At 61.8% G+C, this 55,126-nt stretch carries 55 protein-coding genes, 1 tRNA gene and 1 pseudogene (1 of these 57 cut by a window edge); 35 read left to right on the top strand and 22 right to left on the bottom strand.

Annotated features, from left to right (window positions below; genetic code table 11):
• Window positions 1-1,017, bottom strand: partial view of a M16 family metallopeptidase gene (locus IFT99_RS23890; RefSeq protein ID WP_192135540.1) — the 5' portion only. Its footprint begins 336 nt before the window's first position; the window shows 1,017 of its 1,353 coding nt (coding positions 1-1,017); its start codon is at window positions 1,015-1,017; its stop codon lies off the left edge, out of view.
• A gap of 271 nt (window positions 1,018-1,288) precedes the next feature.
• On the opposite strand from IFT99_RS23890, the gene ftsY reads away from it, so the two are divergent.
• From ftsY to rpoH, 4 genes are all read left to right on the top strand, one after another.
• The gene (ftsY, locus tag IFT99_RS23885) at window positions 1,289-2,842 is read left to right on the top strand and encodes a signal recognition particle-docking protein FtsY (RefSeq protein ID WP_192135538.1); all 1,554 of its coding nucleotides are present in this window, start codon (window positions 1,289-1,291) and stop codon (window positions 2,840-2,842) included.
• Complete coding sequence (gene ftsE, locus IFT99_RS23880) at window positions 2,839-3,510, top strand: cell division ATP-binding protein FtsE (RefSeq protein ID WP_037018829.1); 672 nt, start codon at window positions 2,839-2,841, stop codon at window positions 3,508-3,510. The genes ftsY and ftsE overlap by 4 nt, the downstream gene beginning before the upstream one ends.
• On the top strand, window positions 3,507-4,532 hold the full coding sequence (gene ftsX / locus IFT99_RS23875; protein WP_065991118.1) for a permease-like cell division protein FtsX: 1,026 nt from the start codon (window positions 3,507-3,509) through the stop codon (window positions 4,530-4,532). The genes ftsE and ftsX overlap by 4 nt, the downstream gene beginning before the upstream one ends.
• 142 nt (window positions 4,533-4,674) lie before the next feature.
• Complete coding sequence (rpoH, locus tag IFT99_RS23870) at window positions 4,675-5,529, top strand: RNA polymerase sigma factor RpoH (protein WP_065991120.1); 855 nt, start codon at window positions 4,675-4,677, stop codon at window positions 5,527-5,529.
• A gap of 258 nt (window positions 5,530-5,787) precedes the next feature.
• On the opposite strand, the gene mtgA is transcribed toward rpoH, so the two are convergent.
• Window positions 5,788-6,498 carry a monofunctional biosynthetic peptidoglycan transglycosylase gene (gene mtgA, locus IFT99_RS23865; RefSeq protein ID WP_192135610.1) on the bottom strand — a complete coding sequence of 237 codons (711 nt, stop codon included), beginning with the start codon at window positions 6,496-6,498 and terminating at the stop codon, window positions 5,788-5,790.
• Window positions 6,499-6,573: 75 nt separating this feature from the next.
• Here mtgA and IFT99_RS23860 point away from each other — a divergent pair, with 75 nt between their 5' ends.
• The 5 genes from IFT99_RS23860 (at window position 6,574) to IFT99_RS23840 (ending at window position 9,571) form a co-directional block, all read left to right on the top strand.
• The gene (locus IFT99_RS23860) at window positions 6,574-6,957 is read left to right on the top strand and encodes a DUF423 domain-containing protein (protein WP_065991125.1); all 384 of its coding nucleotides are present in this window, start codon (window positions 6,574-6,576) and stop codon (window positions 6,955-6,957) included.
• Window positions 6,958-7,093: 136 nt separating this feature from the next.
• Window positions 7,094-7,294, top strand: coding sequence for a sulfur carrier protein ThiS (gene thiS / locus IFT99_RS23855; protein ID WP_065991131.1), 201 nt, complete (start codon window positions 7,094-7,096; stop codon window positions 7,292-7,294).
• A gap of 66 nt (window positions 7,295-7,360) precedes the next feature.
• Window positions 7,361-8,155, top strand: a complete 795-nt coding sequence (locus tag IFT99_RS23850) for a thiazole synthase (RefSeq protein ID WP_065991132.1) — start codon at window positions 7,361-7,363, stop codon at window positions 8,153-8,155.
• A 55-nt stretch (window positions 8,156-8,210) separates the two neighbouring features.
• Window positions 8,211-8,924 (top strand): tRNA (guanosine(46)-N7)-methyltransferase TrmB, encoded by a 714-nt coding sequence (gene trmB, locus IFT99_RS23845; protein WP_192135608.1) that lies wholly within the window; start codon window positions 8,211-8,213, stop codon window positions 8,922-8,924.
• A 206-nt stretch (window positions 8,925-9,130) separates the two neighbouring features.
• Entirely contained in the window at window positions 9,131-9,571 is a 441-nt protein-coding gene (locus IFT99_RS23840) for a hypothetical protein (RefSeq protein WP_065991133.1), read from the top strand.
• A 90-nt stretch (window positions 9,572-9,661) separates the two neighbouring features.
• Here the strand turns inward: IFT99_RS23840 and IFT99_RS23835 are convergent, their stop codons facing one another.
• The 8 genes from IFT99_RS23835 to IFT99_RS23800 all read right to left on the bottom strand — a co-directional run bounded on the left by IFT99_RS23835 (window position 9,662) and on the right by IFT99_RS23800 (window position 16,086).
• The gene (locus IFT99_RS23835; RefSeq protein ID WP_065991135.1) at window positions 9,662-9,985 is read right to left on the bottom strand and encodes a DUF3392 domain-containing protein; all 324 of its coding nucleotides are present in this window, start codon (window positions 9,983-9,985) and stop codon (window positions 9,662-9,664) included.
• Between the two features lie 22 nt (window positions 9,986-10,007).
• Window positions 10,008-11,222: a radical SAM family heme chaperone HemW gene (gene hemW, locus IFT99_RS23830; protein WP_192135536.1), complete on the bottom strand. Its 1,215-nt coding sequence runs from the start codon at window positions 11,220-11,222 to the stop codon at window positions 10,008-10,010.
• Window positions 11,219-11,827 carry an RdgB/HAM1 family non-canonical purine NTP pyrophosphatase gene (rdgB, locus tag IFT99_RS23825; RefSeq protein WP_192135606.1) on the bottom strand — a complete coding sequence of 203 codons (609 nt, stop codon included), beginning with the start codon at window positions 11,825-11,827 and terminating at the stop codon, window positions 11,219-11,221. The genes hemW and rdgB overlap by 4 nt, the downstream gene beginning before the upstream one ends.
• Before the next feature lie 123 nt (window positions 11,828-11,950).
• Window positions 11,951-12,571 carry a methionine biosynthesis protein MetW gene (gene metW, locus IFT99_RS23820; protein ID WP_065991140.1) on the bottom strand — a complete coding sequence of 207 codons (621 nt, stop codon included), beginning with the start codon at window positions 12,569-12,571 and terminating at the stop codon, window positions 11,951-11,953.
• 7 nt (window positions 12,572-12,578) lie between these two features.
• Complete coding sequence (metX, locus tag IFT99_RS23815) at window positions 12,579-13,718, bottom strand: homoserine O-succinyltransferase MetX (RefSeq protein ID WP_192135534.1); 1,140 nt, start codon at window positions 13,716-13,718, stop codon at window positions 12,579-12,581.
• A gap of 237 nt (window positions 13,719-13,955) precedes the next feature.
• Window positions 13,956-14,546: a YggT family protein gene (locus IFT99_RS23810; RefSeq protein WP_065991147.1), complete on the bottom strand. Its 591-nt coding sequence runs from the start codon at window positions 14,544-14,546 to the stop codon at window positions 13,956-13,958.
• Between the two features lie 10 nt (window positions 14,547-14,556).
• Window positions 14,557-15,375 (bottom strand): pyrroline-5-carboxylate reductase, encoded by an 819-nt coding sequence (gene proC / locus IFT99_RS23805; protein ID WP_065991149.1) that lies wholly within the window; start codon window positions 15,373-15,375, stop codon window positions 14,557-14,559.
• 24 nt (window positions 15,376-15,399) lie between these two features.
• Window positions 15,400-16,086, bottom strand: coding sequence for a YggS family pyridoxal phosphate-dependent enzyme (locus IFT99_RS23800; RefSeq protein WP_192135531.1), 687 nt, complete (start codon window positions 16,084-16,086; stop codon window positions 15,400-15,402).
• Between the two features lie 54 nt (window positions 16,087-16,140).
• Between IFT99_RS23800 and IFT99_RS23795 the strand changes: the two genes are divergently transcribed.
• Window positions 16,141-17,175 carry a type IV pilus twitching motility protein PilT gene (locus tag IFT99_RS23795; protein WP_065991152.1) on the top strand — a complete coding sequence of 345 codons (1,035 nt, stop codon included), beginning with the start codon at window positions 16,141-16,143 and terminating at the stop codon, window positions 17,173-17,175.
• Between the two features lie 74 nt (window positions 17,176-17,249).
• Here IFT99_RS23795 and IFT99_RS23790 read toward each other — a convergent pair whose 3' ends face one another.
• Window positions 17,250-17,981: a C40 family peptidase gene (locus tag IFT99_RS23790; protein ID WP_065991154.1), complete on the bottom strand. Its 732-nt coding sequence runs from the start codon at window positions 17,979-17,981 to the stop codon at window positions 17,250-17,252.
• 250 nt (window positions 17,982-18,231) lie between these two features.
• Here IFT99_RS23790 and IFT99_RS23785 point away from each other — a divergent pair, with 250 nt between their 5' ends.
• Window positions 18,232-18,648, top strand: a complete 417-nt coding sequence (locus IFT99_RS23785) for an NINE protein (RefSeq protein ID WP_065991157.1) — start codon at window positions 18,232-18,234, stop codon at window positions 18,646-18,648.
• 202 nt (window positions 18,649-18,850) lie between these two features.
• Here the strand turns inward: IFT99_RS23785 and IFT99_RS23780 are convergent, their stop codons facing one another.
• From IFT99_RS23780 to gshB, 9 genes and pseudogenes are all read right to left on the bottom strand, one after another.
• Window positions 18,851-20,122: a dihydroorotase gene (locus IFT99_RS23780; RefSeq protein WP_192135529.1), complete on the bottom strand. Its 1,272-nt coding sequence runs from the start codon at window positions 20,120-20,122 to the stop codon at window positions 18,851-18,853.
• Window positions 20,119-21,123 (bottom strand): aspartate carbamoyltransferase catalytic subunit, encoded by a 1,005-nt coding sequence (locus IFT99_RS23775; RefSeq protein WP_192135527.1) that lies wholly within the window; start codon window positions 21,121-21,123, stop codon window positions 20,119-20,121. Before IFT99_RS23775 ends, IFT99_RS23780 begins: the two co-directional genes overlap by 4 nt.
• 12 nt (window positions 21,124-21,135) lie before the next feature.
• On the bottom strand, window positions 21,136-21,657 hold the full coding sequence (gene pyrR, locus IFT99_RS23770; RefSeq protein ID WP_065991161.1) for a bifunctional pyr operon transcriptional regulator/uracil phosphoribosyltransferase PyrR: 522 nt from the start codon (window positions 21,655-21,657) through the stop codon (window positions 21,136-21,138).
• Window positions 21,658-21,733: 76 nt separating this feature from the next.
• Window positions 21,734-22,171: a Holliday junction resolvase RuvX gene (gene ruvX / locus IFT99_RS23765; RefSeq protein ID WP_074892374.1), complete on the bottom strand. Its 438-nt coding sequence runs from the start codon at window positions 22,169-22,171 to the stop codon at window positions 21,734-21,736.
• A complete protein-coding gene (locus IFT99_RS23760) occupies window positions 22,171-22,740 on the bottom strand; it encodes a YqgE/AlgH family protein (protein WP_192135526.1) in 570 nt (189 codons plus the stop codon). Before IFT99_RS23760 ends, ruvX begins: the two co-directional genes overlap by 1 nt.
• 107 nt (window positions 22,741-22,847) lie before the next feature.
• Window positions 22,848-23,750, bottom strand: a complete 903-nt coding sequence (locus IFT99_RS23755) for an energy transducer TonB (protein WP_192135524.1) — start codon at window positions 23,748-23,750, stop codon at window positions 22,848-22,850.
• Between the two features lie 278 nt (window positions 23,751-24,028).
• Window positions 24,029-24,265 (bottom strand): annotated as a pseudogene (locus tag IFT99_RS23750) (glutathione synthase); the annotation flags it as partial.
• 45 nt (window positions 24,266-24,310) lie between these two features.
• Window positions 24,311-24,381: transfer RNA gene (locus IFT99_RS23745), tRNA-Asn, on the bottom strand.
• Between the two features lie 495 nt (window positions 24,382-24,876).
• Window positions 24,877-25,833, bottom strand: coding sequence for a glutathione synthase (gene gshB, locus IFT99_RS23740; RefSeq protein WP_192135522.1), 957 nt, complete (start codon window positions 25,831-25,833; stop codon window positions 24,877-24,879).
• Window positions 25,834-26,075: 242 nt separating this feature from the next.
• Between gshB and pilG the strand changes: the two genes are divergently transcribed.
• From pilG to IFT99_RS23710, 6 genes are all read left to right on the top strand, one after another.
• A complete protein-coding gene (gene pilG / locus IFT99_RS23735; protein WP_065991170.1) occupies window positions 26,076-26,486 on the top strand; it encodes a twitching motility response regulator PilG in 411 nt (136 codons plus the stop codon).
• Window positions 26,487-26,531: 45 nt separating this feature from the next.
• Window positions 26,532-26,897: a twitching motility response regulator PilH gene (gene pilH / locus IFT99_RS23730; protein WP_065991171.1), complete on the top strand. Its 366-nt coding sequence runs from the start codon at window positions 26,532-26,534 to the stop codon at window positions 26,895-26,897.
• A 16-nt stretch (window positions 26,898-26,913) separates the two neighbouring features.
• Window positions 26,914-27,453 carry a chemotaxis protein CheW gene (locus tag IFT99_RS23725; RefSeq protein ID WP_192135520.1) on the top strand — a complete coding sequence of 180 codons (540 nt, stop codon included), beginning with the start codon at window positions 26,914-26,916 and terminating at the stop codon, window positions 27,451-27,453.
• Between the two features lie 69 nt (window positions 27,454-27,522).
• Window positions 27,523-29,559, top strand: a complete 2,037-nt coding sequence (locus IFT99_RS23720; RefSeq protein ID WP_192135518.1) for a methyl-accepting chemotaxis protein — start codon at window positions 27,523-27,525, stop codon at window positions 29,557-29,559.
• 90 nt (window positions 29,560-29,649) lie between these two features.
• Entirely contained in the window at window positions 29,650-35,631 is a 5,982-nt protein-coding gene (locus IFT99_RS23715; protein WP_192135516.1) for a hybrid sensor histidine kinase/response regulator, read from the top strand.
• The gene (locus tag IFT99_RS23710; protein WP_192135514.1) at window positions 35,624-36,112 is read left to right on the top strand and encodes a chemotaxis protein CheW; all 489 of its coding nucleotides are present in this window, start codon (window positions 35,624-35,626) and stop codon (window positions 36,110-36,112) included. Before IFT99_RS23715 ends, IFT99_RS23710 begins: the two co-directional genes overlap by 8 nt.
• 358 nt (window positions 36,113-36,470) lie before the next feature.
• Here the strand turns inward: IFT99_RS23710 and IFT99_RS23705 are convergent, their stop codons facing one another.
• Complete coding sequence (locus IFT99_RS23705) at window positions 36,471-36,704, bottom strand: CopG family ribbon-helix-helix protein (protein ID WP_192135512.1); 234 nt, start codon at window positions 36,702-36,704, stop codon at window positions 36,471-36,473.
• 271 nt (window positions 36,705-36,975) lie between these two features.
• Between IFT99_RS23705 and IFT99_RS23700 the strand changes: the two genes are divergently transcribed.
• The 10 genes from IFT99_RS23700 to madM all read left to right on the top strand — a co-directional run bounded on the left by IFT99_RS23700 (window position 36,976) and on the right by madM (window position 45,567).
• Window positions 36,976-38,124 (top strand): DUF4172 domain-containing protein, encoded by a 1,149-nt coding sequence (locus tag IFT99_RS23700; RefSeq protein ID WP_192135505.1) that lies wholly within the window; start codon window positions 36,976-36,978, stop codon window positions 38,122-38,124.
• 98 nt (window positions 38,125-38,222) lie between these two features.
• Window positions 38,223-39,899, top strand: coding sequence for a malonate decarboxylase subunit alpha (gene mdcA / locus IFT99_RS23695; RefSeq protein WP_192135504.1), 1,677 nt, complete (start codon window positions 38,223-38,225; stop codon window positions 39,897-39,899).
• The gene (locus IFT99_RS23690) at window positions 39,899-40,795 is read left to right on the top strand and encodes a triphosphoribosyl-dephospho-CoA synthase (RefSeq protein ID WP_192135503.1); all 897 of its coding nucleotides are present in this window, start codon (window positions 39,899-39,901) and stop codon (window positions 40,793-40,795) included. Before mdcA ends, IFT99_RS23690 begins: the two co-directional genes overlap by 1 nt.
• Before the next feature lie 2 nt (window positions 40,796-40,797).
• Entirely contained in the window at window positions 40,798-41,097 is a 300-nt protein-coding gene (locus tag IFT99_RS23685; protein ID WP_192135502.1) for a malonate decarboxylase subunit delta, read from the top strand.
• On the top strand, window positions 41,090-41,941 hold the full coding sequence (locus IFT99_RS23680) for a biotin-independent malonate decarboxylase subunit beta (RefSeq protein ID WP_065991188.1): 852 nt from the start codon (window positions 41,090-41,092) through the stop codon (window positions 41,939-41,941). The genes IFT99_RS23685 and IFT99_RS23680 overlap by 8 nt, the downstream gene beginning before the upstream one ends.
• Window positions 41,938-42,741, top strand: a complete 804-nt coding sequence (mdcE, locus tag IFT99_RS23675; RefSeq protein WP_192135501.1) for a biotin-independent malonate decarboxylase subunit gamma — start codon at window positions 41,938-41,940, stop codon at window positions 42,739-42,741. Before IFT99_RS23680 ends, mdcE begins: the two co-directional genes overlap by 4 nt.
• Window positions 42,735-43,367 carry a malonate decarboxylase holo-ACP synthase gene (locus IFT99_RS23670; RefSeq protein ID WP_342214640.1) on the top strand — a complete coding sequence of 211 codons (633 nt, stop codon included), beginning with the start codon at window positions 42,735-42,737 and terminating at the stop codon, window positions 43,365-43,367. The genes mdcE and IFT99_RS23670 overlap by 7 nt, the downstream gene beginning before the upstream one ends.
• The gene (gene mdcH / locus IFT99_RS23665) at window positions 43,364-44,299 is read left to right on the top strand and encodes a malonate decarboxylase subunit epsilon (RefSeq protein ID WP_192135499.1); all 936 of its coding nucleotides are present in this window, start codon (window positions 43,364-43,366) and stop codon (window positions 44,297-44,299) included. Before IFT99_RS23670 ends, mdcH begins: the two co-directional genes overlap by 4 nt.
• A 67-nt stretch (window positions 44,300-44,366) precedes the next feature.
• Window positions 44,367-44,801, top strand: coding sequence for a malonate transporter subunit MadL (gene madL, locus IFT99_RS23660; protein WP_065991198.1), 435 nt, complete (start codon window positions 44,367-44,369; stop codon window positions 44,799-44,801).
• Between the two features lies 1 nt (window position 44,802).
• Window positions 44,803-45,567, top strand: a complete 765-nt coding sequence (gene madM, locus IFT99_RS23655; protein WP_074892392.1) for a malonate transporter subunit MadM — start codon at window positions 44,803-44,805, stop codon at window positions 45,565-45,567.
• A gap of 617 nt (window positions 45,568-46,184) precedes the next feature.
• Here madM and IFT99_RS23650 read toward each other — a convergent pair.
• Complete coding sequence (locus tag IFT99_RS23650) at window positions 46,185-47,105, bottom strand: LysR family transcriptional regulator (protein WP_065991377.1); 921 nt, start codon at window positions 47,103-47,105, stop codon at window positions 46,185-46,187.
• A 166-nt stretch (window positions 47,106-47,271) separates the two neighbouring features.
• Here IFT99_RS23650 and trhA point away from each other — a divergent pair, with 166 nt between their 5' ends.
• The 8 genes from trhA to hydA all read left to right on the top strand — a co-directional run bounded on the left by trhA (window position 47,272) and on the right by hydA (window position 54,992).
• Entirely contained in the window at window positions 47,272-47,889 is a 618-nt protein-coding gene (gene trhA, locus IFT99_RS23645) for a PAQR family membrane homeostasis protein TrhA (protein WP_192135498.1), read from the top strand.
• A 306-nt stretch (window positions 47,890-48,195) separates the two neighbouring features.
• Entirely contained in the window at window positions 48,196-48,972 is a 777-nt protein-coding gene (locus IFT99_RS23640) for a transporter substrate-binding domain-containing protein (RefSeq protein WP_192135496.1), read from the top strand.
• A gap of 52 nt (window positions 48,973-49,024) precedes the next feature.
• Entirely contained in the window at window positions 49,025-49,702 is a 678-nt protein-coding gene (locus tag IFT99_RS23635) for an amino acid ABC transporter permease (protein WP_192135494.1), read from the top strand.
• The gene (locus IFT99_RS23630; protein ID WP_192135492.1) at window positions 49,699-50,433 is read left to right on the top strand and encodes an amino acid ABC transporter ATP-binding protein; all 735 of its coding nucleotides are present in this window, start codon (window positions 49,699-49,701) and stop codon (window positions 50,431-50,433) included. Before IFT99_RS23635 ends, IFT99_RS23630 begins: the two co-directional genes overlap by 4 nt.
• 21 nt (window positions 50,434-50,454) lie before the next feature.
• Window positions 50,455-51,702, top strand: a complete 1,248-nt coding sequence (locus IFT99_RS23625) for a cysteine desulfurase-like protein (RefSeq protein ID WP_192135490.1) — start codon at window positions 50,455-50,457, stop codon at window positions 51,700-51,702.
• Between the two features lie 18 nt (window positions 51,703-51,720).
• Window positions 51,721-52,593, top strand: coding sequence for a MurR/RpiR family transcriptional regulator (locus IFT99_RS23620; protein WP_065991210.1), 873 nt, complete (start codon window positions 51,721-51,723; stop codon window positions 52,591-52,593).
• A gap of 52 nt (window positions 52,594-52,645) precedes the next feature.
• Window positions 52,646-53,542, top strand: coding sequence for an allantoinase PuuE (locus IFT99_RS23615; protein ID WP_065991211.1), 897 nt, complete (start codon window positions 52,646-52,648; stop codon window positions 53,540-53,542).
• Window positions 53,543-53,555: 13 nt separating this feature from the next.
• Window positions 53,556-54,992 carry a dihydropyrimidinase gene (gene hydA / locus IFT99_RS23610; RefSeq protein WP_192135488.1) on the top strand — a complete coding sequence of 479 codons (1,437 nt, stop codon included), beginning with the start codon at window positions 53,556-53,558 and terminating at the stop codon, window positions 54,990-54,992.
• Window positions 54,993-55,126: the final 134 nt, after the last annotated feature.

Genomic DNA, 55,126 nt, shown 5'->3' with positions numbered 1-55,126 from the left:
TGTGGCGCTGAGGGTGAACAGGCTGTCGCCGCGGGTGTAGGCGTCGTAGTCGGACGAAGCGCCGGTCACCAGTTCTTCGCCGCGCTCCAGGCGGGTCGGAATGCGCGCGCTGTAGCCACCGTCGAGCAAGGCCGAAATCAGGCGCAGTGCGTTGACCGACTGTGGATCGGTGGCGGTGGCCAGGCTCGGCACGTTGAAGCCATACATCAGGCTCGGCATCTGCGTGGCGACATGCACGGTGATCTGGCGCAGACCAGGTTCGGCCAGCTCCAGCGGCTTTTTCGAGGGCGGTACATCGCGGCGCGGAACCGGGCCGAAGAAGCGCTCAGCCAGGGCCTTAACCTCATCGGGCTTCACGTCGCCCACCACCACCAGCGTGGCGTTGTTGGGGACGTACCAGGATTCATACCAGTGGCGCAGCTCCTCGACCTTCATGCGCTCAAGGTCCGCCATCCAGCCAATGGTCGGCGTGTGGTAGCCGCTGGCGGGGTAGGCGATGGCCTTGAAGCGCTCGTAGGCCTTGGCGTTCGGCTTGTCATCGGTGCGCAGGCGGCGCTCTTCCTTGATGACTTCGATTTCCCGGGCGAACTCTTCAGGCGGCAGGCGCAGGGTGGCCATGCGGTCGGCTTCCAGTTCGAAGGCAACCGCCAGTCGATCACGAGCCAGGACCTGGTAATAAGCGGTGTAGTCGTCGCTGGTGAAGGCGTTCTCTTCGGCGCCCAAGTCGCGCAGGATCAGCGACGCTTCGCCCGGACCTGCCTTGGAGCTGCCCTTGAACATCATGTGTTCCAGCGCATGGGAAAGGCCCGTCTGGCCAGGCGTCTCGTAGCTGGAGCCAACCTTGTACCAGACCTGCGAAACCACGACCGGTGCGCGGTGATCTTCACGCACGACGACCTTCAGGCCGTTGTCCAGCGTGAATTCGGTGGTGGGTTGTGGGTCGGCAGCCGATGCGGCGAAGGGCAAACAGATTGTGCTGAGCAGCAGGCCTGCGGCACAGCGGGCTAGAGCATTCATTCGTGATTTGAACCTTGGAGACGGCCTGCTTAGCGTCAGCGGGCGCGGGGGTGTTAGGATAGCGGCGAGTTTGCCTGACGACCATGACTAAGATGTCAGCGTCGTAAACCCGCTTCGTAAGAAATGGCCGAGCAGTGCGCTCAATGGGACTGCGCCCCCCCTGTGGCAGGGCGAACGCTGAACAAGCGGACATAAAAGCAGTCTGTTTCCCATACAGAATTTTTCAGAGGCGCCGCTCTGGCGCGTCGTTACCGTGAGATAGCCGTCCTCCATGTTTGGTTCCAACGACGACAAGAAGACCCCAGCCCCGGCTGGCGAGAAAAAAGGCCTGTTCGGATGGCTGCGCAAAAAGCCGCAGGAAGTCACTCCCGAGCCGCCTCAGAACACCCCCGCACCAGCGCCAGAGTCCGTGCCCGATCAGGCCCCGGCTGTTGCTGAGCAGCCCAACGCCCCGGTCATCCCGGCCGAGCGCGCGCCGCAAACCGCGCCGCAGCCCTTGCCACAAACAGCTACGACTGAAGCGCTTTCGGCCCCGGTCGAAGATCCTTGGCTGCACCTGCCTGTTGCTGAAGAGCCAGTGGCTTTCACCGATGAGCGCGAGCCTCACGTTACGCCGTCGATTCCGGTTCACACCGAGTCCAACGTGGAATCCGCAGCGACTCCATTGGCGCAAGCCCCCGCTCAGCCGGCGGTCATCGACACCCGCTCGTTTGAAGTGGCTCCGTCCATCGAGCCGACCCCCGTCGCGCTGCCTGATCCGGTTTCCGGCAATGATCTTCCTGCGCTGACGCCGCCGTTGACCACGGCGCCGCTGGTTCCAGCCGCGGCTGCCGTGCCCGTTCTTGAGACCAACGTACCGCCAGTCCCTTTCGAAGGGGCCCCCGCACCCAAGCAGCCTGGTTTTTTCGCGCGTCTGAAGCAGGGCCTGTCGAAAACCAGCGCCAGCCTTGGCGAAGGCATGGCCAGCCTGTTCCTCGGCAAAAAAGCCATCGACGACGACATGCTCGACGAGCTGGAGACCCGGCTGTTGACCGCAGATGTCGGTGTGGAAGCAACGTCGGCGATCGTGCGCAACCTGACGCAGAAAGTGGCGCGCAAGCAGCTCACCGACAGCGACGCGCTGTACAAGTCGCTGCAAAACGAACTGACCGAAATGCTCAAACCAGTGGAAGCACCGCTGGTCATCACTTCGCAGCACAAGCCATTCGTGATCCTGGTCGTCGGCGTCAATGGCGCGGGTAAAACCACCACCATCGGCAAGCTCGCCAAGAAGCTTCAGATGGAAGGCAAGAAGGTCATGCTGGCGGCGGGCGACACCTTCCGCGCTGCAGCCGTTGAGCAACTGCAGGTCTGGGGCGAACGCAACAAGATTCCGGTGATCGCCCAGCACACGGGTGCTGACTCGGCTTCGGTGATTTTTGATGCTGTGCAGGCCGCCAAGGCGCGCGGTATCGACGTGCTGATCGCCGACACGGCGGGCCGTCTGCACACCAAAGACAACCTGATGGAAGAGTTGAAGAAGGTTCGCCGCGTGATCGGCAAGCTCGACGCCGACGCGCCCCATGAGGTCCTGCTGGTGCTGGACGCCGGCACAGGCCAGAACGCGATCAATCAGGCCAAGCAGTTTAATCAGACTGTCCAGCTGACCGGCCTCGCGCTGACCAAGCTCGACGGGACGGCCAAGGGCGGCGTGATCTTCGCCCTGGCCAAGCAGTTCGGCCTGCCGATTCGCTACATCGGTGTCGGTGAAGGCATCGACGATCTGCGAACCTTCGAAGCCGAACCGTTCGTCCAAGCCCTATTCGCCGAGCGGGAGCGCCCATGATTCGTTTCGAACAGGTCGGTAAACGCTATCCGAACGGACACGTCGGCTTGCATGAGCTGAGCTTTCGAGTACGTCGTGGCGAATTTCTGTTTGTGACCGGCCATTCCGGCGCGGGCAAGAGCACCTTGCTGCGCCTGCTCCTGGCGATGGAACGTCCGACCACCGGCAAACTGTTGCTGGCAGGTCAGGACCTGGGTCAGATCAGCACCGCGCAGATTCCGTTTTTGCGTCGTCAGATCGGCGTCGTGTTCCAGAACCACCAGCTGCTGTTTGATCGCACGGTGTTCAATAACGTCGCGCTGCCGCTGCAGATCCTCGGCCTGTCCAAGACCGAAGTGGTCAAACGCGTCGATTCGGCCCTTGAGCGCGTGGCGCTGTCCGACAAAGCAGAGCTGTACCCGGGCGACTTGTCCACCGGTCAGCAACAGCGCGTCGGCATTGCTCGCGCCATTGTTCACCGCCCGGCGCTGCTGCTGGCGGACGAACCCACCGGTAACCTCGACCCGCGACTCGCGGCCGAAATCATGGGCGTGTTCGAAGACATCAACCGACTGGGCACCAGTGTGCTGATTGCGAGCCACGACCTGGCACTGATCGCGCGGATGCGCCATCGCATGCTGACGTTGCAGCGCGGCCGATTGATCGGCGACGGGGAGGCTGGCGTATGAGTGCCACCCGCAGTCCCAAGGTTTCCGAACGTGTAGCGCCCAAGGCCTCAGACCCGGCGCCGCAAAAGAAAAAGAAACGCGATGACGATGACGGCCCGAGTTTCGGCGAGTTGTTCAACGCCTGGATCGAGGCCCACCGTTCAAGCCTGCTGGACAGCCTGCGCCGTCTCGGCAAGCAGCCCATCGGTAGCTTCTTTACCTGTCTGGTCATGGCCATCGCGCTGAGCTTGCCGATGGGCCTGTCATTGCTGTTGAACAATGTCGAGCGCTTGGGCGGTTCGTGGCAGCGTGCGGCGCAGATATCTCTGTACCTCCAACTGGACGCATCGCCGAGTGAAGGCGAGGGTCTTGTCCGTCAGATCAAGGAAATGGGCGGCGTCGCTGATGCCGAGTACATCAGCCGCGATGAGGCACTGAACGAGTTCCAGAAACAGTCCGGTCTGGGCGAGGCGTTGAAGGAACTGCCTGAAAACCCGCTGCCCGGCGTTGTGCTGGTGACGCCACTGGAAGTTGACAAAGCCGCGCTGGAAGCATTACGTACGCGTCTGGCCGAGTTGCCCAAGGTGCAGCAGGCCCAGCTTGACCTGGTCTGGGTTGAGCGGCTGGCCGCTATCCTGAAGCTGGGCGACCGATTTGTCTTCGGCCTGACCGTCTTGCTGGTCGCGGCACTGCTGTTGGTCATCGGCAACACCATTCGTCTGCACATCGAGAACCGTCGTACGGAAATCGAGGTCATCAAGTTAGTAGGCGGTACAGACAGCTACGTGCGTCGGCCTTTCCTTTATATGGGGGCGTTGTACGGGCTGGGCGCCGGGGTGCTTTCCTGGGGTGTTCTGGCTTTTGGGCTAGACTGGCTGAACGATGCGGTGGTCAAACTGGCTGGGCTCTACGGCAGCGATTTTGCGCTTGCCGGCGTGCCGGTGTCCGACGGCGTGTCGCTCTTGCTTGGAGCGGTGTTGTTGGGGTATATCGGTGCGTGGATTGCAGTGGCACGCCATTTGAGAGAGCTGGCGCCTCGTTAGTGATGTGAATGTAGTGTTGTCATGAGTTTTGAGTAAATTTTGTTTCACCTATTGACTTTTCAGCTGAGGGAACTTGTCTAGCGGTTCCCGGTCAATTTCGCAGTGCTGAACTGCACGAGTTATGTGTCGGAGGTTTTTTCGTATGACCAATTCTTTGCAACCTGCTTATGCCTTGGTTCCGGGTGCAAACCTGGAAGCCTATGTGCATACGGTAAACAGCATTCCACTGCTGACGCCTGAGCAGGAGCGTGAACTGGCCGAGAGTCTCTATTACGAGCAGGATTTAGGGGCGGCTCGGCAGATGGTGCTCGCCCACCTGCGATTTGTCGTGCATATCGCACGCAGTTATTCCGGTTATGGACTGGCTCAGGCTGACCTGATTCAGGAAGGTAACGTTGGCCTGATGAAGGCCGTCAAGCGCTTCAACCCCGAGATGGGCGTGCGTCTGGTGTCCTTTGCCGTGCACTGGATCAAGGCCGAGATTCACGAGTTCATCCTACGCAACTGGCGCATTGTAAAAGTCGCAACCACCAAGGCTCAGCGCAAACTGTTCTTCAATCTGCGCAGTCAGAAGAAGCGTCTGGCCTGGCTGAACAACGAAGAAGTGCATCGCGTGGCGGAAAGCCTCGGCGTTGAGCCCCGCGAAGTGCGCGAGATGGAAAGTCGTCTGACCGGCCACGACATGGCGTTCGACCCGGCGGCAGAAGCCGACGACGACAGCGCCTTCCAGTCGCCGGCCAACTACCTGGAAGACCATCGCTACGATCCGGCGCGTCAGCTGGAAGATTCCGACTGGACTGACAGCTCGACGGCCAACCTGCACGAAGCGTTGAACGTGCTCGACGACCGCAGCCGCGACATTCTGTACCAACGCTGGCTGGCGGAAGAAAAGGCCACGCTGCACGACTTGGCCGAGAAGTACAACGTCTCTGCCGAGCGTATTCGTCAGCTCGAAAAGAGCGCGATGAACAAGCTGAAGCTGTCGATCGCTGCCTGATCGCTGCGCGAAACGCAAAACGCCCCGAAGTGATCGGGGCGTTTTTGTTTGTGGGATGTATTGCGCCTGATGCGGAAACTACTAACAGCGTGAACGCGAATCTGACCCTGCCCATCCCGCAAGGTGGACGCGGTTTCTGAGTAGGACCGGCTTCAGCCGGGAAGAGGCCGGGTTGAGCACCATTAGGATTGCGGCGTGACGCGTAACGCTTTCCCGGCTAAAGCCAGTCCTACGAAAGCTATAAAGCCAGACTTGGGCTTACCACTTGCGACCGTGATTCAACCCCATCAAATACTCATCCCCACCCAACTGACGCATCTGCTGGCGGATCCAGCCTGCGCGGCGTGAGACGTAGCTGGTGGGGTGGCTGGCGCTCCACTCCCGCGGATTGGGCAGGACGGCGGCGAGATAGCTGGCCTGTTGCGTGGAAAGCTGGCTCGCATTCACATGAAAGTGATGCTGCGCAGCGGCCTGGGCGCCGAAGACGCCGTCGTCCCATTCCACGCTGTTCAGGTAGACCTCAAGAATGCGCTGCTTGGACCAGAACACCTCGATCAGCCCGGTGAACCAGGCCTCCAGGCCCTTGCGGAAGTAGCTGCGGCCCGACCACAGGAACAGGTTCTTCGACACCTGCTGGCTCAGCGTACTGGCCCCGCGCAGGGAGCCGCCGCGTTCATTGTGAACCAGTGCCGCCTGAATGGCGTCGATATCGAAACCCCAGTGCTCGGCGAACTTCTGGTCCTCGCCAGCGATGACGGCGATTTTCAGGTCATCGGAGATGTTGTCCCATGACTCCCAGTCGCGCTGCAGGTCAATGGGCTGACCGTCGAACCAGGATTCGATCTTGCGTTCGACCATCAACGCAGTGAACGGAGGAGGGACCCAACGGAAAATCAGCACCAGCACGACACTTGCCGCTGCGAACCAGAGCAGGCCTTTGGCGACACGACGGAGAAGTAATTGCAGCATAGAGATGGCTTGGCCGAACCGGTTGAGCGGGCCATTATACAGACGACGCGTCATTGAACTTGCCTGGAGTTGTACATGTTACGAACCTTTCTGATGCTGGCCTCCTTCTTCGGATTCACCGGCGTCGCCCTTGGCGCGTTCGCCGCCCATGGCCTGAAAAACCGCCTGACACCCGAGTACCTCGCGGTTTTCCACACTGGCGTGCTCTACCAACTGATTCATGCCCTGGCAATTTTCGGCGTGGCGCTGCTGGCGATGCAGATCCAGGGCCGGCTCGTCACCTACGCAGGCATCTCCTTCACACTGGGCATCATCCTGTTTTCCGGCAGCCTCTACCTGATGACGCTGACCGGCGCGACCAAGCTGGGCATCATCACCCCCTTCGGCGGCCTGTTTTTCCTGATCGGCTGGGCGATTCTCGGTTGGACAGCCTGGCGCCTGGGCCTCGACACGCTCTGATCCCGAATGCGTGCGCTCATGTCGAGCGCGCAGCAACCCTCGGCCACGCCTGAGACGAATGGCGTGGCTTTGCCTTGGTCATACCGCCCGATCGGGCTAGAATGCTCGCCCCCTAAAATGATGGCTGCCCCCTCGCATGCGCATTCAGTTGAACGGTGAATCCTTTGAGCTGCCCGACGGCGAGACCGTTTCGGCATTGCTGACACGTCTGGATCTGACCGGGCGCCGAGTCGCCGTCGAGCTCAATCTGGACATCGTCCCGCGCAGCCAGCATGCCGCCACGACGCTGTCCGAGGGCGATCAGGTCGAAGTGGTACACGCCATCGGTGGCGGCTAGCCTTCGACGTGCTGTCGGCCTGATCCGCAAGCACTGCAAGAACCTCAACCGTAAAGAGGATTTCAGATGAGCAACGTTCGCAGCGACAAGCCGTTTACCGTGGCCGGTCGTACTTTTCAGTCGCGCCTGCTGGTCGGCACTGGCAAGTACACGGACATGGAACAGACCCGACTGGCCATCGAAGCCTCGGGCGCCGAGATCGTGACCGTTGCCGTGCGCCGGACCAACCTGGGGCAGAACCCGGGCGAACCGAACCTGCTCGACGTGCTGCCGCCGGATCGCTACACCATCCTGCCGAACACCGCCGGTTGCTACGACGCCATTGAGGCCGTGCGCACTTGCCGCCTGGCCCGCGAGCTGCTCGATGGCCACAATCTGGTCAAGCTGGAAGTCCTCGCTGACCAGAAAACCCTGTTCCCTAATGTCATCGAAACCCTCAAGGCAGCCGAAACGCTGGTGAAGGACGGCTTCGACGTCATGGTCTACACCAGCGATGACCCGATCATTGCCCGCCAGCTCGCCGAAATCGGTTGCTGCGCGGTGATGCCCCTCGCGGGCCTTATCGGTACTGGCCTGGGGATCTGCAACCCGTACAACCTGCAGATCATCCTCGAAGAATCGAAAGTCCCGGTGCTGGTAGATGCGGGTGTCGGCACTGCTTCCGACGCTACTATTGCTATGGAGCTGGGTTGCGAAGCGGTGCTGATGAACTCGGCCATCGCTCACGCGCAGCACCCGGTGCTGATGGCCGAAGCCATGAAGCACGCCATTCTGGCGGGACGCATGGCTTACCTGGCCGGTCGTATGCCCAAGAAACTCTATGCCAGCGCGTCCTCGCCGCTGGATGGTCTGATCAAGTAAGAGCCTGTTGATGATTGATTCGCAAACGCCCGACCCACTTCCGGACGATGAAGTGATGAATGACGAAAATGCCAAAGCGCCAGGCGATGACGGCCATCACCGCCGCATCAAGAGCTTCGTGATGCGCGCCGGTCGCATGACCGAAGGTCAGCAACGTGGCCTGGATCAGGGTAAGGAGTTGTTCGTGCTGCCGCTCGCGGACGCCCCCGTTGATTTCGACGAAGTGTTTGGTCGTTCGGCCCCGCGCACTCTCGAAATCGGTTTCGGCATGGGGCACTCGCTGCTGGAAATGGCCGCCGCCGCGCCAGAACAGGATTTCATCGGGGTGGAAGTGCACCGTCCGGGGGTTGGCGCTTTACTCAACGGCGTGCTGACCCAAGGTCTCACCAACCTGCGCGTTTACGATTGCGATGCGATCGAAGTGCTCAACCGTTGTGTGGCCGACAACAGCCTGGACCGGCTGATGCTGTTTTTCCCGGACCCGTGGCACAAGTCGCGCCATCACAAGCGCCGTATCGTTCAAGCCGAATTTGCCGAACTGGTGCGTAGCAAGTTGAAGCCGGGCGGCGTGCTGCACATGGCGACCGACTGGGAACCGTATGCCGAATACATGCTGGAAGTCATGAATGTGGCCCCGGGTTACCGCAACCTGGCCGAGGACGGCAAATGCGTTGCGCGCCCTGCGGAACGTCCGATCACCAAGTTCGAGCGCCGTGGCGAACGGCTCGGTCACGGGGTCTGGGATCTGAAGTTCGAGAAGCTGGCCTGATCACTTCTTGACCAGGAGCGGCCCAAAAGCGGCCGCTTTTGAGTTTTTACAGCACATTTCAGCCGATAATTGCCTTGTACGACGAACCCTTCGATTTCTTCCTAAGAAGGCTACAGGGTCTTCGGAATCGTCCGACATCCATTTTCAGTTCTGATCTTCATAGTCCCCGCCGTTGCATATATCCATATCGATGACGAGGAATAAAGATGAACAAGTTTTGGCAAATGGCTGCGATCGCCACGCTGATTGCGACCACCAGCGGCTGTGTCAGCTACAACGTCAGCCAGCCAAGCGCTTCGCTGTCCGGCGACGTGAAGACTGATCTGAAGGCTGACGTCAAAGTCGGTGAAGCCATCAGCGGCGAGTCATCCACCAATGTTCTGTTCGGCTGGTTGAACATCGGCGGCGACACGCAGTTTGCGGACGGCGTGACCTACGGCGGCGCGAGCGGCGGTGGCATGGGCCTTCCTCTGCCGGACCCGATCTCCTCCACCAAAGCAGCCGCAGCGTTCAAGGCGGTCAAATCGTCCGGTTCCGACCTGATCGTCGCGCCGCGTTACGAAGTCACCGTCAACGATTACTTCATCTTCAAGCAAGTGAACGTAAAAGTGACCGGCAACAAAGGCAGCATCCAAAGCATTCGCTGATGGATTGATCGCACTCGGCAACAGCGGAGTGTGATTTCTTGAGCGCCCTTCCCGCCATCGCGGGCAAGGGCGCTTTTGCATTCCGGTCGGTTATTTCCGATCCGCCACCACCCCGATCAACACCAGCACCACCACCAACACCGGCGCCAGGCTGTAGTTGTTGAACTGGCTCAGGCCTCGCACGACCCACGGCGTGGCATAAATCAGCGCAGCGCCGCTGCCAACGGTGCAGAGCAGCGCCATGATCGGAATGCGCAACGCGCCGGCAAAGCTGCCGAGGCGGCCTTCGATCCAGCCCTTGATGTCGGTCCCGAACAGAATCAGCAGGCAGCCGACCAACGCCAAGGCGATTTCCGACAAATTGCTGCGACTCCAGCGCGAGACGGTGGCCAGCAAGTCGAGTACGAATTCCATTCAGTGTCCTTAATGTTGAGCCTTACAGAAGAAAGTGCTGCAGCAAGTCGTTGAGGAATAACTGGCCGCGAGCGGTCGCCACCAGCCGTGCCGGATCGGTCTCCAGCAAGCCGCGTTGTTCGGCCTCAAGACGGGCGCTGGCGAGCGAATCGACGCTTAGACCGGTGCGGCGCTGAAATAATGCAGCGTCCACGCCCTTTGTCAGGCGCAGGGCGTTCATCAGGAATTCAAAGGGCATCTCATCCAGTGGCAGCCGCTTTTCGCCAGCCTGATAAGCCTTGGCCGGGTTGAGGTAATCCTTGGGCAGTCGGGTTTTCCAGGTGCGGATGATGCGCCCGTCCGGATGGCTGAGCTTGCCATGGGCGCCCGCGCCGATCCCGAGAAAGTCCCCGAAGCTCCAGTAATTCAGGTTATGCCGTGCTTCGCGTCCCGGCTGGGCGTAGGCCGACACTTCGTATTGGCCATAGCCGTTTTCCCGAAGCAGCGTCTGACCGGCCTCTTGAATATCCCAAAGGATGTCATCTTCCGGCAGCGTGGGCGGCTGATTCCAGAACACCGTGTTCGGCTCAAGGGTCAGCTGATACCAGGACAGGTGGGTCGGGGCGAGGGCGATCGCCTGACGCAGGTCGCCGAGGGCGTCTTCCTGGGACTGGTCCGGCAGACCGTGCATAAGGTCCAGGTTGAAATTATCAAAACCCGCCCGACGCGCCATGTCGGCAGCGCGCACGGCCTCATCGCCGTTATGGATACGCCCCAGCGCTTTGAGCTTGGCCTCCTGAAAACTCTGGATGCCGATGGACAGACGATTGATGCCTAGACCGCGATAGGCGCTGAATTTCACCTGCTCGAAGGTGCCGGGGTTGGCTTCCAGCGTGATCTCGATGTCTGGGGCGAAGCGAATGCGTTGTTCAACGCCGCTCAGCAGGCGGCCCAGCGCATCGGCGCTGAACAGGCTGGGCGTGCCGCCACCGAAAAAGATCGTGCTCAGCTCGCGGCCGTAGACGTGGGGCAGGTCCTGGTCGAGATCGGCCAGCAGCGCGTCGACGTATTCCTGCTCCGGCAACACCGGGCTCGCCGTGTGGGAGTTGAAATCGCAGTACGGGCATTTGCGTACGCACCACGGGATATGGATGTAAAGCGACAGCGGCGGCAGCTCGGCAAGGGGCGCCCGCGACGGCTCTGTCGTGAAGCCGGCCGCGCCGAGAATCAGCGGCCGGGTGGTGGAATCCTGAGTCATTGCTGATCAGGGCTCAGCCCCAGACGCTGACGCAGGATGGCCATGGCGCGGGCGCGGTGGCTGATCTGGTTCTTGTCGGCCGGGGTGAGTTCGGCGCTTGAGCAGTTGCGCTCCGGCACCCAGAACAATGGGTCATAACCAAAGCCGTGCTCGCCGCTGGCGGCGGTGAGGATGCGGCCGTGCCACAGGCCTTCGCAGAGGATCGGCAGCGGGTCGTCGGCGTGGCGCACCAGGGCCAGAACGCAGACGAACTGGGCGCCGCGTTGTTCAGCGGGGACGTCGTTGAGGGCGTCCAGCAATTTGGCGTTGTTCGCCGCATCGCCCTGGCCGTCGGCGTACCGCGCGGAATAGATGCCCGGCGCACCGCCCAGATAATCCACCGCGAGCCCCGAATCATCGGCCAGCGCCGGCAGGCCCGAAATACGTGCGGCATTGCGCGCCTTGAGGATGGCGTTCTCGACGAACGACAGCCCGGTTTCGTCGGGCTCCACGGTGCTGAACTCGCCGATCGAGCGCAGCTGAACGCTGGCGCCGAGCATGGCCTGAAGTTCTTTGAGTTTGCCGGCGTTATGGCTGGCCAGTACAAGCTGGGTGAGATTCATGATGAGTCCGTGAAAATCGGCTGCGTGAAAATCTACTGATTGAAGCTGAGCCAGTGTGTGGCTGTTGCCCGCTTTTACCTGAGTGCTAGCGCTGGCCGACAGGGCTTTAACGCCCTGCAGCGCAGGTCACACGGCAATCTGATGGTCCTGCAAGCCTGGGCTGCTGACGCGGTAGATGCCGATTTCACCCAACAGATTAGGCCAACGCTTGCTGGCCCAGCCGTGCCGATGCTGTTGATCGACCGCGAGCCGATCAATGACCTTCGCCGAGCGACCCCGGCACAGCTCTTCGAAATCTTCGAAGGTGCAGAAGTGGATGTTCGGGGTGTTGTACCACGTGTACGGCAGGAATTCGGAAACCGGCATCCGCCCTTTGCTCGCCAGGTACCAGCGGCAGCGCCAGTGCCCGAAGTTGGGGAAGGTGATGATGCACTGGCGGCCGACGCGCAGCATTTCGTCGAGGATGCGATCCGGGTAGTGCACGGCCTGAAGCGCCTGGGTCATGACCACCACATCGAAACTGTTGCTGGCGAAGTTGCCCAGCCCCTTGTCCAGATCCTGTTCGATGACATTGACGCCTCGCGCCACGCAACGCGCGATGTTGTCGGCGTCGTTTTCCAGGCCATAGCCCGTCACTTGCTTGTGCTCCTGCAGCCAGGCGAGCAATTCGCCGTCGCCGCAGCCGAGGTCGAGCACACGGCTGCCTGCCGGTATCCAGTCTTGGATGATTTCCAGGTCGGCTCTCATGGTGTCCTCAGAGTGCAATTCGGTTCATGTAGCTGGAGAAGGCCTGCAAGTAGCGCGGGATCGGGATCAGGAAGGCGTCGTGTCCCTGGGGCGCATCGATCTCCAGATAACAGACATCCTTTTTCGCCGCCATCAGCGCGTCGGCCAGTTCCCTCGAGCGGGCCGGGGAGAAGCGCCAGTCGGTGGTGAACGACATCACGCAGAACTTGGCGCTGGCATTGGCGAAAGTGGCGGCGAGGTTGTCGTTGAAGTTGGCGGCCGGATCAAAGTAGTCCAGCGCCTTGGTCATCAGCAGATAGGTGTTAGCGTCGAAGCGCCCGGAAAACTCCTCGCCCTGGTACCGCAGGTAGCTTTCGACCTGGAATTCCACGCTGTGGAAGTCGTAGTTGAGGTTTTCGTTCTTCAGGCCCCGGCCGAATTTCTCACCCATCGAATCATCGGACAGGTACGTGATGTGCCCGACCATGCGCGCCAGCATCAGGCCGCGTTTGGGGATCACGCCGTGCTCCTGAAACGAGCCGCCGTGGAATTCCGGGTCCGTCAGGATCGCCTGCCGCGCGACTTCGTTGAACGCGATGTTCTGCGCCGACAGCTTGGGCGCGGAAGCAATCGCCAGGCAATGACGCACGCGCTCGGGGTAGGTGATCGTCCATTGCAGCGCCTGCATGCCGCCCAGACTGCCGCCGACGATGGCCGCCCATTGATCGACGCCCAGCCGGTCGGCCAGACGCGCCTGGCTGTGCACCCAGTCTTCGACCGTCAACACCGGGAAGTCGGCACCAAAAGGTCTGCCGGTTTCCGGGTTGAGGCTGCTGGGGCCGGTGGAGCCGTTGCAGCCGCCGAGGTTGTTCAGGCTGACGACGAAGAACTTATCGGTGTCGATCGGCTTGCCGGGCCCGATGCAGCTGTCCCACCAGCCCGGCTTGCGATCTTCGGCGCTGTGATAGCCCGCCGCGTGGTGATGACCCGAAAGCGCGTGGCAAATCAGCACCGCGTTGCTCTTGGCGGCGTTGAGCTGACCGTAGGTTTCGTAGATGAGATCGTAGGCTGGCAACGAACGCCCGCAGGCCAAGGCCAGCGGCTCATTGAAATGCGCCGTTTGCGGCGTGACTAGACCGACAGAATCTTTGGGAAAGACCGTGGACATCGACCTGCTCTCGCTGAAATGAGGCGTAAGTCTAAAGATCGCGCCGGGGTGCGGCAACAAACTAAATGGCTGAATGCGCGGAGGGTGACGCTTTGGATTTTTGTCGGCGCTACATTCATTAGGCGGGGAAAAGGGCGACGGCTGCTGGTGCCGTCGCCCCAAGATCAAAAGCTTCCCGGCTGAAGCCGGTCCTACGGTCAGAGTTACCGCATTCCCATTGGCTGCATGCGGCGGCTGTCAGATCAAACGCCACAGCTCTTGCGGCATGCCGGCATAGGCCGCCAGCGCAGGCATGACGTAGGACTGCAGCACCTGAATCGCGATAAAGGCGAAGATCGGCGAGATGTCCATGCCGCCCAGGTTGGGGATGATGCGGCGGAACGGCGCCAGAATCGGCTCGCTGATCTGATAGGCCAGCTCGGCCGCCGGGTTGTGGCTGCCCGGAGCAATCCACGACACGATGACCATGATGATCATCGCCACCCAGAAGATCTTCAGCAGCAGCGACGTGATGCCGATGATCGACCACATCAACAGGTGTGGGATATCGCCGATGGTGCCGTAGGTCATCATCAGCACGAAGGCCATCAACAGCGCCTGAATGACGATCGCCAGCAGCAGCGAGGACGTGTCGAGCCCGAAAACGCTCGGCACGATGCGCCGGATAGGCTTGAGCAACGGCTGGGTCGCACGAACAGCGAACTGGCACAGCGGGTTATAGAAGTTGGCTTTGACCAACTGCAGCACGAAGCGCAGCAGAACGATGGTCAGGTACAGGCTGATGAGCGTCTGGATGACGAAAATCGTGGCGCCGGTGAGTGCATTCATGTGTTGCTCCTTATTTGCCCAGCTGTTCGGCGAGTTCGGCGGAGCGATGTGCGGCAGCGCCCAGCGCCTTCTCCACAATTGCTTCGAAGCCATCGGCCTGGAACGATTTGATGGCCGCTTCGGTGGTGCCCGCAGGCGATGTCACTCGGCGACGCAGCTCTGCCGCATCGACGTCGCTGCCGGTGGCCATCAGTGCGGCGCCCAGCGCGGTTTGCAGGGTGAGCTTGCTGGCAACGTCAGCCGGCAGCCCGAGCGTGACGCCTGCGGCGGTCATCGCCTCGATCAGCAGGAAGAAATACGCCGGGCCGCTGCCTGATACCGCAGTCACCGCGTCGATCTGTGCTTCTTCATCGACCCACAGGGCAATCCCGACCGCCGATAGCAACGTCTCGGCCTGCTCGCGCTGTGCCTGAGTGACATCGGCGGTGGCGTAAAGGCCGCTGACACCCTGGCGCAGCAGTGCGGGCGTGTTCGGCATGCAGCGCACGAGGGGTTGCTCGCCCAGCCAGGCTCGCATGCTGGCGCAGGTAATCCCGGCGGCGATCGACACGATCAATTGATGAGGCTTGAGCGCCGGTTTCAGCGCTTCGCACACGGATTTCATCATTTGCGGCTTGACCGCCAGCAGCACCACATCGGCGCCTTCGATGGCTTCGGCGTTGTCGGCGACCACCTTGATGCCGTGTTCTTTTGCCACGCGCTCGCGGGTTTCTGCGCCAGGATCGCTGGCACGAATCAGCTCAGCGTCGACGCCCTGGGCGCGCATGCCGCCAATCAGGCTGGCGGCCATGTTGCCGGCGCCGATGAACGCGATACGGGTTTTGCTCATGAACGGTTTCCTGTGGGGCAAAGGTTAAGGCTGCCCATAGTCGCGGGCGCCGAAGAGGGCAGTGCCGATCCGCACCCAGGTCGCACCTTGTGCGATGGCGGCTTCGAGGTCGTGGCTCATGCCCATGGAAAGCGTGTCCAGCGGCAGGCCAATTTGTGCCTGCAGCGTGCTGACGGCGGCGAACGAAGCGTTCTGTTCGTCGCGGTCGTCGGTAGGTTCGGGAATGGCCATGAGGCCGCGCAGTTTCAGATTCGGCAGCGCGCCGATGGCCTGGGCCAGTGCGGCCAGGTCTTCAGGGCTGCAGCCTGACTTGCTGGCCTCGCCGCTGACGTTGACCTGAATGCAGATGTTCAGCGGCGGCAGTGCTGGCGGCCGCTGCTCGGACAGCCGTTGTGCGATTTTCAGACGGTCCACGGAATGCACCCAGGCAAAATTCTCGGCGATGGCGCGAGTCTTGTTGGACTGGATGGGGCCGATGAAATGCCAGATCAAGGGCAGGTCGGTCAATTCGGCCTGCTTGCCGAGGGCTTCCTGAAGGTAGTTCTCGCCGAAATCGCGGAGGCCGGCGTCGTAGGCTTCCCGCAGGTCGCTCGCCGGTTTGGTCTTGCTCACCGCCAACAGGCCGACAGAGCCCGGGTCGCGCTGCACCGCTTGCGCCGCGCTACGAATTCGCTCGGCGAGCGTTGAAATGTTCTCTGCTATCGTGGACATTGATTTGCGCCAGCAGGGCTAAAGTCTGCGGCATTCTATGTGATGAGGAGCTGTATGGATATTACCGAGCTGCTGGCCTTCAGTGCCAAGCAAGGCGCGTCGGACTTGCATCTCTCTGCCGGCCTGCCACCGATGATTCGCGTCGATGGCGATGTGCGGCGGATCAACCTGCCCGCATTGGACCAGAAAGAGGTCCAGGCGCTGATCTACGACATCATGAACGACAGGCAGCGCAAGGACTTCGAGGAGGATCTGGAGACAGACTTTTCCTTCGAAGTGCCGGGCGTGGCGCGCTTCCGGGTCAACGCGTTCAACCAGAATCGCGGCGCCGGCGCGGTGTTCCGGACCATTCCGTCGAAGGTCCTGAGCATGGAAGAGCTGGGCATGGGCGAAGTGTTTCGCAAGATTACCGACGTGCCCCGCGGCCTGGTGCTGGTGACCGGTCCGACCGGCTCGGGCAAGTCGACCACCCTTGCGGCGATGGTCGATTACCTGAACAGCAACAAACATCACCACATCCTCACCATCGAAGACCCGATCGAGTTCGTTCACGAGTCCAAGAAAAGCCTGATCAACCAGCGCGAGGTCCATCGCGACACCCACGGTTTCGCCGAAGCGCTTCGTTCGGCCCTGCGTGAAGACCCTGACGTGATTCTGGTGGGTGAGCTGCGCGACCTGGAGACCATTCGCCTGGCGCTGACGGCAGCCGAAACCGGCCACCTTGTGTTCGGCACGCTGCACACCACGTCCGCTGCCAAGAGCATCGACCGTATCGTCGATGTGTTTCCGGCGCAGGAGAAGTCGATGATCCGCTCGATGCTCTCCGAATCGCTCCACGCCATCGTGTCTCAGGCGCTGTTGAAGAAGGTGGGCGGAGGCCGTGTCGCGGCCCACGAGATCATGATCGGCACGTCGGCGATCCGTAACCTGATCCGCGAGGACAAGGTGGCGCAGATGTATTCGTCGATTCAGACCGGGGGGTCGCTGGGGATGCAGACGCTGGATATGTGCCTGAAGGACTTGATCAGCAAGGGGCTGATCACGCGGGAGAGTGCGCGGGAGAAGGCGAAGACGCCGGACAATTTTTGATCGGGAGGGCAAACGACGGTGGGGAGCGAATGACTCCGCTCCCCACCGTGTTGTTTGTCAGGCGGCGTGTGCGATCAACGCTGGGCGATGCGCACAGTGCCTTTCTGACTCGGCGGCTGCTTTGGCAGCACACGCTTGGCGACGACGTAATGGCTGTCCCAATACGGCTTCTTCAGCGTATCGATCGTCACGGATTTGCCGCGGCGTGGCGCGTGAACGAACCGGTCGTTGCCGAGGTAGATCGCCACGTGATTCACCTTGCGGCTCTTGATGTTGAAAAACAGCAAGTCGCCCGGCTTCAAGTCCTTGCGGTCAACCTTCTGCCCGTGGCCTTCGGCCATGGCGTTGGAGGTGCGCGGCAAATCGACTTCGCTCACGTCGTTGAAGGCATATTTCACCAGTCCGCTGCAGTCGAACCCTTTTGTCGGGCTGGTGCCGCCCCAACGATAAGGTGTACCGATGGCGTTAACGGCCCGGTTGACCACGGTGCTGCTCTGTTTGGTACCCATCTGCGCCGTGTTGGCCAGGGCGACAGTGTTCTGCGAAATCTTGCGAGTGCTGCGGGATGGTTTCCCCTTAACAGCTTTGGCTCGCTTGCCGGAGGACTCGAGTGGAGTAGCCGTCTGTTCCAATGCAGCCATTGCAGCGCGTTGAGCGGCAATGTTGCGTGAAACGGATTCCGGCGACTCGGACCTGGCGGTGAAACCGGTGAAGCTCGGTGGAAGGGTTTGCTCACGATTGGTGGCGTGGGCGGCCAGTGGCATAAATAGACAAATAGTCAGCCATGTCTTGAAAAATGGACGCATTAGGCAGGGCTCATGTTGGTCAGCGCGCAACTTTATAACAGCTTTTGGCGAAATTCTGAGCCCCCTTGTCGAACAATTTACTGCCCTTGGAGTCAGTTTTGGCGGCAAAATCGTCATCTTGCTGTGCTGATCACCTTGCAGAACAAGGGTTTGCACGATTGAAAAGAGGTTCAAGCCATACGTCGGACGGCGTCACGAAAGTCACAAAACTTACGCATATTTTTTTCTATTGCAGAAGGCGAGGTCAACAATGAACACCTATCAAGCGGACGTTCAACGTCCTGATACCCACAGTAAGGTCATGGGCTATTTGCTCTGGATTGTGGGATTCACCGGCGCTCACCGGTTTTATTACGGCAAGCCGGTGACCGGTACGCTCTGGTTTTTCACGCTCGGTCTGTTTGGCATTGGCTGGCTGATCGACCTGTTCCTGATTCCGGCGATGGATCGGGAAGCGGACCTGCGATTCAACGCGGGGTCGACCGATTACAGCCTCGCCTGGATTCTGCTGACCTTTCTGGGCGTGTTCGGTGTGCACCGGATGTATCAGGGCAAATGGATCACCGGGATCATTTACCTGTTCACGGGAGGTTTGGCGCTGCTGGGCGTGCTGTACGACTTCTGGACGCTGAATGACCAGATCTCGGTGAAGAACGCTCGTAGATAGCAGGAGCGCTGCGAAATACGGCTCACCCCTGCAGGGTCATACTGGTGACGCCGGAATTGTGGGAGTGAGCTTGCTCACGAAGGGTTCGGTGCATTCAGCCACTTTCTCTGGGGCTGAAAGTAAGCCTTCGCGAGCAAGCTTGCTCCCACATAAACAGCGCCTGCCGCGCAACTGCGCGGACGCTGGACAAAGCGGGTGAATCTCACCCGTTATAGCTGACCCGCCCATCCACAAACGTGTACTTCACCGCACTCGGCAGGCAATGGCCGAGGAACGGGCAGTTCTCGCCTTTCGACAGCCACTTTTCGCCCGCCACCGTCGACGCGGCGGGGTCGAACAGCACCAGATCCGCAGGCGAGCCGGCGATCAGCGTTCCGGCGGGCAGGCGCAGTGCAGCGGCAGGGCCTGAGCTGAGGCGGGCCAGCAGCGTCTGCAGGTCCAGCAGACCGTCTTCAACCAGCGTCATCGCCAGTGGGAGCAACAACTCCACGCTGCTGATGCCCGGCTCGGTCGCGCCAAACGGAGCCAGCTTGGCGTCACGCTCATGGGGCTGGTGATGACTGGAAATCGCCTGCACCACGCCCGACTTCACCGCTTCACGCAATGCGTCGCGGTCGGCACGTGTGCGCAACGGCGGCTGTACGTGATACAGGCTCGAAAAGCCCGTCAGCGCCTCATCGGTCAGGATCAACTGATACAGCGCCACGTCCGCCGTCACCGGCAGGCCTTGCGCCTGGGCCTGGGCAATCAACGCCACACCGCGCGCACTGGTCAGCTGCGTGAAATGCGCACGCACACCGCTTTGCTCGACCAGCAACAGGTCCCGCGCCAAGGCCACCGTTTCAGCCGTTTCCGGAATGCCCGGCAGGCCAAGAAACGCCGCCGTTGGGCCGTCGTGGGCCAGACCGCCTTCAGCGAGATCGTGGTCCTGGGAGTTGAAAATCACCGTCAGATCGAACGTCGCCGCGTATTCGAGGGCACGGCAGAGCGTGCGATTGCTGCGGAAATTGACCATGCCGTTGGTGAACGCGACGCAGCCCGCGTCGCGCAGGGCGATCAGCTCGGCCAGTTGCTCGCCTTCCAGGCCCTTGCTCAACGCACCAATGGGGAAGACCTTGCTGTGGCCGGCTTCGCGCGCGCGGTCCAGAATCAGTTCGGCGACCGCGGAGGTGTCGAGCACCGGTTTGGTACGCGGCGGGCAGCACAGGCTGGTGACGCCGCCGGCCGCCGCTGCGCGGGTTTCGCTGGCGATGTTGCCTTTGCGGCTGTAACCCGGCTCGCGCAACGACACGTTCAGGTCAACCAGCCCGGGGGCGGCGATCAGGCCGGCGGCGTCGATGGTTTCCGTAGGGCTGAAGCCGGCAGGAGCCGCGCCGAGGGCGAGAACTTTGCCCGCTTCAAGATGGATGTCGGTGACTTGATCCAGACCGCTGACAGGGTCGATGACGCGAGCGCCGAGGATGCTGAACTTCACTGGGCGATCTCCTGCTCGAACTGACGTTGTGCGGTTTGGCCACTCATGGCCATGGACAGAACGGCCATGCGCACCGCAATGCCGTAAGTCACCTGATTGAGAATGACCGAATGCGCGCCGTCGGCCACCGCTGATTCGATTTCCACGCCACGGTTGATCGGGCCGGGGTGCATCACGATGGCATCGGGCTTGGCGCCGGCCAGACGCGCAGTGGTCAGACCGAACAGTCGGTAGAACTCACCCTCGCTCGGCAGCAGACCGCCCGACATGCGCTCACGCTGCAGGCGCAGCATGATCACCACGTCGACGTCCTTCAGGCCTTCGGTCAGGTCGGTGTAGACCTTCACGCCGTATTGCTCGACGCCCACCGGCAGCAGGGTTTTCGGCGCGACCACGCGGATGTCCGGGCAGCCCAGCGCTTTGAGCGCGATCATGTTCGAGCGCGCGACACGGGAATGCAGGATATCGCCGACGATCGCCACCGAGAGGTTCTCGAAATTGCCCTTGTGGCGGCGGATGGTCAGCATGTCCAGCATGCCTTGGGTCGGGTGCGCATGACGGCCGTCGCCGCCATTGATGATCGCGACCTGCGGGCTGACATGCTCAGCGATGAAGTGCGCCGCACCGGAGTCACCGTGTCGCACGACGAACATGTCGGCGGCCATGGCCTCAAGGTTGCGCAGCGTATCGAACAGCGTCTCGCCCTTGCTGGTGGAGGAGGTCGACACATTCAACGTGATGACGTCCGCCGACAACCTTTGCGCCGCCAGCTCGAACGTGGTGCGGGTGCGGGTCGAGTTTTCGAAGAACACGTTGCACACGGTCTTGCCGCGCAGCAACGGGACCTTCTTCACCGCCCGGGCGCCGACTTCGAGGAAGGAGTCGGCGGTGTCGAGGATTTCGGTGAGCAGTTCGCGGGGCAAACCGTCGAGGGAGAGAAAATGCTGCAGCTGGCCCTGATGGTTCAGTTGCAGCGGGCGCTTGGCGTCGAGAGGCGTCATCGCAAAGGACTCTTAGAGGGCGGCGGAATCGGTGGAAAGGTCTTGCAGTTCAAGCGTCAGCGGCGTTGGCCCGGACAGCTTCACCCGCTCATTGGGCGCGAGTGACAGGGTCGCGCCCGTCACGTTCGGCCGAATCGGCAGGTCGGCGGCGTCCAGATCCAGCAGCGACACTAGGGTCACGCTGGCCGGGCGGCCGTAATCAAACAGTTCGTTGAGCGCCGCACGAATGGTGCGCCCGCTCATCAGCACGTCATCGATCAGCACCAAGTGCTGGCCTTCGATTTCGAACGGCAGCTCCGAAGGGCGCACCTGCGGGTGCAGGCCGTTCTGGCTGAAGTCGTCCCGATAAAAGGAGACGTCCAGCGTGCCCAGCGGGGACTCAATGTTGAGGGCTTCGAGGAGCGCCTGCGCGACCCACACACCACCGGTGCGAATGCCAATGAAACGAGGCTCTTTTATGCCGCGTTTGTTCAGGTGCGCGTCGAGATCAATAGCCATCTGGCTGATCAGTTCGGCGGGATTTGGCAGGCTCATGGTTGCTCCTTCAGGTGCCCCGGCGTGCGCTGCACGAACGTCCGGGGTAAATCGAATTCGGTTCAGCGTAGATGGATCAGGTTTCAAACAGCGCGGTGTTGGCTTCCAGCCAGCTTTGCAGCAGAAGCGCTGCGGCGATGGCGTCCACGGGATTGTCCCGGTAGCTGCCGTGCTGGCCGCGAGAGGCGCGCTCGCCTTTGGCCTCGAACGTGGTCAGGCGCTCGTCGTGGGTGTAAACCGGCAAGTTGAAGCGGCCGTTGAGCTTGCGCGAAAACTTCTCGGCGCGTGCGCTCATCTCGCTCGGCGTGCCGTCCATGTTCAGCGGCAGGCCGACCACGATGGCATCCGGCTTCCACTCGGCGATCAGCGCCTGAACCTTGTCCCAGTCGGGCACGCCGTTCTGCGCTTTCAGTGTGCAGAGCTCGCGTGCCTGTCCGGTGATCACTTGCCCGACGGCCACGCCGATCTGCTTGGTGCCGTAGTCGAATCCCAGCAGCAGGCGCAGTCCGGCCATCAGGCGTGACCCGCCTGGCTGGTCAGCAAGCTCAGGTTGACGCCCAGTTTGGCGGCGGCGGCGTTGAGCCGGTCTTCGCTTTCAACCTCGAACAGGATTGCCGGGTCGAACGCACAGTTCAGCCATGCATTGGCGGCAAACTCGGCGTCTAGCTGGCCTGCGTCCCAACCGGCATAACCGAGAGTGATCAGATTCTGATCAGGACCGTAGCCGTCTGCGATAGAGAAGAGGATGTCTTGGGAGGTCGAGAGCGAAATACCGCCCAGATCCACGGTCGCCTGGAACACCTGGCCGGAAGGGTGCAGGACAAAGCCGCGGTCGGTCTGCACCGGCCCGCCGAGGTGAATGGCTATGTCCTTGCACCGCGCAGGGGGCGGCAATTCGGGGCGCAGCTGTTCGAGGACGTCTGCCAGCGACAGGCTTTGCGGTCGGTTGATGATCAGACCCATGGCGCCATTGGCGTTGTGCTCGACGATGTAGGTCAAGGTCTGAGCGAAGTTCTCATCGTGCATGTGGGGCATGGCGATCAGAAACTGATGTTTGAGGTACGACGGAGAGACGTTTTTCATGAGCCCTAGTGTGGCGTTGCGGGGCTGTTGTGACAACTGGCAGAACTGACTCGCGGGCGGATAAATCGCGACGCAGGTCAGGTTTCATAGTGCGCGGCATTGGCTGATCAATTACTCGACAGCTTGTCCCCGCGCGCGAATTTCCAGGTGCGGATGATTTCAAGCCGGTCGATGTCGGCCAGATCGCCACTGAACGGCGCAAAGGGTGCGGCCAGCCGGACGATCTTCTGCGCTGCCTGATCCAGCAGCGGCTGGCCCGATGATTCGAGAATCAGCACTTCGTACAACGAGCCGTCGCGATTGATCGATACCATCATCCGCAAGCTGCCGTAGATCTGCTTGCGGCGCGCCTCATCCGGGTAGTTCAAGTTGCCGATGCGCTCGATCTTCTTGCGCCAGTCCTCTTTGTACCAGGCGCCCTTGTCGCGCATGGTCGAGGCCGCGCTCAGGCGGTGGATCTTCGGACGCTTGGCGTAGGCCTGCTGCTCATCCGCCAGTTCGGCTTCAAGGCTGGCGATTTCGCTGTTCAGCTGCGTGCTGTCGATGGTGGGCGCGACCTTCTTCTGTTCTTCCGGTTTGACCTCATCGCGCTTGGCGACGGTCTTTTGCGTGGACTGGGCTTTCGTGGCGACAGCTGTCTTCGGCGCGTCCTGCTTGATCACCGGTTTGGCGGCAGGCGGAGGCGTTACCTTGTTGATCTGATTGTCTTGGTACGGGGCGATTTCGGTGGTCTTGGGCACCGCTTTCTTGTCGAGGGTGCCGCTGCCCTGCTGGTTTTCCTGGGCGAGGAAGTCAGCGTCCTTGGGCTTGGTGCCGCTTCTGAAGGGGGCGAGGGTAATCTCCAGCGTCTGGCTGATCTTTTCCGGTTTGACGTAGGTGAAACCGACGCCAAGGATCACCGCCAGATGCACCAGTGCGGCGATCATCAGGGTAAACCCGAGGCGATCGGCAGGGCGCACGCCAGTGCGGGTCAGGGACAGGGGGAGATCATCGTCGACCGCAGCGTTCATCCACGCTCCGGCAGCACATGTGCCAGCATTACTACTCACCTAGCGCAAAAATTCAGGCCGCGCATGATAACGCAATGTCAGGACTGGCTTTGCGTTTGATGTCGCCGGGCCGATTAGTGGGAGGTGCGGTCCCTTGTAGGAGCGTGGCTTGTCCCGCGAACGGCGGGGCACCCGTCGCAAAACCGGCAAATGGGGTACACCCGATATGCCGTATTCGCCAGATTTGCTGCCGGTTCCCGGCAGATCGCGGGACAAGCCACGCTCCTACAACGTCGCGGCTAGACCTTCTGCAGCTTCTTCTCGATCACATCCATCAACATGCCGCCGATGTCCGTCCCGAACGCGTTGTCGATCTCGCGGATGCAGGTCGGGCTGGTGACGTTGATTTCGGTCAGGTGCTCGCCAATTACGTCCAGGCCTACGAACAGCAGGCCTTTTTCCCGCAGCGTCGGGCCGATTTCGGCGGCGATCCAGCGATCGCGGTCGGTCAGCGGGCGTGCTTCCCCCCAGCCTCCTTACGCCAGATGTTCCCATTTATTGGCATGGTATAAGGGTAAAAGTATGTGGGGAAGGAATCGAACCTCCGTTGGACGATTAATAGTCGCCTATTCTGCCATTAAATTACCCACACACAATAAGACTGTAGTTGATGGTGTGAGCGATGCCACTCAATGGCATTGGCTGCAGATGTGGATAGTTCCTGCGAGTTATGGTGTTAGTGTTGAGATGGTGTCTCGGCGATTATTCATTAACTAATTGAATTTGCTGGCCTATGTGGATTTTTTTCGAAGATTTTTATAAGCGTTATCGAAGCGGGGGTGCTGCCCGTAAAATGAATTTGCTATTACGAATCCAAGCATTATTTCGAATAAGTCCTGACGGCATATGTGCGCGTTTTATTCTCATGCCCTCTACAGGTTTTTTTATTGCCAATCGAAATTATAAAACTTTGATATATAGCGATTAGATCCGGGCCGATTAGCGGGAGGGGCGGGCCCCACCATTTCCCGTGGGAGGGAGCTTGCTCGCGAAGAGGCTTGAGCATCCGCTGAATCCTCGGCGGCTGGAATGCCACCTTCGTGAGCAAGGTGGAGCGCCACCCCGGTCACTCCCACAAGGAGCCGGGTTAAACGCGCGCCTGCAGCTTCTTCTCAATCACATCCATCAACATGCCGCCAATGTCCGTCCCGAACGCGTTGTCGATCTCGCGGATGCAGGTCGGGCTGGTGACGTTGATTTCGGTCAGGTGCTCGCCAATTACGTCCAGGCCTACGAACAGCAGGCCTTTTTCGCGCAGGGTCGGGCCGATTTCGGCGGCGATCCAGCGATCGCGGTCCGTCAGGGGGCGTGCTTCGCCCCGGCCACCGGCCGCCAGGTTGCCACGGGTTTCGCCGGCGGCGGGGATGCGCGCCAGGCAATAGGGCACAGGTTCGCCGTCGACCATCAGGATGCGCTTGTCACCGTCCTTGATCGCCGGCAGATACGCCTGGGCCATGATTTGCTCCTGGCCGTGCTTGGTCAGGGTTTCCAGAATCACCGAGAGGTTCGGATCGCCAACGCGGTGGCGGAAGATCGACGCGCCGCCCATCCCGTCCAGCGGTTTGAGGATGACGTCGCCATGCTTGGCGGCGAACTCACGAATGATGTCCGCACGGCGGCTGACCAGCGTCGGCGGGGTGCATTGCGGGAACAGCGTGGCGAACAGCTTCTCGTTGCAGTCACGCAGGCTTTGCGGCTTGTTGACCACCAGCACGCCGGCGCGCTCGGCTTGTTCGAGCAGATAGGTGGAGTAGACGAACTCCATGTCGAACGGCGGATCCTTGCGCATCAGGATCACGTCGAGGTCGTCCAGACCGCTGTCGACTTCAGCTTCCAGCTCGAACCAGTGGGCCGGGTCGGCGAAGACTTTCAGCGGTTTCATGCGGGCGCGGGCCTGGCCGGCGTCCTGATACAGGTCGTGCTGCTCCATATAGAACAATGACCAGCCGCGGGCTTGCGCTGCCAGGAGCATGGCCAGCGAGCTGTCCTTTTTATAGGAGATGCGCTCGATGGGGTCCATGACGATTCCCAGGCGAATGCTCATGGGTAATATCCTCTGATCGGTAAAGGCCACGACAGGCCGAAAATAGGCGTCAGGGTGGCGCCGCGCCGGCTTTGGGTCAAGGGGCAAGGCTTTATGGATTGACCGTGGAGAGTGTGCTAAAAAGGCTCGGCATCCGGTGTCGCGCCAGCCTTGCCTTGCCGCTTCCCGATGCCTCCGACCCAAAACCAGATGCCCGGCAGAAGGCAACCCATCTGATTCGCCGCGGCGATGGTAGAGCAGATATGGAACAGCATTCAGCCCCATTGAAAGTGATGGTCATCGACGACTCCCGAACGATTCGTCGCACTGCCGAGACCCTGCTGAAAAACGTCGGCTGTGAAGTGATCACCGCCATCGACGGCTTCGATGCATTGGCCAAGATTGCCGACAATCATCCCAGAATCATTTTCGTCGACATCATGATGCCCAGGCTCGACGGGTATCAGACGTGCGCGTTGATCAAGAACAATCGGGCGTTCAAATCCACGCCGGTGATCATGCTGTCCTCAAGGGACGGGCTGTTCGACAAGGCCAAGGGGCGCATCGTCGGTTCCGATCAGTTTTTGACCAAACCATTCAGCAAGGAAGAACTGCTCAGTGCGATCAAGGCCCATGTGCCCGGGTTCGTTGCAGTCGAACAACAACTATCTTGATGCTGTCCCCCTCGTGCGGGACGGCTGTTTCTATGGGGAAGCAACATGGCTCGAATTCTGATCGTCGATGACTCGCCGACCGAAATGTACAAGCTGACCGGCATGCTGGAGAAGCACGGCCATCAGGTCCTCAAGGCCGAAAACGGTGCCGACGGCGTGGCCCTGGCCCGTCAGGAAAAGCCCGATGCCGTGCTGATGGACATCGTCATGCCGGGCTTGAACGGTTTTCAGGCGACCCGTCAGCTGACCAAAGACGCTGACACCAGCATGATCCCCGTGATCATGATCACCACCAAGGATCAGGAAACCGACAAGGTCTGGGGCAAACGCCAGGGCGCGCGGGATTACCTGACCAAGCCGGTGGACGAAGAAACCCTCATGAAAACCCTGAACGCGGTGCTCGCGGGCTGACCCCCGGCTGACGCTCATGGCCCAGTCACGAACCGCCTTCCAGCTGCTGCTCGATATCGACCAGCGCTGCCGCTCCCTCGCTGCCGGCCTTCCGCTGCAGGAAACCCGACAGCAGGGTTGGGGCGGCATTGGCTTTCGCATGGGCGAGCGCCATTACGTGGCGCCCATGGGCGAGGTCGACGAAATCCTCCACGAGCCGCGCTGCGCGGTGTTGCCGGGCGCCAAGGCATGGGTCTGCGGCATTGCCAATCTGCGCGGCCGCTTGTTGCCGATCATGGATCTGTGCGCATTCTTCGGCCACGAGCTCTCGCCCTTGCGCAAACAGCGTCGCGTGCTGGTAATCGATTTTCAGGGGGTTTTTGTCGGCTTGCTCATTGACGAGGTGCTGGGCATGCAGCATTTCAGCGAGCGCAGTCTGATGCCGGAACCGGGGCACGACAGCGAAGCCCGCGTCGCGCCTTATACACAGGGGCGTTTCGTGCGCGAGCAGGTCTGGCAGGTGTTCAGCCCGAGAGCGCTGGTTCAGTCGCCGGATTTCATGGACGTAGCGGTTTGATACAGAACGGCAGCGTTGCGCCACTGTGCCGACGCCCCCTAAATCGAACATCAGGCGGAGCCCTGAGCAATGAGTAATACCGGCAAGTCACTGGAAGGCGCGCGCAGTCGATCACAGATCGTCGTGCTGTTCATCTGCCTCATCGTTTTCATCATGCTGCTGTTCGTCAACTTCGCGTACCTCAGCACGCAGTCCAACTACGACAAACAATACATCGGCCACGCCGGCGAGCTGCGCGTGCTGTCCCAGCGCATCGCCAAGAACGCCACGGAAGCGGCGGCGGGCAAGGCGGCGGCGTTCAAGCTGCTGGCCGACGCGCGCAACGACTTCGACACGCGCTGGCAGTATCTGAAGACAGGCGACAAGAACACCGGCCTGCCTGCTGCGCCCGCCGCGGTGAGCGATGAGCTGAAAGCCGTGCAGACCGACTGGGAAAACCTGCGCAAAAGCACTGACGTGATACTTGCCCGTGAGCAGACCGTGCTCTCGCTGCATCAGGTCGCGGCAACTCTCGCCGAGACCATCCCGCAGTTGCAGATCGAGTCGGAAAAGGTCGTCGACATCCTCCTGCAAACCCGTGCGCCCGCCAGCCAAGTGGCCCTTGCCCAGCGGCAGTCGCTGCTGGCCGAGCGGATACTGGGCGCAGTCAACACGGTGCTGTCGGGCGACGAAACGGCGGTTCAGGCAGCGGATGCTTTCGGTCGCGATGCCAGCCAGTTCGGGCGCGTGCTCAACGGCATGCTCGAAGGCAATGCCACCCTGAAGATCGCCCAGGTCGAAGACCGGGATGCGCGGGCGCGGCTGGCCGAGATCGCCGAGTTGTTCCAGTTCGTCTCGGGGTCGGTGGACGAGATTCTCGAAACCTCGCCGGAGCTGCTGGAAGTCCGGGAAGCGGCAGGCAGCATCTTTAATCTGTCGCAAACGCTCCTCGACGAAGCCTCGGTGCTCGCTAACAGCTTCGAGCACATGGCCGGTGGCCGCGCGGTGTACAGCTATGCCGGCTACATGCTGGGCCTGCTGGCCCTGGCGTCGATCATCCTGATAGGCCTGGTGATGGTGCGCGAAACCAATCGGCAGCTGCGCGAAACCGCCGAGAAGAACGAGCGCAATCAGAACGCGATCATGCGCCTGCTCGACGAGATCGAAGACCTGGCGGACGGTAATCTGACCGTGGCCGCTTCGGTCACCGAGGATTTCACCGGCGCCATTGCCGATTCGATCAACTACTCCATCGACCAACTGCGCGAGCTGGTGTCGACCATCAACCTCACCGCCGAGCAAGTGTTCGGCGCCGTGAAAGACACGCAGACCACCGCCACGCAACTGGCCGCTGCGTCCGAGCATCAGGCGTTGCAGATCGCAGCGGCGTCCAACGCCATCCATGACATGGCAACTTCCATCGATCAGGTCTCGGCCAATGCGTCCGAGTCCGTCGCGGTGGCCGAGCGGTCCGTGACCATCGCCAACAAGGGCAACGAAGTGGTGCATAACACCATCACCGGCATGGACAACATTCGCGAGCAGATTCAGGACACGTCCAAGCGCATCAAGCGGTTGGGCGAGTCTTCCCAGGAGATCGGCGATATCGTCAGCCTGATTGATGACATCGCCGACCAGACCAACATTCTCGCGCTCAACGCCGCGATCCAGGCCTCCATGGCCGGTGATGCCGGGCGCGGGTTTGCGGTGGTGGCCGATGAAGTCCAGCGGCTGGCCGAGCGCTCGTCGTCAGCCACCAAGCAGATCGAGACGCTGGTGCGTGCGATTCAGAACGACACCAACGAAGCGGTGATCTCCATGGAGCAGACCACCGCAGAAGTGGTGCGCGGTGCGCGGCTGGCGCAGGATGCCGGTGTCGCGCTCGAAGAGATCGAAGGCGTGTCCAAGATCCTCGCCGCGCTGGTCGAAAGCATCACCAATGCAGCGCAGCAGCAGGCGGCATTGGGTCAGCAGATATCCTCGACCATGCTGGTGATTCAGCAGACCACCACGCAGACCACCTCAGGCACGGCGGCCACCGCTCGGAGCATGGGCAATCTGGCGAAGATGGCCAGCGAGATGCGCCGCTCGGTGTCCGGCTTCACGCTGCCGACATCGCGGCAGTGATGGCCGTTGTGAAGGCGCGTTTGATAGCCCCGCTAATGCACCCGTTACTGCACATGAAGCAGCGTCAAGGCACAGGCAACCGGAGTCACCATGGCTGACCGTCACGATTACGTGGCCCTGGAGTGGGTCAAAGGCGAAATAGCCGAAACCCTCACCCACGCCCGACAGGCGCTGGACACCTTCGTCGCCCAGCCTCACGACGCAGCGGCGATGGACGAGTGCCTCGAGCTCATCCATCAGGTTCACGGCAGCCTGCAGATGATCGAGTTCTACGGCGCCGCGCTGTTCGCCGAGGAAATCGAACAGCTGGCGCTGGCACTGAAACAAGGCCATGTCGCCCAGGAAAACGAAGCGATTCAACTGCTGAATCTGGCGATGACCCAGCTGCCGGTCTATCTGGAGCGTGTGCACTCCGCTCGCCGTGATCTGCCGTTGGTGGTGCTGCCGCTGCTCAACGACTTACGCAGCGCCAGGGGCGAAAGCCTGCTGTCCGAGACCAGCCTGTTCTCGCCGCAATTGCTGTCCATTCCCGCCCTTGATGCCGACGCGTTGGCCGAGCGCGACAGCCCGGAACTGCCCGCGAAACTGCGCAAGCTGCGGCAAACGCTGCAAACGGCACTGGTCGGGCTGCTTCGCGATCAGGATGTTCAGACTCAGCTCGGTTACATGGGCAAGGTGTTCTCGCGGCTTGAGGTGTTGTGCGAGGACGCGCCCCTCGAACCGCTGTGGCGCATCGCTTCCGCGCTGGTCGAAACCATGCTCAGCGGCAACTTCACCAACAGCCCGGCGCTGCGCAGTCTGTTCAAGGACGCTGACAAAGAACTCAAACGTCTGCTGGATCAGGGTATTGAAGGCATCAATCAGCCTGCGCCCGACGAACTCCTGAAAAGCCTGTTGTTTTACATCGCCAAGTCCGACAGCGAGGCGCAGAAGATGACGGACTTGAAGGATCAGTACGCCCTTGCCGATGCCCTGCCCCACAGTGCCTTGGTTGCTGAAGAACGTGCGCGTATGGCCGGGCCGGATCGCGACGCCATGCGCTCGGTGATCATTGCCCTGTGCGATGAGCTGGTGCGCACCAAGGAGCGGCTCGACGTTTTTGTGCGCGGGGACCGTCAACACGTCAGTGAGCTGAGCGCTTTGCTGCCGCCGCTACGGCAGATCGCCGACACCCTGGCGGTGCTGGGATTTGGGCAGCCGCGCAAAGTTATCATCGATCAGATGACCGTGGTGCAGGGCATGGCCCAAGGACAACGCGCGCCCGACGATGCCACGTTGATGGACGTCGCCGGTGCGTTGCTGTACGTCGAGTCCACCCTCGCGGGCATGGCCGGAACGGTCAACCAGAGCAGCCCCGAAGAGAGCCGTCTGCCCACCACAGACCTCAGTCAGATTCACCAGCTGGTCATCAAGGAAGCGCGCATTGTCCTGCAGCAGGCCAAGGATGTGATCGACGATTACGTCGACGGCGAGCTGGACCGGGCACGTCTGCTGCCGCTGTCCGAGCAACTGGTTCAGGTGCGCGGCGCATTGGCGATGATCCCCCTGGCGCGGGCATCCGGCCTGCTGGCGGCCTGTAACGATTACATCACCGAGCACCTGCTGGTCGACACCGAAAGCCCGGCGGCCTCGCAGCTCGATCACTTGGCGGACGTGATCATCGGCGTCGAGTATTACCTCGAACGCATGGCCGAGGACCCGGAAGCGCCGGGTGAGCACGTGCTGGATCTGGCCCAGGAGAGTCTCGCCCGGCTCGGTTATTCACCGGTCCCGGAAGCACTGGATGTGCCGGTGCTCGAAGAAATCATCAGCGAAGAAGAGCTGCAAGACCTGCACGAACGCCAGGCCTTGGTCAGCCCGAGCCGGACCCTCGCCGAAGTGCTGGCCAGCCCGTTGTCGGCGGTCAACCCGCCGGCGCGCGATATGCCGGCCAGCCTGTTGCCGCCGCCGAAGGGTGAGCAGGCAATCGATGACGAGCTGCGCGAAGTCTTCCTCGAAGAAACCGACGAGATGCTCGAAGCCCTGCGCGAGTACGTGCCGCGCTGGCTTGCCGATCCTGGCAATCTCTCGGCGCTGGGCGAAATTCGTCGGGCGTTTCACACGCTCAAGGGCAGCGGCCGGATGGTCCGTGCGCTGATTCTGGGCGAGCTGGCGTGGTCGGTGGAGAACCTGCTGAACCGCGTGCTGGAGCGCAGCGTCGAGCCGGACGCACGGGTGCAGCAGTTGCTCACAGACGTGCAGGCCTTACTGCCGGACGTGATTCGCGATTTCGCCGAGGATGTTCAGCGCCAGCGCGACGATGTCGATCAACTGGCGGCCCAGGCCCACGCGCTGGCCCAGGGTGATGCGGGCGACGTCGAGCCTGCGCAGCGGCTGGAGGATGAAGAGGGTTTTGATCCGCAGTTGCTGGAGATTTTCCGACAGGAAGCCCACACCCACCTGAACACCATGGCTCGCTACCTCGACGCTGCGCAGGACCATGATGCGCCGCTGTTCAGTGATGATCTGCTGCGCGCGCTGCACACCCTCAAAGGCAGCGCTTACATGGCGGGCGTTTTGCCGATCGCCGAGCTGGCGAGCCCGCTGGATCAGTTGGTGCGCGAGTTCAAGACCAATCTGATCGCGGTCAGCCAGGGCGAAATCGACCTGCTGCGGGCGGCCGAGCCTTTGTTCCATCAAGGCCTGTCCCAGTTGAATGTCGACCCGCTGATGCCCATCGAAGGCGCCGCCGCGCTGATTCAACAAGCCCATGAGTTGCTCGAAGCGCGCCTGGCCGATGCGTTGAGCGACGACAGCAATGGCCTGCGCACGCGGCGCAATCCCCAGCTGATTGCGAGCTTTCTGGCCGAAGGCATGGACATCCTGCTGGACGCTGACAATTTGCTCAAAGACTGGCGCCAGCACCCCGGCCATCGCCAGGAACTGAATGCGCTGCTCGACGAACTGACCATGCTCGGCCACGGCGCGCACGTAGCCGACCTGCCCCAGGTCGATGAGCTCTGCGAAGCACTGCTCGACCTGTATGGCGCCGTAGAGGAGAGCAGCCTTGCGGTCAGCGAGCGGTTTTTCGACGAAGCCGAAAAGGCCCACGAAGCGCTGATCAACATGCTCGATCAGGTCGCCGCCGGACAGGAAGTCCAGCCGTGCCCCGAGCGCGTGGGCGCCTTGCGCGGTCTGCTCGCCGAAGCGCTGGACCCCGGCGCAATGGGCGTTATCAAACGTGATCGCGGTGGGGCGACAAGCATCACGAACATGGAGGAGGTCACCGAGCATCTCGCTCAACCCGCCCAGCCTGCCCGGGATGATTTCGATCAGGAAATCGTCGAGATCTTCCTCGAGGAGGCGGTGGATATTCTCGACATCGCCGGCCCTGCGCTGCAGCGCTGGCTCGACGACCCGGAAAACCCGCTGCCGCTGTCATCGTTGCAGCGTGACCTGCACACCCTCAAAGGGGGCGCGCGCATGGCCGAAATCGGCCCGGTGGGCGACCTCGGTCATGAACTGGAATCGCTCTACGAAGGCCTGCTCGACCGACGTTGCGGTTATTCGCCGCAATTGGCCGAGCTGCTAGTGCACAGCCACGATCACTTGTCGCTGATGCTTGAGCAGCTGCAGCACCGTTCGGCGCTGACCAGTCCCGCGCCGCTGATCGAGAAAATTCGCGAGTTTCGTCAGCGCAACTGCTACCTGCTGCCCAATGACGGCGAGACGCGCAACGTCAGTGCAATGATTCACTCGCTGGACGAGCGCGATCCGGAACTGCTGGAGATCTTCCTCGAAGAAGCCGACGACATCATCGAGAGCAGCAGTGCGGCATTGGTACGTTGGCAGGCCGACCCTCAGAACGCGCAGGAAGTCGAGAACCTGCTGCGCGATCTGCACACGCTCAAGGGCGGCGCGCGGATGGTAGAAATCGCGCCAATTGGCGATCTGGCCCATGAGCTGGAGTCGCTGTACGAGGGATTGTCGTCCGGCGCGCTGAAAAACAGCGCGCTGCTCAACGGCCTGCTGCAAAGCGGCCACGACATGCTCGCCGACATGGTTGATGCCGTTCGGGGTTACGAGCCGTTGCCCAATCCGGCGCTGCTGATCGAGAGCATCGGTCACTACACCTCGTCCGGAGCCGCCCGCGAGCCCGTCGAAAAACCTCAGGAGGTGCCGGCTGCGCTGCCAGCGCCTGCTGTTGATCCGGCGGCGGCACAGGCCGAGGCCGATGGCGAGCGTACCGGACCGGAGATGATCAAGGTCCCGGCCGAGCAGCTGGAAGACCTGGCGAATCTGGCCGGGGAGACCTCGATATTCCGGGGCCGTGTCGAGCAGCAGGTCAGCGACGCGCAGATCACCCTGGTCGAAATGGAAACCACCATCGAGCGGATGCGCGATCAGCTGCGCCGACTCGACATCGAGACCCAGGGCCGTATTCTCAGCCGTGACCATCACACCGATCGGCACGGATATGAAGCATTCGACCCGCTGGAAATGGACCGTCATTCGCAGCTGCAGCAGTTGTCCCGCGCGCTGTTCGAGTCCGCGTCCGACCTGATGGACCTTAAGGAAACCCTTGACACCCGCGCCCATGAGGCCGAAACCCTGCTGCTGCAACAGGCACGGGTGAACACCGAACTGCAGGAAAGCCTGATGCGCACGCGCATGGTGCCGTTCGAACGGATGGTGCCGCGCCTGCGCCGAATTGTCCGTCAGGTATCGGGCGAGCTGAACAAGAAGGTCAAGTTCGACGTCATCAACGCCGAGGGTGAGATGGATCGCAACGTCCTTGAACGCATGGTTGCGCCCTTGGAGCACATGCTGCGCAACGCGGTCGACCATGGTCTGGAGAGCGTCGAGGAACGCCTGGCCGCCGGTAAATCCGAGTGGGGGCATATCACGCTGAGTCTTGCCCACGAAGGTGGTGACATCGTCATCGAGATGCGCGACGACGGCGCCGGTGTCGACTTCGAGGCCGTGCGGCGCAAGGCGATCAAGCGCGGCATGATCAGTCCCGACGCCGAGCTGAGCGAACACGACATTCTGCAGTTCATCCTGCGCGCGGGCTTTTCCACCGTCGAGACCATCACCCAGATTTCCGGGCGCGGCGTCGGCATGGACGTGGTGCACGCCGAGGTCAAGGACCTTGGCGGTTCGATGGTCATTGATTCCAGGGCGGGAGAGGGCGCGCGTTTCCGCGTCCGCTTGCCGTTCTCGGTGTCGGTCAATCGGGCGCTGATGGTGCAAAGCGGCGAGGAGCAGTACGCCGTGCCGCTGAACAGTATCGAGGGCATCGTGCGCGTGATGCCGAGCGAGCTGGAGACCTGTTATCACTCGGTGCCGCCGCGCTACGAGTACAGCGGACGGAGTTACGAATTGCGTTATCTGGGCGAACTGCTCAATAACGGTCATCCGCCGAAACTGAGTGGCCAGACACAGACCCAGCCGCTGCCGGTGCTTTTGGTCCACGTACACGATCAGTGGGTCGCGGTGCAGGTGGATGCGCTGGCCGGCTCGCGGGAAATCGTGGTGAAAAACCTGGGTCCTCAGTTTTCGTCGATACCCGGCATTGCCGGCGCGACCATTCTCGGGGACGGCCGCGTGGTGCTGATTCTCGACCTGTTTGCGCACATCCGGCGCTTTCACGCCAAGCTGCTGGCGCTGCACGTCGCGGGGCATGCGCCGGTGCGCCATGTCGAACCCGAACAGGCGCGGCCGTTGCTGGTGATGGTGGTGGATGATTCGGTAACGGTGCGCAAGGTCACCGGCCGCTTGCTGGAGCGCAACGGCATGAACGTGCTGACGGCCAAAGATGGCGTCGATGCCATGGCGCTGCTGCAGGAGCACACCCCGGACATCATGCTGCTGGACATCGAAATGCCGCGCATGGACGGCTTTGAGGTGGTCAGCAAGATTCGCGGAGACGACGCCTTGAAGCACCTGCCGATCATAATGATTACGTCGCGATCAGGGCAGAAGCACCGCGACCACGCCATGGCGCTGGGGGTGAACGAATACATGAGCAAGCCGTATCAGGAAGCCGCATTGCTGGAAAGCATCGCTCACTGGAGCCACGCCCATGTCTGACACGACGACGCAAACGGCGCGGCTGACCAGCCTGACCGGGTTGCTGATCCCCCTCAGCGACCGGCAGTTGTTGCTGCCCAACGTCGCCGTCGCCGAGCTGATCGACTATCAGGACAGCGTCGCCAACCCCGCCGCACCCCAGTGGTACCTGGGCCCAATCAACTGGCGCAACCGCAGCCTGCCGCTGCTCAGCTTCGAAGCCGCCTGCGGCAGCCGCGCCCGTGTCGGAGGCCGCGCCCGCATCGTCGTGCTCAACGCCCTCGGCGGCCGGCCTGACCTCAAATTCATCGCCCTGCTGACCCAAGGGATTCCGCGCTCCTGCAAACTCGATAGCCAACTCAGCTATGTTGACGTGCCGCTGGCAGAGCTGGAACTGGCCGCGGTGCAAGTGGGCGAGACCGTGGCGAAGATCCCGGACCTTGTGGCTCTGGAAGAGTGGCTGGTGGATGCGGGGTTGATTCAGGTGACGCCGAGCTTGTAAGAGACTCCCCGGCTCTCAAGCGCCGCAGGTTGCATGCCGGACACAGCCCCTGTAGGAGTGAGCTTGCTCGCGAAGACTGCTTTTCAGCCGCTGAAAATTTGGTGGATGTACCGACCCTTTCGTCCGTATGCGGCCCAGAGCAAGCTCGCTTCCAGGACTGCATGTCACCCGCCGCAGGTTGCATGCCCAACACAGCCCTTGTGGGAGTGAGCTTGCTCACGAAGACTGCATTTCAGCTGCTGGAGATTTAGCGACCGTCCTGGCCTCTTCGCGAGCAAGCTCGCTCCCACAATTTGATCTCCTGCGTGCTCAACTTGTGTCTGTCCGAAGGATTCAGGAGTTGCCAGCGGAAGCCGGCTCAGATCAGGCTGAAGTGTTTCGCTTTCACAGATTCAATGTCGGTGAGGTTCCCTGCATCGGCATCCGCTATGCCGTCCGAGACAGCCTGCATCTGGTGCTTCTCGGCCTCGATGTAGCGGCTCAGTGCTTGCTGAAGGTGATATTGCCGATCACGCCCAGTGGCGCCGACCAACTGGTCAAGTGTTTGTACTGTTTCTTCATCGGCTTGAAATGACAGGACAGTCGATGACATGAGATCTCCGGGCGCTTGAAAGGCATATATGTCGCTCTCAAAGGTAGGAGTCTGGGTCGAAAAAGGCAATTCAGGCGGTCGCGGCATCGGGATCAGACTTCAAATTTGTGAAGCAGACAGTTTAATCAGTCAAAAAGGGTCGACTGCGGTACATATATATCGCTTTCCTCTCAAATCCCTTCTAGACGCTGAGCCGAATAAACCGCATATTCGGCTCATGCCGTGAGCCGAATAGGGTTGCTAATCGGCTCACACCCCTCCGAGGCGTTCCGTGAAACAGTCAGCAACGTGGATTTGGCAACACCCCAAATGGCCGTCCTTTTCCTGGGACGTGGAGCCGTTGGCGCCGCTGTTGCGGGCGTGTACCCAGGCGCAGGGTCAGTTATTGGGGATGATTGGCGCGTCGGGCACCGGCGCGAATGTCGAGCGCGAACTGGACGCCTTGCTGCAAAACGTCATCACCTCCTCGGCGATTGAAGGTGAGCAACTCAACGTGGAGTCGGCGCGCTCTTCGCTGGCAAAGCGGCTCGGGCTCGCCAGCGATGACCGCGTGACTGCACGCAGTGAAGGTCTGGCGGAGCTGATGCTGGACGCCACTCAACAGCACGATGGGCCGCTTACGTCTGAGCGGCTGATGCACTGGCATCGCTTGTTGTTTCCCGACACTAGCGCGCTGACGGCACGCCCCATTCAGGTCGGAACGCTCAGAGGGCCTGAGCCCATGCAGGTCGTGTCCGGTCGCATCGACCGGCCCGTGGTGCATTTCGAGGCGCCTGGACGCGAAGGCCTGGAGCAAAAGCTCGATGACTTTTTCTACTGGTTCAACAGCAGCCATGCCGACCCTACCCTCGACCCTTTGGTCCGCGCGGGCATCGCGCATTTCTGGTTCGTGACGCTGCACCCGTTCGACGATGGCAACGGACGTTTGACCCGCGCGATCACTGACTTGGCCATGGCCCAGGGCGAACATCAGGCCATACGCTTTTACGCCATGTCCGCGAGCATCCTCGCCCGCCGTCAGGACTACTACCGGATTCTGGAAGCGACCCAGCGTGGTGACCTGAACATCACTGAATGGCTCGTCTGGTTTTTACAGACCTTGCTCCACACGCTTGAGCAGGCCATGCAACGTATCGAGCGAGTGCTGGCGAAGGCGAGATTCTGGCAAGCCCATCGGGATGACGGGCTGTCTCCCGAGCAGACCAAGGTGCTTAATCGATTGTTGAATGGCGACCTGCTGTCGGAGAAACCCGACGCGGGTTTTACCGGTGGCATCAGCGCCGCTCAATACCAGGCGGTTGCCAAAGTCAGTAAAGCCACCGCCACCCGGCATCTTCGAGACCTTCTGGAAAAAGGCTGCCTGCTTAAACTCCCGGGCGGCGGGCGCAGCACCCGTTATCAGATCAACTGGGCGGACTGATCATTACTCTCAGCGTAACGATCCCGCCAGTTACTTGATTGATGCCGCACTTGAACCCCTCCTAATCTGCCCCACGACAGCGAACTCGTGGAGTCAGCATGACCACAACAACGAAACTTGACCCGCGCTGGTCGCGTCGTCGCACTGAAAAACTGCGACGGCTCGACCTGGTGCGTTCCTTCGCCGATGGCGTTGTACTGCCGACTGACAAGATTGTCGCGGCGCTTGAGGCGTTGATTGCGCCGGGCGATCGCGTGGTGCTGGAAGGCAATAACCAGAAGCAGGCGGATTTCCTGTCCTGCTCACTGGTGAAGGCCGATCCCGCCAAGCTCCACGACCTGCACATGATCATGCCCAGCGTCGGCCGTGCCGAGCATCTGGACCTGTTCGAACGCGGCATCGCCCGCAAGCTGGATTTCTCCTTCGCCGGTACGCAAAGCCTGCGCATCAGCCAGTTGCTGGAAGACGGCCTGCTGGAAATTGGTGCGATTCATACGTACATCGAGCTGTATTCCCGCCTGCTGGTTGACCTGATTCCCAACGTCGTGCTCTCGGCCGGTTTCATGGCTGACCGCGCTGGCAACATCTACACCGGCGCCAGCACCGAAGACACCCCCGCCCTGATCGAACCGGCCGCCTTCAGCGACGGTATCGTCATCGTGCAGGTCAACCAGTTGGTGGACGACGTCAGCGACCTGCCGCGCGTGGACATCCCGGCGTCATGGGTCGATTTCGTGGTTGTTGCCGACAAGCCGTTCTACATCGAGCCGCTGTTCACCCGCGACCCACGCCACATCAAGCCGGTGCACGTGCTGATGGCGATGATGGCGATTCGCGGGATCTACGAGAAACACAACGTCCAGTCCCTCAACCACGGCATCGGCTTCAACACCGCAGCCATCGAGTTGATCCTGCCGACCTACGGTGAATCCCTGGGCCTGAAGGGCAAGATCTGCCGCAACTGGACGCTTAATCCGCACCCGACGCTGATCCCCGCCATCGAAAGCGGCTGGGTCGAAAGCGTGCATTGCTTCGGCACCGAGCTGGGCATGGAAAACTACATTGCCGCACGGCCCGACGTGTTCTTCACCGGCCACGATGGCTCCATGCGCTCCAACCGGATGATGTGCCAGCTGGCCGGGCAGTACGCGGTTGACCTGTTCATTGGCGCCACGCTGCAAGTCGACGGCGACGGCCATTCCTCCACCGTTACGCGCGGGCGCCTCGCAGGCTTCGGTGGCGCGCCGAACATGGGTCACGACCCGCGCGGCCGGCGTCACGCCACGCCCGCCTGGCTGGACATGCGCCAGCAAAGCGGTGACGGGCCGGACGCCTATCTTGAGCGCGGCAAGAAGCTCGTCGTGCAAATGGTTGAGACTTTCCAGGAGGGCGGCAAACCCACTTTCGTCGAGACGCTGGACGCTGTCGAAGTCGCGAAAAAGAGCGGCATGCCCCTGGCGCCGATCATGATCTACGGCGACGACGTCACCCATTTGCTGACCGAAGAAGGCATCGCCTATCTGTACAAGGCACGAACGCTTGAAGAGCGTCAGGCCATGATCGCCGCCGTGGCGGGGGTGACCTCCATCGGCCTGCGCCACAACCCGAAAGACACCGCCCGCATGCGCCGCGAAGGGCTGATTGCGCTGCCTGAGGATCTGGGCATTCGTCGCACCGATGCCAGCCGCGAACTGCTCGCCGCCAAGAGCATCGCCGAGCTGGTGGAATGGTCCGGCGGTTTGTACAACCCGCCTGCGAAATTCAGGAGTTGGTGATGCGCGCACTCAACGTAGCTTTCGATGCCTTCGATGCAGCGCCCGGTTCGGCCTGGCTGGCTGAGCGCCTGGCTGATCTGGCCGTGGATGCACTGATCGACGAAGCCGACCTGTCGCCAAAACCGGCGCTGGTCGATCGTCGCAGCAGTGGCGCTCACACAGATCTGCACCTAGGCTTGATGCACGCATCAGCGCTGTCGCTGTGGCCGGCGTTCAAGCAAATGGCCGACGCCGCCATCGCCATCGGCGAGCTCAACCCGGCACTGCGGGAAACCATCGGCCGCCTCGGCCGCGAGGGTGAAGCCGCGATGATGCGCACCACCAATGGGGTGAACACCCACCGTGGCGCGATCTGGGCATTGGGTTTGCTGGTCACCGCTGCCGCGCTGAATCCCGATGATCTTTCTCCAGAAGGGCTGAGCCGACGCGCAGGCCAACTGGCATTGATCGAGGATCGTCATCAGACCGCCAACCAGAGCCATGGCCAAGCCGTTGCGCAGAAATACGGCGCAACGGGTGCCCGGGAGCAAGCGCAAGCGGGTTTCCCTGCCGTGACTCAAACCGGCTTGCCGCAACTCCTCCGCAGCCGCGCCGCCGGGCATGGCGAGCAGAACGCGCGACTCGATGCACTGCTGGCGATCATGACCACGCTGTCCGATACCTGCGTGCTGTATCGCGCCGGTGAAGCAGGCCTGCACGCCATGCAACACGGTGCGCAGCAGGTCCTGGACGCCGGCGGCAGCGCGACCCTCAGCGGCCGTCGCGCGCTGAATCAGCTGGATCAACAACTGCTGAGCCTGAACGCCTCTCCCGGCGGCGCTGCCGACTTGCTAGCCGCTTGCCTGTTTATTGATCGCCTGGAGCCTGCGCTCGGCGATGCAACGAGGAACGTCTGATCATGGAAACCCTGTCTTTTGAATTCCCCGCCGGGCAGCCGCCATTGGGTCGCGCGCTGGTGGGTTGTGTCGGTTCGGGTGATCTGGAAGTGCTCCTGGAACCGGGTCAGCCGGGCAAGCTGACGATCCAGGTGCTGACGTCGGTCAGCGGCAGTTCGGCGCGCTGGGAGAACCTCTTTCAACGCATGTTCGACGGCCAGACGCCACCGGCCATGAGCATCGACATCCATGATTTCGGCGCCACGCCGGGCGTGGTTCGGCTGCGCCTGGAGCAAGGTTTCGAGGAGGTCGGCCATGACTGACAGCACGCGGCTTCTGCAGCAGCACAGCTTCGTCGAGCTCGGCGCCCGGCAACGCGCCCGCGCACTGCTGGACAACGGCAGTTTTCGTGAGCTGATCGATCCTTTCGCGCGACTCGTCTCCCCTTGGTTGGCCAAGCAGGGCGTCGTGCCCCAGGCCGACGATGGCGTGGTGATCGCCAAGGGCACGATTGAGGGCAAGCCGGTGGTGATCTGCGCCATCGAAGGCGGCTTTCAAGGCGGCAGCATGGGCGAAGTCGGCGGCGCGAAAATGGCCGGCGCGCTGGAACTGGCCGCCGAAGACAATCGCAAGGGCATTCCCACCGCAGCCGTTCTGCTGCTGGAAACCGGGGGCGTGCGCTTGCAGGAAGCCAACCTCGGGCTGGCGGCCATCGCTGACATCCACGCGGCCATCGTTGATCTGCGTCGTTATCAGCCAGTGATTGGCGTAGTGGCGGGCAGCGTCGGCTGCTTTGGCGGCATGTCGATTGCGGCGGGTTTGTGCAGTTATCTGGTCGTCACCCAGGAAGCCCGTCTGGGCCTGAACGGTCCGCAAGTCATCGAGCAGGAAGCCGGCATCGAAGAATATGACTCCCGCGACCGGCCCTTCATCTGGAGCCTGACCGGGGGCGAGCAACGTTTCGCCAGCGGTCTGGTGGACGCCTTTGTCGCCGACGACATCAGCGCCATTCAGCAACAGGTGCAGGCGTTGTTGCACAAGGGCAAGCCCGAGCAGGAGCGCAGCAGTCGATACGCCTGGTTCCTCGCACGTCTGGCTCAAGTCGACACGGCCCAACAGATCGAGCCCGCTTCGGTGCGCACTGCCTATCAAGGAGACCGGTCATGAGTGCTTACTCCCATCGTGGATTGAACTGGTTCAACGCGCTGGCCGCAAACGCCGCTGAAGTGGCGGGGCTGCCGGCGTCGGTGAAAGCAGCAGACGGCGCACTGGGTGATCGCCCGGCGCGATTCCTGGCGGTGGTCGCTGACCCTGCCAACCGCTTTCCCCGCGCACAAAACGGCGAAGTCGGATTGCTGGAAGGATGGGGTCTGGCCCAGGCGGTGGAAGGCGCCATCGAGCTGGATCGGCACAGCGACATCAAGCGCACGCTGATTGCGATCATCGACGTGCCGAGTCAGGCCTATGGCCGCCGCGAGGAAGCGCTGGGCATTCATCAAGCGTTGTCCGGTGCCGTTGACGCCTATGCGCGGGCCCGACTGGCCGGGCATCCGGTGATCGGGCTGCTGGTGGGCAAGGCCATGTCCGGCGCGTTCCTCGCCCACGGTTATCAGGCCAATCGGCTGATTGCCCTGCGCGATCCGGGCGTCATGGTTCACGCCATGGGCAAGGCTTCTGCGGCGCGGGTGACGCTGCGCAGCGTCGAAGAACTGGAAAAACTCGCCGCCAGCGTGCCGCCGATGGCCTACGACATCGACAGCTACGCCAGCCTCGGTTTGCTCTGGGAAACCCTGTCGGTCAGTCAAATCGAGCAGCCCAGCGCGTCGGATCTCACCCTGGTTGAGGACTGTTTGATTGCAGCGATTAAAGACACCCTGGCCGGGGCCAATGACCTGAGTTCACGCCTGGGCGCGCCAAACCGTGGGGCGTCGTCGAAAGTCCGCGAGCTGTTACGGGCGCAGTGGTAATGGGCACTTTTCAGCCGGTGCTGCCCCACGACTTGTTGTGGGGTTTGTCGGCGGCTGCGTTGCCGATCGACGCACCGGCATGGGCTTTTGAAGCCGTTGGCCTCGGTCATCCGGTAGTGGTGCGCCGCGCCCGTGTCCCGGCTGGCCTGGTGGCGGTGGGTGTGCGGGGGCGCTCGCGGGATCAGCGCTACGCCACCCACATGAAGCTCGACGATGTGCAGCGGCGCGTGCGGCCTGAAGAGTTGATCGTCATGACGCCTGACGCTGATTGGCCGGCGCTGCGCGCCTTGCAGCAGATCCGTCCCGTGATGCATGCGCTCGGCCTGCCATGGGGCGTGGCGGGTGGCGCCGGTTTTGAGCTGGCGAGTGGCGTGCCGGTGCTGCACGCGGGCAGCGACCTTGATCTGATATTGCGCACCCCGGATTTCTTTGATCGCCAGCACGCCGCTCGTCTGGTCGAGCAGCTTGCCAGCGCGGTGTGCCGCATCGACCTTCAGCTGCAAACCCCGGTTGGTGCCGTAGCGCTGCGCGAATGGGCAGGACCGTCACGCCAGGTGCTCCTCAAAGCCGAAGACGGCGCGCGGCTTGTGGATAACCCGTGGCTGGCGCAGGCGGTTGCGGCATGAGCAGCTTCTGGGCGTTTCCCGGCCAGGGCGCGCAACAGCCGGGCATGCTCCACGGGCTGCCGGAGCACCCCTTGGTTGAACAGTGCCTGGCAGAAGCGAGCGCGGCGTTGAACGAGGACGTCCTGACGCTGGACACCGCCCCCGCGCTGCAATCGACGCGAGCCGTTCAGCTGTGTTTGTTTATCGCTGGCGTCGCCTGTGCGCGGGTGTTGATGGCCGATGAAAACGCCCCTGACATGGTTGCGGGTTTGTCCATCGGCGCTTATCCGGCGGCGGTGATCGCGGGGGCTCTGGATTTTTCGGATGCCGTGCGTCTGGTGGCGCTGCGGGGCGAGCTGATGCAAAGCGCTTATCCACAGGGCTACGGCATGACCGCGCTGATCGGGCTCGACCAACCCACGGTCGAAGGTCTGATCGTACGAATTCACAGCGTTGAGACGCCGGTCTATCTGGCCAATATCAACGCCGATAACCAGTTCGTCATTGCCGGGCGAGACGAGGCCATGGCGGCTGTCGCTGCGCTTGCAAAAGAGCAGGGCGCTGCGGCAGCCAAACGGCTGGCGGTCAGCGTGCCGTCCCATTGCGAGCTGCTGGCTGAACCTGCGCGGGCGCTCGCCGATGCGTTTGCCCATGTGGGCGTGAAAGCGCCGACGCTCAAATACCTCAGCGGCAGCACCGCGCGGCCGATGCTCAGCGCCGACAAAGTCCGTGACGATCTGGCGTTCAACATGTGCCGGGTCATCGACTGGCGCAGCACGGTGCAAACCGCGTACGAGCGCGGCGCACGCCTGCACATCGAACTGCCGCCGGGCACAGTGCTGACGGGCTTGGCGCGCCGCGTCTTCGAACAAGGATCGGCCGTCGCTTTCCAGGGCGCCCGGCTGGACACGCTCAGCGCGCTGTCGCGAGAGGAGGAACGCCGCCACTCATAAACCGACTGCTGCTTTCGAAGGAACACAAAAACAACAACTTCGACGATGCAATTTGAGGATTAGAACAATGGTGATTTATGGCGTGGCGTTACTCGCAATCTGCACCCTCGCGGGGGTGATTCTCGGTGATCTGCTCGGCGTGCTGCTGGGCGTCAAATCCAACGTGGGCGGCGTCGGGATCGCGATGATCCTGCTGATCTGCGCGCGGCTGTTCATGCAAAAGCGCGGCGGCATGAGCGAAGGCTGCGAAATGGGCGTCGGCTTCTGGGGCGCCATGTACATCCCGGTGGTCGTGGCCATGGCCGCGCAGCAAAATGTCGTTACGGCGCTCAAGGGCGGGCCGATCGCGGTCATCGCGGCGGTGGTGTCGGTGGTGGTCTGCGGCTGCACGATTGCCGTCATCAGCCGCATCAATAAGGGCGAGCCGCTGCCCAAAGAGGACGAACTGGCGAATCCGCTCCCGGTGATCGCGCCGACTGTTTCCCCGGCAGGAGGCCGCTGATATGTGGGAGCTCATTCAGAAAGACCTGATCAGTCAGGGCCTGGTCACCGCGTTTGCGGTCGTGGGCGTGGTGATGTGGATTTCGGTGGTGCTGTCCAAGCGACTGACGTTCGGGCGCATTCATGGTTCGGCCATTGCGATCGTCATCGGCCTGGTCCTGGCGTGGGTGGGCGGCACGATGACCGGCGGCCAGAAAGGGCTGGCGGACTTGGCGCTGTTCTCCGGAATCGGCCTGATGGGCGGGTCGATGCTGCGTGATTTTGCCATCGTCGCCACGGCCTTCGAAGTGCAGGCCACCGAAGCGAAAAAAGCTGGCTGGGTCGGCGCGTTCTCGCTGCTGCTCGGCACGTTGCTGCCGTTCATCGTCGGTTGCTGCGTGGCCTACGCGTTCGGTTATCGCGACGCCGTGAGCATCACCACCATTGGCGCGGGCGCAGTGACCTACATCGTCGGGCCGGTGACCGGTGCAGCGTTGGGCGCGAGCTCGGACGTGATGGCGCTGTCGATCGCGACCGGTCTGATCAAAGCCATTCTGGTGATGGTCGGCACCCCGATGGCCGCGCGCTGGATGGGGTTGGATAACCCGCGCTCCGCGATGGTCTTCGGCGGCCTGGCCGGCACCGTGAGCGGCGTGACAGCCGGGCTCGCGGCGACGGATCGACGGCTGGTGCCTTACGGCGCGCTGACGGCGACCTTCCACACCGGGCTCGGCTGTCTGCTGGGGCCGTCGCTGCTGTACTTCATCGTCCGCGGGATTCTGGGCTGAGGCTTTGGGATGCGCGGTGTTCAGCAACATGCTGCCGCTGCGCGCCTGATTGCAGATCTACCTGCGAGCGTCGGAATCATGGGAGCGAGCTTGCTCGCGAAGGCTTACATTCAGCTTGCAGAGAAAGCAGCTGAATGTCCTGGCCTCTTCGTGAGCAAGCTCACTCCCACAAGTCCTACGACTCGCCCGAGGTATCAAATTGACCGAGATTCTGTGGTAGCGAGCTTGCTCGCGAAGGCTTGCATTCAGCCTGCAGAGAAAGTGCTGAACGCCCCGGCCTCTTCGTGAGCAAGCTCACCCCCACAAGTCCTACGACTCGCCCGAGATATCAAATTGACCGAGATCCTGTGGGAGCGAGCTTGCTCGCGAAGGCTGCATTCAGCCTGCAGAGAAATTGGCTGCACGCCCCGGCCTCTTCGTGAGCAAGCTCACTCCCACAAGTTCTACGACTCGCCCGAGATATCAAATTGACGGAGATTCTGTGGGAGCGAGCTTGCTCGCGAAGGCTTGCATTCAGCCTGCAGAGAAAGTGGCTGAACTCCCCGGCCTCTTCGCCCCGATGCGGCCCAGACCAAGCTCACACCCACAGTGGAGATTGGATCGAGCTGAAGCCGGGATCAGGCCTGGGCCAGCCGGTTCGAGTACATCCGGCATTCCGCCAGCAACGCCAGCAGGTTCGGGTCGCGTTCGCGGGCTTTGAGGAAGACCAGTCCGATGTGCTGCTGCATGCGATAGCGCTGTTGCAATGGGATCAGCCGCACACGGTTTTCATACACGGCCGCAATCCTCCCCGGCAGCAGCGCATAGCCCACACCCGAGCTGACCATGCTCAGCAGCGTGAAGATGTCGTTCACTTGCATGGCGATCTTCGGTTCAAACCCGGCCTGTTCAAACACCCGCGCGCCGTCGCGGTGGGTGGCAAAGCCCTGGGTCAGCGTAATGAACGTCGCTTCGCGCAGATCGCCCAGGTTCACTTCGCTTTGCTGGGCGAAGGGTGAATCCACCGGGGCCGCGAGGAAGATATCGTCTGAGAACAGCGGCAAATGCTCGCAGTCCGGATCACTCACGGATTCGTTCAGCGACACCAGAATCGCATCCACTTCCATGTTCTTCAGCTTGTAGAAAAGGTCGATGTTCGAGCCCAGAATCAGGTCGATGTTAAGTTCGCTGCGGCGGATCTTCAGGCCCATGATCAGCTGCGGCACGGTTTTGACCGTCAGTGAATACAGCGCCCCCAGCTTGAACCGCGCCGCCGAAAACCCGGCCGCCTGCCGGGTCTGTTCGATGGTGCCGAGCACGTCCTGCACCAGCTTCTGCGCACGCTCCTCCAGCACATATGCGCCTTCGAGCGGTGTGAGGTTGCGACCCTCGTGCTTGAACAGCGGACACCGCAACGCGCTTTCCAGCGAGTGAATCGCCCGATGCACGCTGACCGTGCTTGTCTGCAACTCGGCCGCCGCCCGAGCCAGATTGCCGGTGCGCATGAACGCCAGGAAGATTTCCAGCTTCTTGAGGGTGAGCTCTTCGTCGATCTGCATCGTGTGGGCCCGCGCCGGGTTCTTGTTTTGAGAGCGCCCGATTGTGCCGAAGAGATCGGCGGCTGGCTGCATTAAATTCTCGATAACACGACACAATGCGTTGTCATTGCGGTTCAGAAGCAGGACCCTTGACGCTTGTCGTGCAACTTAGAGAGGTAGTGTGCGGATGTACTACGGAGAAAAATTCAACGCCTGGACCCACTTGGTGGGCGCGATTCTGGCGACGATCGGTGCGGTCTGGATGCTGGTTGTCGCGACGATGGCCGGAGACATCTGGAAGATCATCAGCGTGGCGGTCTACGGTGTGGCCCTGGTGATGCTGTACAGCGCGTCGACGGTTTATCACAGCGTTCGCGGTCGGGCGAAAGTGATCATGCAAAAGGTCGATCACTTTTCCATCTATTTGCTCATCGCCGGCAGCTACACGCCGTTTTGTCTGGTGACGCTGCACGGGGCGTGGGGCTGGACGTTGTTCGGCATCGTCTGGGCGCTGGCGATCATCGGGATTCTGCAGGAGATCAAGCCCCGCTCCGAAGCCCGCGTGATGTCCATCGTCATTTACGCGGTCATGGGCTGGATTGTGCTGGTCGCGGTCAAGCCGCTGATCGCCGCGCTGGGCATGGCCGGATTCGTCTGTCTGGCGCTGGGGGGCGTGTTCTACACCGTAGGGATCATTTTCTTCGCGTTCGACACCAAGGTCCGACACTTCCATGGGGTCTGGCACCTGTTCGTCATCGCCGGCAGCCTGCTGCACTTTGTCGCGATCATGCGTTACGTGTTGTGAGGCTGGGCATCGCTGACCCAGCTCCTGCACATTCGGATCTTACGCAGCGTACGTAGTTGGGCGATCCATGCGCTGCTTCGGTGCATGGCGTCCTTCAAATCACTGATCACTTTCTGTACACCCCACAGCCTTGCGCGCTTTCCCTTCTGCACCAATGCGGATAACTTCCGCACCCGATTGAAGCATTTAATTCATTTATTTTATTTGTTGAATTATTTGATTCGTCATCCTAGTCTGATCCTCGAAACGCCCCCTCTTGTGGTAAGGCGGCCTTCTTGAACTGACTGATCAATCGGGGAGCAAGACATGAATGTGAAAGTACTCTTGAGCATGGCCGTGGCAACCGCCTTTTCCGCATCCACCTGGGCCGCTGACTGGACCGTCGGCGCCAACGTGGGCAACGTGCCGTGGGAGTTTCAGGACGCCAAAGGCGAGATCGTCGGCTTCGAAGTCGACGTGGTGAAAGAAGTCGCCAAGCGCGCCGGCAAGAGCGTGGAATTCGTCAACATCCCGTTCAACGGCCTGTTCAGCGCCGTGCAGTCCAAGCGCGCTGACATCGCCATCTCCTCGATCACCATCACGCCCAAGCGCCTTGAATCGGTCGGCTTCGCCCAGCCGTATTACGACAGCGACCAATCCCTGTCCGTGCTCGTCAAATCCGGCATCAACGGCCTGAAAGACATGGACGGCAAAGTGGTCGGCGTCGACACCGGCTCCACCGGCGACATGTGGGTCAACGCCCATCAGGCCGAATACAAGTTCAAGGAAGTCTCACGCTACGAAGGGCTGTCACCTGCGATGCTCGACCTCGCGTCCGGCCGCATGGACGGCTACATCAGCGACATCCCGGCGGTCCTGTACTACATCAAGGACAAGCCGCAGTACAAAGTCGTCGCGAAAATTCCTACCGGTGAGAAGTACTCGTTGATGCACGCCAAGGGCTGGGCATCGGCCGGCCAGGTCAACGACATCATCAGCACGATGAAGAAAGAAGGCGTGATCGCCGACCTGCACAAGAAGTGGTTCGGTGCCGACGCTGATCCGGAGTCCAGCACCGTTAAAGTGGTCGATGTGCTCAAGTAACCCCTGACCGCTCACGGCCCCGCCCGTCACTGCTCGCCACCAAGGAATCGCAATGGAGTTGTTAGAAACGTTCTTCAACTGGAGCGTGTTCGTCGATGCGCTGCCACTGATGCTCCGCGGCCTGGGCGTGACGGTGATGCTTGGCGTGGTCAGCATCATTCTCGGCCTGGTGGGCGGGCTGGTGCTGGCGATGCTGCGGTTGTACGGGTACGCGCCGGTGCGGTTTCTGGCGCGGGTGTACATCGACGTGCTGCGCTCGATTCCTTTGCTGGTGCTGTTGGTGCTGATCTATTACGCGCTGCCGTTTGTGGGCATTCGCCTGTCGTCGTTCGCGGCGGCCACGGCGGCGCTGTCACTGGTGTCCTGCGCGTACTCGGCGGAGATTTTCCGCTCCGGCATCGAAGCCATTCCCCGCGGGCAATTCGAAGCCTCGGCCTCCCAGGGCATGAGCTTTTTCAACACCATGCGCGACATTGTCCTGCCCCAGGCCATGCGCATCGTCATGCCGCCGATGACCAGCAACTGCATCAACGTCATGAAAGACACCGCGCTGGCGTCCGTCGTGGCGATGCCCGATCTGCTCAAACAAGCCACTCAGGCGCAAGCGCTGTCAGCCAACCCGACACCGCTGGTGGGCGCGGCGGTCATGTACCTGTTGCTGCTTCTGCCGCTGGTGCAACTGGTGAGCTGGATCGAGCGGCGTAACGGCGCCGGGAGGAAAAGCGCATGAGCACCGTCATTGAAATGGAAGGCGTGGCCAAATTCTACGGGCCGTTCCAGGCCCTGACCGACATCAACCTGACCGTCGATCAAGGTGAAGTGGTGGTCATTCTCGGGCCTTCAGGCTCAGGGAAATCCACACTGATTCGCTGCATCAATCTGCTGGAGGAATACCAGCAGGGCGACATCCGCGTCGGCAGCCAACGTGTTGAAACGGGCTCGAAACTGGCGGGCATTCGTTGTGAAGTCGGCATGGTCTTTCAGAATTTCAATCTGTACCCGCACCTCACCGTGCTCGCCAACGTGGCGCTGGCGCCGGTCCGGGTGCGCGGCATGTCTCGGCGTGACGCCAATGAACGTGCGCGCCTGCTGCTGGAGAAAGTCGGCATGGGCGCCCACGCGGCGAAATACCCGAGCCAGCTGTCCGGCGGCCAGCAGCAGCGCGTGGCCATCGCCCGGACCATGGCCATGGAGCCACGGGTGATCCTGTTCGACGAGCCCACGTCGGCGCTCGACCCGGAGATGGTCGGCGAAGTGCTGGACGTCATGCAGAACCTCGCCCGCTCGGGCGTGACCATGGTCGTCGTGACCCACGAAATGGGCTTTGCGCGCAAGGTCGCCGACCGGGTGATCTTCATGGAGAACGGCCGAATCATCGAACAGAACAACCCGCACGATTTCTTCACGGCCCCGCAAGAGCCGAGAACCCGCGCGTTTTTGCAGGCCATCCTGCATCACTGATCAGACTCTGGAGCTCATCCCTTGAATGCCTTGGACATCGATTACGTACGCAGCCAGTTTCCCGCCCTCGGCAGCGGCTACGCCTACCTGGACAACGCCGGCGGCTCTGCCGTGCTCAAGCCGGTCGCCGAGCGCATCACTGATTACTTGCTTAATAGCGCCGTCCAGTTGGGTGCGTCCTACAGTGAGTCGGTAGATGCTGGCGCACGTGTGATGAAGGCGCGGGAATCGGTCGCGCAACTGATCAACGCGCGCTACCCGGAAGAGTGCGTGATGGGCGGCTCGACCACCCATTTGCTGCAAATCCTCTGCCGCGCCATCGCCCCGTCGATCAATCCCGGTGACGAAATCATCGTCACCAACTGCGACCACGAAGCCAACATCGGGCCGTGGGTAAGGCTGTGCGAAGACCGCGGCGCGACCTTGCGCGTCTGGGCCGTCGACGCCCAGAGCATGGACCTGGAATTGGATGATCTGGATGCGCTGCTCAGCGACAAGACCCGCTACGTGGCCATGACCCATGCGTCGAACATCCTCGGCAGCGTCAACCCGGTCGCCGAAGTGGCGCGCCGGGTGCACGCGGTGGGCGGCAAGTTGTGCGTCGATGCCGTGGCCTACGCGCCCCATCGGCTGGTCGATGTGCAGGCCAGCGGCGCGGATTATTACGTGTTCAGTTTCTACAAGACCTTCGGCCCGCACTTCGCCGTGCTGTGGGGCAAGCGGGAAGCATTGCTGGAACTGCCGAGCCTGAACCACTTTTTCATCGGTCAGGAGGTCATTCCCTACAAGCTTCAGCCCGGCAACTTGAACTACGAGCTGTCCTACGGCTGCATCGGCATCAGCGATTACCTGATCGACATCGGCCAACGCCTCGGCGCCAGCGGCAGCGAACGCCAGCTGATGAGGGCGGCGTTCGATGCCTTTGAAGTCCAGGAAGACCTGTTGGCCGAAACGCTCCTGGCGTTTCTGCGGGAGACGCCGGGTGTACGAATCATCGGAAAATCCCGTGTGACCGATGGTGATCGCGTGCCAACCATCAGCTTCGTGGTGGAGGGCATTCAGTCGGAAGCCATCGTGCGCCGCGTGGACAATCACCGTATGGGCATCCGCTTTGGTGACTTCTATGCGCGCCGCCTGATCGAACAGTTGGGGCTGACCCCTTATGGCGGCGTGGTTCGTGTGTCGATCGCCCACTACAACAGCGTCGATGAGCTGAATCGTCTGGTGGAGCATCTGGCCCAGGCGATCACAGAACTGCGTCCCTCTTGACTTCTATCGAGCCTTTTTATGCCTGTACCCCAAACCCTGGCCGAGCTGCGTGCCGCCATCGTCGAACATCAGGAACGCCTGACTGCGCGGCAGCGTGATGCCGCGCATTACCTGAACGAGCACCCCCACGATGTGGCGCTGAACACGGTCGCGGCGCTGGCGAAGATCTCCGGCATCCCGTCGTCCGCGTTCATTCGGCTGGCCCAGGCGTTGGGCTTCGGCGGGTTCAGCGACCTGCAGCGCCTGTTCAAGCAGCCGTTGCAGCAGGCCGGGCAGGGCAGCTTTAAAGAGCGCATCCGGCACTATCGCGGCGAGCAGTTGCTCGATGACCCCACCGATGTGGGCGCCATGCTTTCGGCATTCAGCCGCGCGAATATCGTCTCGCTGGAGCACTTGGCCGAAGGCGAGCAAGTCGAGGCCATCGAGCGCGCCATCGAGCTGTTGGAGCAGGCGCGCACCACCTTCGTGGTCGGCATGCGTCGCTCGTTTCCCATGGCGTCCTACCTGAGTTATGCACTCAGCCGTGTCGGTCGTCGTGCCGTACACATCAGCGGTCTGGGCGGCAGCCTGCGCGAACAGGTCGGTGCGCTGCACGGCGATGATGTGCTGGTGGCGGTGAGTTTTCCGCCGTACGCGCAGGAAACCATCGACGCCTGCCAGCAAGCGGTCGCCGCGGGGACGCCCATCGTGGCGATCACTGACAGCATTCTCAGCCCCATCGGACAAACCGCGTCGGTGATGATCGAGGTCAACGACGCCGAGCTGCTGGGCTTTCGCTCGCTCACCGCTGCGTTCTGCATTGCGCAGACCCTGGCCATGGGCCTGGCCTTTCGCACCGGCCAGAACCTCGATGGCCCCGACCATGATGCATTGAAAACCATCGACTGCTGAGCCCTGGCTTGGTGGTCTGCCGACTGTTCGAACGTTGCAGGAGTAGGCTTTTATGGCATCACCCATTCGAGATCTGGTCGGCTACGGCCGGCAGCGCCCCCAAGGCACCTGGCCCAACGGCGCGCGTCTGGCCGTCAACTTTGTCATCAACTACGAAGAAGGCTCGGAGCGCTCCCTCGCCATGGGCGACCCTGACCAGGAGAGCATGACCGAGTGGGGCAGTTATCAGTTTCCCGACGGCGTGCGCAATCTGGCGATGGAGTCGATGTACGAGTACGGCGCCCGCGTCGGCATCTGGCGCATCCTCGACATCCTGCAACAGGCCAACGTCCCGGCGACCTTTCATGCCTGTGCGGTGGCCTTCGAGCAGAACCCGGATGTCGCCAAAGCGGCTGTCGAGCTGGGCCATGAAATCTGCAGTCACGGTTATCGCTGGGAGGAGGTCTTCCGCCTGACCGAGGCCGAGGAGCGCGAGCACATTCGCCTGGCGATCGAGTCGTTCGAACGCACCTGCGGCAAGCGTCCGGTGGGCTGGTATTGCCGCTACGGCGCCAGCGTTCATACGCGTCGGCTGGTGGCGGAAGAGGGCGGGTTTCTCTATGACTCGGACGCCTACAACGACGACGTTCCGTATTTCGTCGACGTCGAGGGCAAGCAACATCTGGTGGTGCCGTACACCAGCGACGTCAACGACTTCCGCTACTGGAACTCGCCGGGCTTGTCTCAGGCGTCCGATTTCCTCGAGTACATGAAGGAAAGCTTCGATGTGCTGTACGAAGAGTCGGCCGACGGCCTGCGAATGATGTCCATCGGGCTGCACCCACGCATGGTCGGACGTCCGGGTCGTGTCCGCGCGATCAAGCATTTCATCGAGTACGCCCAGGCCCGCGAAGGCGTCTGGTTCACCACCCGCGAAGAGATCGCCAAGGCCTGGCTGACCCGCGCCTGAGGGAGTGAACGACATGCAGGCTTTTGATTTGATCATCCGCAACGCCAATGTGGTGACGGCGGCGGACGGTTTCCTGTGCGACATCGGCGTGCGCGACGGCCGAATCGTCGCGCTGGGCCTTGGCCTGCAAGGTGCCGCAGAGGAAGTCGATGCGCGAGGGCGAACCGTCACCCCCGGCGGTATCGACAGCCATGTGCATCTGGATCAGCCGACCGGTGATGGTTCGGTCATGGCCGATGACTTCGAAAGCGGCACCCGCTCGGCAGCCTGTGGCGGGACTACAACGGTGATTCCCTTTGCCTGCCAGCAGAAGGGCCAGACCCTGCGGGCGGCGGTGGAGGATTACCATCGGCGTGCGGACGGTCGGGCGCTGATCGATTACGCGTTTCACCTCATCGTCACCGACCCTACCGAAGACGTGCTGCGCCGCGAGTTGCCCGAGCTGATTGCCGAGGGCTACACCTCCTTCAAGATCTACATGACCTATGACGCGCTGAAGCTCAACGACCGGGAGATTCTGGAAACCCTGTCGGTGGCGCGGGCCGAAGGCGCGATGGTGATGCTGCACGCGGAAAACAGCGACTGCATCGCTTGGTTGACCGAGCGCCTGCTCGCCGCCGGCCATAAAGCGCCGCGTTATCACGCCACGTCGCGGCCGATGCTGGTCGAGCGCGAAGCCACGCATCGGGCCATTGCGCTGGCCGAGCTGGTCGATGTGCCGATTCTCATCGTGCATGTGTCCGGACGCGAGGCCATCGAGCAGATCCGCTGGGCGCAGAGCCACGGCTTGAAGGTGTACGGCGAAACCTGCCCGCAGTATCTGTTTCTCACCGCGGATTCCCTTGGCTGCGATGACAGCTTCGAAGGCGCAAAATGCATCTGCAGCCCGCCGCCGAGAGACGCTGGCAATCAGCAAGTGGTCTGGGACGGCCTGCAGAATGGCTCGTTCGAAGTGTTCTCATCGGATCACGCGCCGTTTCGCTACGGCGGCCCGGACGGCAAGCGTGCCCACGGCGAGACGGCGCCGTTTTCCGAAGTGGCCAATGGCATTCCGGGCGTCGAGACGCGCATGGCGCTGCTCTGGTCGGAAGGCGTGCGCAAGGGGCGAATCAGCCCGCAGGCGTTTGTCGCGCTGACGGCCACTCATGCGGCGCGGCTGTACGGGTTGTATCCGCGCAAGGGCAGCATCGCCATTGGCTCGGATGCGGATCTGGTGATCTGGGATGAGGACCTGGACATCGAGCTAACCAATGAAATGCTGCACCACAACGTCGATTACACCCCGTACGAGGGGATGCGCTTGAGTGCATGGCCGGCGATGACGTTCGCCAGAGGGGAGCGGGTCTGGGACGGCAGTTCGTTGGGTGAACCGGGGCGCGGAGAGTTTCTGCCCTGCGCCCGGCCGGAGCCTGCGAAAGCCCGGCGTCGAGCGTCGGAATTACCGGAGTGAGGACTAAATCACTGGCGGATGTACGCGACCCTTGTAGGACTGGCTTCAGCCGGGAAGGGGCCGGTGTGCGCACCATCAATCTTGCGGCGTGACGACTGACGCCTTCCCGGCTGAAGCCGGTCCTACAAGGGATC

It is taken from the genome of Pseudomonas sp. CFBP 8772, from assembly GCF_014841665.1.
GTDB classification, from domain to species: Bacteria; Pseudomonadota; Gammaproteobacteria; order Pseudomonadales; family Pseudomonadaceae; genus Aquipseudomonas; species Aquipseudomonas graminis_B.
This window is presented reverse-complemented; position numbering and strand designations above follow the sequence as displayed.

Excerpts from the sequence above, each read along its gene's own strand:
- ftsY (WP_192135538.1), top strand. The coding sequence starts at position 1,289 with ATGTTTGGTTCCAACGACGACAAGAAGACCCCAGCCCCGGCTGGCGAG.
- ftsE (WP_037018829.1), top strand. The coding sequence starts at position 2,839 with ATGATTCGTTTCGAACAGGTCGGTAAACGCTATCCGAACGGACACGTC.
- ftsX (WP_065991118.1), top strand. The coding sequence starts at position 3,507 with ATGAGTGCCACCCGCAGTCCCAAGGTTTCCGAACGTGTAGCGCCCAAG.
- rpoH (WP_065991120.1), top strand. The coding sequence starts at position 4,675 with ATGACCAATTCTTTGCAACCTGCTTATGCCTTGGTTCCGGGTGCAAAC.
- mtgA (WP_192135610.1), bottom strand. The coding sequence starts at position 6,498 with ATGCTGCAATTACTTCTCCGTCGTGTCGCCAAAGGCCTGCTCTGGTTC.
- IFT99_RS23860 (WP_065991125.1), top strand. The coding sequence starts at position 6,574 with ATGTTACGAACCTTTCTGATGCTGGCCTCCTTCTTCGGATTCACCGGC.
- thiS (WP_065991131.1), top strand. The coding sequence starts at position 7,094 with ATGCGCATTCAGTTGAACGGTGAATCCTTTGAGCTGCCCGACGGCGAG.
- IFT99_RS23850 (WP_065991132.1), top strand. The coding sequence starts at position 7,361 with ATGAGCAACGTTCGCAGCGACAAGCCGTTTACCGTGGCCGGTCGTACT.
- trmB (WP_192135608.1), top strand. The coding sequence starts at position 8,211 with ATGAATGACGAAAATGCCAAAGCGCCAGGCGATGACGGCCATCACCGC.
- IFT99_RS23840 (WP_065991133.1), top strand. The coding sequence starts at position 9,131 with ATGAACAAGTTTTGGCAAATGGCTGCGATCGCCACGCTGATTGCGACC.
- IFT99_RS23835 (WP_065991135.1), bottom strand. The coding sequence starts at position 9,985 with ATGGAATTCGTACTCGACTTGCTGGCCACCGTCTCGCGCTGGAGTCGC.
- hemW (WP_192135536.1), bottom strand. The coding sequence starts at position 11,222 with ATGACTCAGGATTCCACCACCCGGCCGCTGATTCTCGGCGCGGCCGGC.
- metW (WP_065991140.1), bottom strand. The coding sequence starts at position 12,571 with ATGAGAGCCGACCTGGAAATCATCCAAGACTGGATACCGGCAGGCAGC.
- metX (WP_192135534.1), bottom strand. The coding sequence starts at position 13,718 with ATGTCCACGGTCTTTCCCAAAGATTCTGTCGGTCTAGTCACGCCGCAA.
- IFT99_RS23810 (WP_065991147.1), bottom strand. The coding sequence starts at position 14,546 with ATGAATGCACTCACCGGCGCCACGATTTTCGTCATCCAGACGCTCATC.
- proC (WP_065991149.1), bottom strand. The coding sequence starts at position 15,375 with ATGAGCAAAACCCGTATCGCGTTCATCGGCGCCGGCAACATGGCCGCC.
- IFT99_RS23800 (WP_192135531.1), bottom strand. The coding sequence starts at position 16,086 with ATGTCCACGATAGCAGAGAACATTTCAACGCTCGCCGAGCGAATTCGT.
- IFT99_RS23795 (WP_065991152.1), top strand. The coding sequence starts at position 16,141 with ATGGATATTACCGAGCTGCTGGCCTTCAGTGCCAAGCAAGGCGCGTCG.
- IFT99_RS23790 (WP_065991154.1), bottom strand. The coding sequence starts at position 17,981 with ATGCGTCCATTTTTCAAGACATGGCTGACTATTTGTCTATTTATGCCA.
- IFT99_RS23785 (WP_065991157.1), top strand. The coding sequence starts at position 18,232 with ATGAACACCTATCAAGCGGACGTTCAACGTCCTGATACCCACAGTAAG.
- IFT99_RS23775 (WP_192135527.1), bottom strand. The coding sequence starts at position 21,123 with ATGACGCCTCTCGACGCCAAGCGCCCGCTGCAACTGAACCATCAGGGC.
- pyrR (WP_065991161.1), bottom strand. The coding sequence starts at position 21,657 with ATGAGCCTGCCAAATCCCGCCGAACTGATCAGCCAGATGGCTATTGAT.
- ruvX (WP_074892374.1), bottom strand. The coding sequence starts at position 22,171 with ATGGCCGGACTGCGCCTGCTGCTGGGATTCGACTACGGCACCAAGCAG.
- IFT99_RS23760 (WP_192135526.1), bottom strand. The coding sequence starts at position 22,740 with ATGAAAAACGTCTCTCCGTCGTACCTCAAACATCAGTTTCTGATCGCC.
- IFT99_RS23755 (WP_192135524.1), bottom strand. The coding sequence starts at position 23,750 with ATGAACGCTGCGGTCGACGATGATCTCCCCCTGTCCCTGACCCGCACT.
- gshB (WP_192135522.1), bottom strand. The coding sequence starts at position 25,833 with ATGAGCATTCGCCTGGGAATCGTCATGGACCCCATCGAGCGCATCTCC.
- pilG (WP_065991170.1), top strand. The coding sequence starts at position 26,076 with ATGGAACAGCATTCAGCCCCATTGAAAGTGATGGTCATCGACGACTCC.
- pilH (WP_065991171.1), top strand. The coding sequence starts at position 26,532 with ATGGCTCGAATTCTGATCGTCGATGACTCGCCGACCGAAATGTACAAG.
- IFT99_RS23725 (WP_192135520.1), top strand. The coding sequence starts at position 26,914 with ATGGCCCAGTCACGAACCGCCTTCCAGCTGCTGCTCGATATCGACCAG.
- IFT99_RS23720 (WP_192135518.1), top strand. The coding sequence starts at position 27,523 with ATGAGTAATACCGGCAAGTCACTGGAAGGCGCGCGCAGTCGATCACAG.
- IFT99_RS23715 (WP_192135516.1), top strand. The coding sequence starts at position 29,650 with ATGGCTGACCGTCACGATTACGTGGCCCTGGAGTGGGTCAAAGGCGAA.
- IFT99_RS23710 (WP_192135514.1), top strand. The coding sequence starts at position 35,624 with ATGTCTGACACGACGACGCAAACGGCGCGGCTGACCAGCCTGACCGGG.
- IFT99_RS23705 (WP_192135512.1), bottom strand. The coding sequence starts at position 36,704 with ATGTCATCGACTGTCCTGTCATTTCAAGCCGATGAAGAAACAGTACAA.
- mdcA (WP_192135504.1), top strand. The coding sequence starts at position 38,223 with ATGACCACAACAACGAAACTTGACCCGCGCTGGTCGCGTCGTCGCACT.
- IFT99_RS23690 (WP_192135503.1), top strand. The coding sequence starts at position 39,899 with ATGCGCGCACTCAACGTAGCTTTCGATGCCTTCGATGCAGCGCCCGGT.
- IFT99_RS23685 (WP_192135502.1), top strand. The coding sequence starts at position 40,798 with ATGGAAACCCTGTCTTTTGAATTCCCCGCCGGGCAGCCGCCATTGGGT.
- IFT99_RS23680 (WP_065991188.1), top strand. The coding sequence starts at position 41,090 with ATGACTGACAGCACGCGGCTTCTGCAGCAGCACAGCTTCGTCGAGCTC.
- mdcE (WP_192135501.1), top strand. The coding sequence starts at position 41,938 with ATGAGTGCTTACTCCCATCGTGGATTGAACTGGTTCAACGCGCTGGCC.
- mdcH (WP_192135499.1), top strand. The coding sequence starts at position 43,364 with ATGAGCAGCTTCTGGGCGTTTCCCGGCCAGGGCGCGCAACAGCCGGGC.
- madL (WP_065991198.1), top strand. The coding sequence starts at position 44,367 with ATGGTGATTTATGGCGTGGCGTTACTCGCAATCTGCACCCTCGCGGGG.
- madM (WP_074892392.1), top strand. The coding sequence starts at position 44,803 with ATGTGGGAGCTCATTCAGAAAGACCTGATCAGTCAGGGCCTGGTCACC.
- IFT99_RS23650 (WP_065991377.1), bottom strand. The coding sequence starts at position 47,105 with ATGCAGATCGACGAAGAGCTCACCCTCAAGAAGCTGGAAATCTTCCTG.
- trhA (WP_192135498.1), top strand. The coding sequence starts at position 47,272 with ATGTACTACGGAGAAAAATTCAACGCCTGGACCCACTTGGTGGGCGCG.
- IFT99_RS23640 (WP_192135496.1), top strand. The coding sequence starts at position 48,196 with ATGAATGTGAAAGTACTCTTGAGCATGGCCGTGGCAACCGCCTTTTCC.
- IFT99_RS23635 (WP_192135494.1), top strand. The coding sequence starts at position 49,025 with ATGGAGTTGTTAGAAACGTTCTTCAACTGGAGCGTGTTCGTCGATGCG.
- IFT99_RS23630 (WP_192135492.1), top strand. The coding sequence starts at position 49,699 with ATGAGCACCGTCATTGAAATGGAAGGCGTGGCCAAATTCTACGGGCCG.
- IFT99_RS23620 (WP_065991210.1), top strand. The coding sequence starts at position 51,721 with ATGCCTGTACCCCAAACCCTGGCCGAGCTGCGTGCCGCCATCGTCGAA.
- IFT99_RS23615 (WP_065991211.1), top strand. The coding sequence starts at position 52,646 with ATGGCATCACCCATTCGAGATCTGGTCGGCTACGGCCGGCAGCGCCCC.
- hydA (WP_192135488.1), top strand. The coding sequence starts at position 53,556 with ATGCAGGCTTTTGATTTGATCATCCGCAACGCCAATGTGGTGACGGCG.